Origin of the sequence: Acinetobacter sp. YH01010, from assembly GCF_013420775.1 — a bacterium.
Classification (GTDB): Bacteria; Pseudomonadota; Gammaproteobacteria; order Pseudomonadales; family Moraxellaceae; genus Acinetobacter; species Acinetobacter amyesii.
Window position 1 is genome coordinate 1 of the sequence record NZ_VOYF01000008.1, and the last position, 57,671, is coordinate 57,671.

Sequence of the window (57,671 nt, forward strand, 5' to 3'; positions counted from 1 at the left end):
AAAGTCGTTTGAATGATTTCTTCTTGGTCTACGTGCCATAAAATACTCCATATATTGATGTTTATAACATCATTTGGGGAGCAAAATATCACTTATAAGTGTTGTTCAAATTTCCTGATCCACCTCTATACTTCCGTAGAGACTTTGTTAAAAATCTTGAAATTAAACATACAGGCACTCGTTATCCGCGTTATAGCGGCCCGACTACAACAAATACCTGCCTTAAATTAACCAGACACCCTTGACCAAAAGGATTGCAAATTAAGACAATATTTGCAAGTTTTCGCATTTCCAAAAGATAAAAAATATCCAAAACACTATAAATGGGCCGTAAAACGCTCAAATCAAAACTTATTTCCAAATAATACAATGTAATTTATCTGGTCAAGAACGTAAGAACATAAAGCCCTTTGTATCCCTTCTATTTCAATCCCGGATAACACGACATATTTACGATAGGCTAAATGTTCACTCACATTGAAATAGGAAAATATTCCAATGACTACTATTAATGTTGAAAATATTAAAAATCATGCAGATGTTATTGCTTCTTGCGGTACTAAAGTCGGTGAAGTTGACCACTTGCAAGGTTCGGATCAAATTAAACTGACTAAACATGGTGACGGCCATCACCACTTAATTCCAGTTTCATGGGTTGGTGAAATTACAGACAATAAAATTGTACTGACTAAAGACTCTCAAGAAGTTAAAGATACTTGGGTTGAAGCTTAAAAGCTCAATCCTAAAAAAACCCTCTTAGTGAGGGTTTTTTTAATGTCTTCTGAGAATTGTCATTGGAGGAAGTTAGTCTTTATCTAATGTATGAGGTGTTGTTGTCTCCTCATTTTCATTACTATCTTTTTGCTGGCAACCTACCAGCCCCAATACTAGTACCACGCTTATAATTGCTAACGCTTTCATACTTAGGCCTATATATGTGTTAAAGCTCTACACTAACAAAGCATGAAGGTTACTGTGTATTGAATTAAAAATAAGAAAGCCCTCAATTGAGAGCTTTCTTAAATAGAATGAATTTAGGTGCATCTATAAATATTTAAATCCAAAAACCTATTTTGTACGCTCAATATGAATTACATCAATATCAGTAGGTTTAATACGATGAGTATCAACCTCCCCGACTACATGCACTTGATCACCCACTTTGAGTTTAAGCGGTTTCCATAAATCATCATCAACGTCTATATTGATCGCACCTGTTGAATCACTTAACTCAAAATCATCACCTGCAATATGTTTAGTGATTTTTCCTTTTAGCGTTACACCAGATTCATCTGATAATTTTTTTGCTTGGGCAATTGTTACAACATTTTTTTCAGCTTCTTTTAATAACGCTGCATCGGACTTTGCAAATGATGTATTTACACTGAATAAGGCAAAACCACCAAGTACTGCACAAAGTATTTTTTTCATACTTATGACTCCTATTAATTAATTCTGTTCTACGAACTATAAGACTTTTCAGTCTAATATATTTGGATAATTTTCATATCTTTCAAGTGTAAAATCCCCTTCAAATGAAGTGAATGGGACTACGGTTAACTATAAAACATATAAATGTAAAAGTAGAATCCTGTTAGTTTGTACTAGATTAGAAATTAAGCATTAGCATCTATTCATTAGTATTTACAGAAACTTATAAGATTTTCAAAGTTGTATATTTTTACATCAAAATGGCTTTAATAAAATCAGATGAGTATACAAATTAATTTTTATTAAAGTATTTGAAAAGCATATATTTTTGAAAATAAACAAGAAAATTCATTACTTTAATTATTCAGTGATAGGATACTTCTAACCCATAAAAGTATCATAAGCATTAAAAAATCGCCATTTCACTCACTATCTGATTTACTTCAACAACATATATATTTTGCTTTAATAGGAGAATCTTGATGAGTTTTATAATTCGAGACGAAAAACCAGAAGATATACATGATATTGCAGAATTAACCAAAGCCGCTTTTTTAAATGTAGAACACTCCAGTCATACTGAGCAATTTATTGTGAATAGCCTTCGAGAACATGACAAACTCACGATTTCCTTAGTCGCGCTTGAGAACAATACCCTCGTGGGTCATGTTGCTGTTTCGCCAGTCTCAATCTCCTCAGGTGAAATGGGCTGGTATGGTTTAGGTCCAATTTCCGTTTTGCCAAATAAACAAGGTATGGGCATCGGTACTTTACTCATGAAAGCATCACTTGAGAAACTAAAACAATTAGGAGCAAATGGCTGTGTTCTGCTAGGTGATCCGAATTATTACCATTAGTTTGGTTTTAAATCATATCCTCGTTTAAGGTTACCAAACGTACCTCAAGAATACTTTCAGGCTATCAGCTTCATCGACCATATTCCTACTGGTGAGGTTCACTATCATGAAGCCTTTAATGCAACTGAGTAAAAAATGTCTATATTTCTCCTATATTTTCATGCATAAAAGCCGCTCATTTGGGCGGCTTAGTTTTAAGGGAAATAACAAAAGGCTATATTTTCAGCATAAACATTGTGAGTAAATTCATATTTATCCACTACAATTTATTATTTTCAAATCAAAAAAATAAAATCAACTTCGAACTTTATTTTATGCATATTAGTCACTATATTAAAAATTCATAGAATAAATGAAACAACGTGAAAACTTGAAATTAACCTTTTGAAAAGAAGACGGCGCCCATAATGGAAACAAAGCATTATATTCTCAAATTGGTTGCTAGCTGTATTTGTCTAGCTTCAACATACACATCTGCATCTCCTGTACCTTCCAAGATAAATGAAGGTCAAATCGCCAATATAACAGCCCTTACACCCGGTACAATACTATCTTTACAAGTCCAAACGCCTGATCTTTTTAGTAATGCAGCAGAACGATATATCATCAGTTATCGAAGCCGAGGTGTTCATTCAGAACCGATTGTTGCTTCTGGATATGTCCTATTACCTAAGGGTAAAGCCCCTAAGGGCGGCTGGCCAGTTTTGGCTTGGGCACATGGTACAACTGGTGTAGCTGATACCTGCGCCCCTTCGGGTGATTATGCAGATGGACCCGTTCACATATACCAACAAATTGCAGCCAAAGCTTTAAACGCTTGGCTTGCTCGTGGCTATGCAGTCGTTGCGCCGGATTATCAAGGTTTAGGTACACCAGGCGGCCACCCCTATATGAATGCTCAAAGTCAGTTACACACTGTCGTTGATGCAGTCCGTGCGATGCATCAATTAAAATCAGTAAAATTGAGTAAAAACTGGTATGTCATGGGCCACAGTCAAGGCGGCGCTGCTTCCCTAACCGTAGCAGCGTTTGGACAAAAGAATGCCCCAGAACTCAATTTACGCGGCGCAATTGCATTGGCACCCGGCGGTTACCAATATGAAGGGATTGCTGAATATGTCGCAAATCAGTCTAATATTGATCCGAGCGTTGCAGCATTTTTACCTATAGTCCTGTTAGGTGCTGAAGCTGCAGAGCCTACACTTTCAGCAAAAGATTTTGTCAGCCCAGAAATGCAGAAAATCCTCAATCAAGCTCGCAATCGCTGCTTATCAGAACTACAAAATGAACTAAAAGTATCGCCAAAAACTGTTTTTAAACCCAATGTAGATTTAACGCCATTGACCCGTTATTTAAAAAAACAGTCGATCGAATTTATGACACCTCAGGTACCTTTACTGTTAGTACAAGGTGATCAAGATCAATTGGTAGATTATCGGGGTGTCCATGCTTATTACCAAAAAGTCTGCAAGGAAAATAAACCCATAGCCTTTCACCCAATTAAAAATGGTGACCATCGTGATTCACTCAAACAAAGCGAATATTTAATCGACAACTTTATTCACTCAATTGAGAATAAGACGTATTTAAATACCTGCCCAATAAACTAATACTTAAAATTTTATATCAATATTTTTGATAGAAAATTCATTATGTAATTTTATTTATTAAGTTTTTTATTCAAACATAAAGATGTTGGCTGTCAGCCTAGATCAATTTGGATTAATAAAATAAAAATACACAACTAAACAAATCAAAGAAATAGTTGAAATGAATAAATAAGTACCCGTTGTATTAAAGCTTTTTAGAAATTTAAATAAATCCATTATTTCTTCCCCCCATGAAAAAATAAATAAATTATACTCAATAATATCTAGTGGATTAAATAGCCGTTGGTCGAATAGCTAGAGCTATGGATCAAGTGATCATTAAAAAAATATGTATTACTTTTGAATCTAGACTTATCTAAAGTTTGAATCAGGCAAATACAAAAATACAGTTCCCAACTCAATGAGAACTGTATTATTAATACTACAAATTGATCGAAATTAAACAGCAAGTACTTTCACAATAATGGTTTGCATGTCTTCATTTTCTTCAGCCAAATAAACACGCTTTAACTCTTTACTTTTCACTTTGAATTGATGATTTTGATACTGAATTACAGCCGGAATTTGATCAAAATACAGGCTATCTGCGTCTAATTCTTCTTGAAAAAGTGGCGTGCCCAATTGATAGTCTAGGCTTTTTAATACTACATATTTAACAGTCGTTTTCATTGAAATAAACCTACTTTTGTTACGCTCTTTATTTTAAGTTTTAACATCGTTTTCCTTCCGAAAAAACCTTTATTTCATATTTTCGTACAGCTTCTAAGCAATCACGCTATTTTTGTGAATTCCACAACACCCACAGTACCAACTTAGACTTTTAGTGAAATTACAGGCGAGCGGAATCAATGCTAAAATTTTAAGAATACTAATGATCATTCACCATTCTACTTTGGGGTAAGCACATGCTTAAACAGTGTTGCGATGCTTTAGAACAAAAATCCATGACTATCGCATTTATCGAGAGTGCAAGCTCTGGTTATTTATGTAGCCAATTTTCAATTTATAAGAATAGTGGTGCAGATATCTTGTTAGGTGGTCTGGTCAGCTATGATCCGTCGATCAAGCGTGAAATTTTAAAAGTAGATCCTCTACTGATAGAACAATATACGGCCGAATCGGCAGAAGTGACTCAAGCGATGGCTGAGCACGGACAACAGCTTTTTTCACGTGCAAACTTTGTGGTTGCCTGCACTGGATTACTCAAATCCGGTGGCAGCGCAACTGTAGAAAAACCCGAAGGAACATTTTATATTTCAATCTTACATGACAGTCGTATTTATAATTACCACTATTTTATTTTAGGTACAGCTTTAGAACGCTTAGATCAGTTAACTGAAAATGTTGCTCACAGTGTATTAGACATCTTAAATGCAGAATAAAACATACATAATCTTCATATTTAAATATCATTTTGCATAGCATACTGTATTGAGAAATTTTTCTCATCAGGACAAGAAAATGCAGCTACGTCATTTCAATGCATTCGCAATTAGCACACTACTGTCCTGCTCTGCTTTGGCTACGGTAGGCGGCCCTCAAACCATTGAGGTTTTAGGTTTTGATAAAAAAGACCAAAAAATCTATTTAATGCGTCATTTTGAAGATGGTCGTGGTCGTTTACCACAATTATATTATTATCAATTAAATAGCCAAAAACCGACGCAATTAATTACAGTGAAGTCTTTGTATATTAATCCAAAGACAAAACGGATTGATTACGATCAAGACAGCACCCAGTTTGATAAAGAAATCGCGAAAATAAAAAAACGTTTGGTCGAATTAACACCAGTAAATAACAATAATGCTCGAATACAGGTATTAACAACCAAGAATGGCACTGCAAAATCATGGTATGACCCCACTGAAACCATTGATAAATGGACCTATCAATATCGTGTTAAAAATTCGCAGTATAAAAGCGCTGTACAAAAGGCTGAGACCTATAAAGAAGGTTTAAAAATCTCTAAAACTTATCGTGTAGTGCAAAAGCCTTTTTATTTAGTAACTGTTAAATATCTAGGGATTCCATTTGAAACAGGATATAGCGTTGAAGATCCAGTTTTATTAACCAAATAGATTGTTAAATTAAATAACAAATAATAAAAAAGCCTCTTTTGAGGCTTTTTTATTACACTTAAAATTATGCTGCAGAACGCTCTGCAATTGGCACAACTTTACGTAATTCCGGACCTGTATAGTCCGCACTTGGGCGAATAATACGATTGTCCGCACGTTGTTCCATCACATGCGCTGCCCAACCTGTTACACGGCTCATCACAAAGATTGGCGTGAATAATTTGGTTGCAATATCCATGAAATGGTATGCAGATGCATGGAAGAAGTCTGCATTACAGAACAATTTCTTCTCGCGCCACATCACTTCTTCACAGCGTACTGATACTGGATAAAGCACAGTATCACCGACGTCTTTAGCTAGGCGTTCAGACCAAATTTTGATGATGCCATTACGTGGATCATTGTCTTTATAGATCGCATGACCAAAGCCCATGATCTTTTCTTTACGCTCAAGTTTGCCGAGCATTTCACGTTCAGCTTCTTCTGGAGACGTCCAGTTTTCAATCATTTCCATCGCAGCTTCGTTCGCACCGCCATGTAATGGGCCACGTAGTGAACCAATTGCACCTGTGATGCATGAATGCATATCTGACAATGTTGATGCACATACACGCGCTGTGAATGTAGATGCGTTAAACTCATGCTCTGCATACAAAATCAGTGATACGTTCATCACTTGCTCGTGCAATTCATTTGGTTTTTCGCCACGCAGTAAATGTAGGAATTGAGCGCCGATTGAATCATCATCGGTGTTTTCTTCTACACGTACACCATCATGGCTGAAACGGTACCAGTAGCAAATGATCGCAGGTAGCGTTGCCAAAATACGGTCTGCAACATCTTGTTGTTGTTCAAACGATTGTTCAGTTTCAAGGTTGCCTAACATTGAAACGCCTGTACGCATCACATCCATTGGATGTGAGTCCGCAGGAATACGTTCTAATACTTCTTTCAACGCTTGTGGCAATTGACGCAATGATTTGAGTTTAGCTTTGTATGCTGCTAATTGTTCTGTTGTTGGCAATTCACCAAAGAAAATCAGGTACGCAACTTCTTCAAACTGACAGTTTTCTGCCAAGTCTTGAACGTCATAACCACGATAGGTTAAGCCCGCACCGCTTTTGCCTACAGTTGAAAGTGCAGTTTTACCCGCTACTTGTCCGCGCAGTCCTGCGCCCGTGAGTACTTTTCCTTCAGCCATTTTTTATTTTCCTTCAGTGAACAATTTATCTAAGGTATTTTCAAAAGTGTGATAATCGAGGAATTGATAGAGTTCTTTTCGTTGTTGCATTTTATCCAGTACATTGACTTGTGTACCGTCATTGCGGATTGCATGCATCACTTCGAGTGCCGCTTTTTGCATTGCACGTGTCGGAGACAATGGATAAAGCACCATTGAAATGCCTTGCTCGCCTAATTCTTCTTTGGTGTAGTAAGGGGTATCACCAAACTCTGTGATATTTGCCAATACTGGTACACCCACAGCATCGCAGACTGTTTTGTACATGGTGATGTCTGTCATTGCTTCAGCAAAGATCGCATCTGCTCCTGCTTCTACACATGCACATGCGCGGTCGATCACTGCCTGCAAACCTTCTTTTTGTAATGCATCTGTACGTGCCATCACCACAAAATTTGAATCGGTTTTTGCATCGACTGCCGCTTTAATACGGTCAACCATTTCTTGTTGTGACACAATTTCTTTGTTTGGACGGTGACCACAACGTTTTTGTGCCACTTGGTCTTCGATATGCACCGCTGCTGCACCCGCAGCAATCATTTGTTTCACAGTACGAGCAATGTTAAATGCACCGCCCCAACCTGTATCGATATCGACAAGTAATGGCGTGTCTACACGTTCGGTAATACGACGAACATCTTCCAAAACATTGTCTAAACTGGTCATGCCTAAGTCAGGTAAACCATATGAATAGTTCGCAACACCTGCACCAGATAAATATATCGCTTTATAGCCGACTTCTTTCGCCATCATAGCTGCATAGGCATTTACGGTACCAATGATTTGTAACGGCTTTTCTACTTCTAATGCTTGTCTAAATCTTAAGCCTGCAGACGTTTGTTGTGTCATATTCCTTTCCACGGCATTTACTTTAATTTTCGAAGTTTGAGTATATCCATATTTTTTCCTAACTCTATGGCTTTGTAGAATATTAACTCTAAAACTTTAGTCAAATATTTCACTTGTCACCTATCTGTTGTTATTCTTTAGTCAAAGATCTCTAATTTATAAGCAAAGCAGAAAAGTACTAATTTTTTTGCTATAATTATCGTCAAATCAGCTCTTTTTTTGTTAAAAATTATCACTTTATGCAAGATTTAATACACATTGAACCTCTAACGCATGACCAGCCACAAACGCGGCGCGGACATGAACGATGTGTTGCGCTTTTAGAAAGTGCTACGGAGCTTTTTTTAAAACGTGGTTTTGATGCAGTTTCATTAGATGACATCGTGAATCATGCAGGTGGTTCAAAAGCGTCAATCTATAAATATTTTGGTAATAAAGACGGATTATTTAAGGCCATTTGTGACTATCGTCGCTGCTTATTTTTCAAAGATATTTGCCTACCATTTACGGTGAGCCCTGACACCGATATTCGTGCTTATCTCATCAATACTTTAAGTGACTTTCATCAGCATATTGTGATGCCTGAAAATGCTGCATTTATGCGGCTAGTCTTAGAACAAACAGGACGTAATCCTGAAATAGCACGTTATATTCATGAGCAAGGTCCGAAACAAATTCAGAACACCGTTGCAGAAATTTTGTATCAAGCACATCAACACGGTTTGCTGTATTGTGAAAACCCGTTGTTTTCGGCTCAATTTTATTTTGGAATTTTGCGTAATTTAGAATGGCGCGTTCTCATGGGCATCACCATTGATGAAAATGATCAAGAAACCATCAATTACATCAGTTATTGCGTCGATCGTTTCCTAGACGGTCACCAAAAGCGCTAGATTTTTTGCAATTTACCTCTCTTATAGTATATTAATCGATTCCTTTTTCTCTAACCAACCAACAACTAATTGTTGTTTTGTTTTTTGATTCAGCAATTATTGTGGAGTAACAATGGCTCTACGTCACTTTCTAACTTTACGCGATTTATCGACTTTAGAACTTAATCAAATTGTACAGCGCGGTATCGAACTCAAGCGCAAACAGCATAACAATGAAGTTTTCCAACCTTTCGTTGGTAAAGTCATGGGCATGATTTTTGAGAAATCGAGCACCCGTACACGTGTATCGTTTGAAGCAGGAATGAGCCAATTTGGTGGTAGCGCAATTTTCCTTTCATCTCGCGACTCTCAATTAGGTCGTGGCGAGCCAGTGGAAGATTCTGCACGCGTGATTTCAAGCATGCTTGATATTGTGATGATTCGTACTTTTGGTCATGACATTGTTGAACGTTTTGCTTCTTATTCAAAAGTTCCTGTCATCAACGCCTTAACAGATGATCACCACCCTTGCCAATTACTTGCCGATGTTCAAACATTTGTTGAACACCGTGGTTCTATTGAAGGTAAAACGGTTGCTTGGATTGGTGATGGCAACAATATGTGTAACTCATATATTGAAGCGGCTCATATGTGGGGCTTTAAATTAAAAATCGCTACACCTAAGGGCTATGAACCTAAAGCAGAATTTTTATCTGAATTTGCACACTGTGTTGAACTTGTTGATTCTGCAGAAGATGCTGCAGTTAATGCAGATTTAATCGTGACAGATGTTTGGGCAAGTATGGGCCAAGAAGAAGAACAAAAAATTCGTGAAAAAGCGTTTGCAGATTATCAAGTGAATGAACGCCTGATGGATCTTGCTCACGCTGACTGCCTATTTATGCACTGCTTACCTGCGCATCGTGGCGAAGAAATTTCTGAAAATATGCTTGATCACAAAAATGCCGTGGTTTGGGATGAAGCTGAAAATCGCTTACATGCACAAAAAGCACTTGTTGAATTTTTAATTAACGAAAATCTTAAAAAAGACTAAGGTTTTACTTAGATAAATGAAGCACCTTAGGGTGCTTTTTTTGTTTTTGCGTGCTTTAATAAAACCATAACTTTTATAAGTGATTTAAAATATGCACATTCAAAAACGCTTTTTAATTTTAGTCTCTTTGGGCCTAAGCACCGTTACATTTGCAGCATCTCCAACTGAGTTAGATCAATACCTCGTAAAAAAAGGAATTTTGGATGCTTCATATCAAATTAAAAATAAGACAGCATTAGATGAAATACTTTCTGCCATAAGTGACGAAGACTCTCGTACTCTTCCTTATCAAGTTGACCAAAATATGTTGATGGAAAAAATGGAAGTTTCAGCAGATAAAATAGAGATCGAAGGAATTATCACCACACCTGACTTTACACAATTTGCAGAATCGGTGGGTCAACAGCAAGTCAAACAACTGATCAAAAAGAATTCTCTACAAAATTGTGAATTGTTATTTGAGCATCAATTTCAACGTGTAAATCCATATATATTAGAAATGGATTTATCTTCACCTCAACAGAAATACGAAATAAAAATCCACAATGCTGAATGTAAATTTAAATAAACATCTGATTTCTTATAGCTCTTGGTTTAACTTCTGCAATGTTTTTTAACTTAACGAATTAAACCTTGAGGCTGTAATGCAATCACAGCTGCACCCACTAATACAATGATGCCACCTAGCATATCCCATCGCGTTAGAGTTACGTGATCTACAAAACGCAACCACAGTAACGCAGAAAAAATGTAGATTCCGCCATAGGCTGCATAGATACGACCCGAAGCTGCTGGATGCAACGTCAATAACCAAACAAATGCAGCCAATGCAAGCGCTGTTGGAATCCATAACCACTGCGTTTTTTGCTGATTTAAAATCAAATATGGGAAGTAACAACCTAAAATTTCCATCAGTGCTGTTAGTGCAAATAAACCAAATGTGGTCAGCACTTTTGTAAATGATATATCCATCATTGAAAAATCCAAATCTAGCGTCGAATAAATATAAAAAACCCGTGCAAGCACGGGTTTTCGTTAAATAAATTACTTAAGCAGGTTCAGCGGTTTGGTCTTCAAACACTTCGAGTTTTAAGCCCACAGCTTTGCCATTTTCTTTCTTCACTGAAACAGCAACATTGCCGCCATGTTCCGCAAGCTCACCAAACAAAATCATTTCAGCAAGCGGTTTTTTCAAATGCTCTTGGATTAAACGCTGCATTGGACGAGCGCCCATCAAGCGATCATATCCTTGCTCAGCCATCCATTCACGTGCATCTTGATCAACTTCAAGAACTACTTTCTTATCATCTAACTGTGCCTGAAGCTCTGTTAAGAACTTATCAACCACACTTTCAATGATCGTAGTTGGTAATGCTTTAAATTGAATAACTCCATCTAAACGGTTACGGAACTCCGGAGAGAAGGCTTTTTTCATCGCGTCTTGGTTATCATTACTGTTATCTTGATCCATGAAACCAATGCTCACACGTGAAATTGATTCTGCACCAATATTAGTCGTCAGCACTAACACGACGTTACGGAAGTCAGACTTACGACCGTTATTATCCGTTAATGAACCATGATCCATAATTTGAAGTAACAAATTAAAGACATCTGGATGTGCTTTCTCAATTTCGTCTAGTAATAGCACGCAATGCGGATTTTTATGAATCGCGTCGGTCAGCAAACCTCCTTGATCAAAACCCACATAACCCGGAGGCGCACCAATTAAACGAGATACTGCATGACGCTCCATGTATTCCGACATATCAAAACGTACAAGCTCGACGCCTAATAATTTCGCCAATTGCTTAGTGACTTCAGTTTTACCCACACCTGTAGGACCCGCAAAGACAAAATTACCCACTGGCTTATCTGGGGCTTTAAGACCCGCACGAGATAATTTAATCGCAGATGCAAGCGCTTCAATCGCTTCATCCTGACCAAACACCACACGTTTCAGATCACGCTCAAGATTTTCAAGGACGCTCTTGTCATCTTTAGACACAGTTTTCGGTGGAATACGAGCAATTTTCGAAACGATATCTTCAATGTTTTCAACTGAAATGACCGTATCATCTTGCTCAGCTTTTAAACGACGCTGCGCACCAGCTTCATCAATCACATCAATGGCTTTATCAGGTAAGAAACGATCATTGATAAATTTCGCTGATAGTTCAACCGCAGAAACCAACGCTTGATCTTCGTATTTCACATGATGGAATTCTTCAAATTTACCTTTTAAGCCACGCAGAATATCAATCGTTTCTGAAATAGATGGTTCATTGACATCAATTTTTTGGAAACGACGAGATAATGCATGATCTTTTTCAAAAACTTGACGGTATTCTTGGAAAGTCGTTGAACCGATACAACGTAAAGTACCATTCGCCAAAGCTGGTTTGATGAGGTTCGATGCATCCATCGTGCTGCCCATACTTGAGCCTGCACCGATGATCATATGAATTTCATCAATAAATAAAATAGCTTCGGGCTTTTTCTTCAATGCATTTAACAGTTGTTTTAAACGCTTTTCAAAATCACCACGGTATTTAGTTCCTGCAACTAAAGCACCAATGTCTAAACTAAATATTTCTGCATTTTCAAGCGGTTTAGGAGCTTTGCCATTTACAATGAGCCAAGCCAAACCTTCAGCAATCGAAGTTTTACCTACACCCGGATCACCCACCAAAAGTGGGTTATTTTTACGGCGACGGCATAGAATTTGAGCTGTACGTTCAATCTCTTTTTCACGACCAATCAGTGGATCTGTTTTGCCTTTTTGAGCTTCAACATTGAGATTAGTCGTATAAAGCTCTAATGGGCCAGAATTTGAAGACGTAGCACTTTCACCATCGAGCTCTTCAATTTCTTCTTCGGCTTGGACTTCATCTTTACGTGTGCCATGTGACAAATACTGCGTTAATGTCAAACGGTTGATTTGATGGCGTTTAAGTAAATACACCGCAAATGAATCACGCTCTGAATACATCGCAACTAAAATGTCTGCACCTTCTACTGTGCGGTCATTACCACTCGATTGCACATGGAAAATTGCACGTTGCAAAATGCGATCAAAACTTTCTGTAGGATGTGGTGCTTGATCGCTATTTTCGCCAAGCTTTGGGGTATGTTGTTCTACGTATTCTTCAAGTTCTTTGCGAAGCACAATAATGTCTGCACCACATGCTTTCAATGCATTAACAGCGGAATCATTATCCAGTAAAGCCAATAATAAATGTTCTACCGTCAAAAATTCATGTCTCTTTTGACGAGCCATGCTGACAGCCAAACGTAGTGATACTTCTAATTGACGACTGAGCATGTAATCCCCTTATTAATCTTTTGGCTCAATCTGACAAAGTAATGGATGACTTTGCGACCGAGCGTAATTATTGACCTGATTTGCTTTAGTCTCTGCGATGTCTCGCGGATAAACCCCTGCAACACCCTTTCCTTCATAATGTACAGTTAGCATTACTTGAGTGGCTTGGTCAAGATTCAAAGCAAAGTATTGTTGTAAAATTTCAATTACAAAGTCCATTGGGGTGTAATCATCGTTCATTAAAACGACAGCATACATAGGAGGACGCTTTAACTCAGGTGGCGCAGTCAATACTTGAATGTCTGAATCACCATCATCCTGCGTACCTTGGCTGAGAGTCGGGTTTAGATGCCAGTCCACTAAACCAGATTGGTAAAATGAATTTTTAATGTCAGATAAACACGTTTGACGCTTATTGGTTCGCATAGGATTTAGGTTTCACACTTAGTTTGCACTTGCTTCAGTTTGAGGAATTTCTGAAAGGAAGGCAGATTGATTTTCAACAGGCTGACCTTTCGACCAGCTAAAACGGCGAATAACGGGTTTAGAACCGCTTAAACGCACTTCAATAAAGTCTGGACTAAAGCCTTTTGGCATGGTCCAACGTCCAGTGAGTCGCTCACTTTCGCTAAAGTTAAAGTTTTTGTCTTCTAAAGGCACTGCAAGTACTTCTGTACCCTTAATTAGACGCAGCTCAACACTTCCAGACACATTACTTTTTGACGGACTTACTTGAACGAGATCAAGTTGGTATTCATACGCATTTTCAGGTAAAGGTTTAATCGCTAAATGTTGTACTGCAAGAGGCATACCACCACGTTGGCGCAATACTTCACGATACAAAACACTCAAATTACCAGTTAATTCTTGATCATCACGTGCTTTTTTAACAGCCAAATATAAATCATTTGAATTACTTACAGCGACATCACGCTCTTGGATTGCCGCATTCAAACTTTTATTTAGGCCTGCTAATTCAGTTTTTTGCTTTTGCACCACATCAACAAGTTGCTCTGCATCTGCATCATAACCGACCACAGTTAAGCCCTGACGATGACCGATACTATATCCGAGCAAACCGCTGCTCAATGCAAGTACAACTGCACCAATCGCCAGTGGCATATTCGTCTTCATAAAAGGCGTTTTTTCACTGTTTTCAGATTCTGACTTGAAATTAGATTCTGTATTCGACATCGTCATCTCTTATTTTTAATTCACTCAAGGCACACATTAAAATCCAGTTTTAAATGTGTGTGAAGTTTTAAATCGTTTCTTATGGTAATAAACCAATGCCTTGAAGTCCTGCATTTTCAGCAAAACTAAACATCAAGTTCATATTTTGTACGGCTTGGCCTGCAGCACCTTTCACCAAGTTGTCTTGAGCCACCAAAATCACCAATTTTTTCGGTTGAGGTTTGCAAATCGCAATACGTAATTGGTTCGCACCACGCACAGTACGTGTTTCAGGTGAGCTACCTGCAGGCATAACATCTACAAACTGCTCATTGGCATAGAACTGTTCATATATGCTTTGTAAATCCGCAGAAGCACCTGCGTCTGTCAAATCAATATAGATAGTGCTGAGCATGCCACGAATCATCGGTACTAAATGCGGTACGAATAAAATTTCATTAAACACACCTTTTTGACCTGAAATATTTTCTAAGGCTTCTACAATTTCAGGATGATGACGGTGACCCGCTACACCATAAGCTTTAAAGTTATCTGCATTTTCAGAATAGATCATACCCAGGCTGGCTTTACGACCTGCACCAGACACACCTGATTTTGCATCAATAATAATGCTTTCAGGTTTCACTAATCCTTCAGCTTTTAATACTGGCGCTAAACCGAGCTGAACAGTTGTTGGGTAACAACCTGGGTTACCAATCACTGAAGCCTTTTGAATTTTTTCACGGTTTAATTCAGACAAACCGTAAACTGAATCTTTTAATAATTCTGGGCAAGCATGGTCGAGGCCATACCATTTCTCAAATTGAGCTAAGTCTTGCAAGCGGAAGTCAGCAGCAAGGTCAATCACTTTAGTATTTGCAGCAACTAACTCTTCTGCGTGTTTCATTGCAACACCGTGCGGCGTCGCAAAGAATACAACGTCACATTGTTTTAGTTCTTCAATATTTAGATCTGAATAGCAAAGGTCTGTATGTGCACGCAAGCTTGGGAACATATCATCCACACGGCGGCCATTTTCAGTACGCGAAGTTAAAACTTTCACTTCTGCATTTGGGTGTCGCAGTAAAATACGCAGTAATTCAACACCTGTGTAACCTGTACCGCCGACAATACCTACTGAAATCACGCTCTTTACCTCTATTCAAAGTATCCATTTGATGACTGCGTAGTATGACAGGAAGTTACGGTTTTCTGAACTGTTTTGACATATAAAGCTTCACTTTATAATGTTAGCTTATCTTCTGAATCCTATTAAGTCAGATCATGCATATAAATCCTGATCATTACCTATCCACAGCTCAAGGTCGTGTCTTCACTAAAGAAAGAAATATTCCAGCATGACAATGCTGTTTTGACGCTTTTAAGCATGAATTAAAAACTAACCCAAAGGTTAAAATCATTTATATATTGATCGGATGCCAAGGGGCTGGGAAATCAACTTGGGCCAAAAACCAAATATCCCGCGAACCTGAAAATATTATTTTTGATGCTATTTTAGTAAAGCAATCTGAACGTCTACCGATAATTGAGCAAGCTAAATAATTGGGTAAAAAATGCGTTGCTGTATGGTTTCAAATCCCGCTCGAAGTATGCATAAAAAGAAACGCTCAACGCCCTTCAGATGAAATAGTCGATCTGATGGCATTAACCAATGTTTATTACGCATTAGAACCGCCTACATACCAAGAAGGATTTGATTTAATTGAAATAATATATTAAGAAATGCTTTAGTGTTTACAACTTAGTGCCTTTAATTCAGAGCACCCACCACCAAGGCATTGCCGTCATTTTTAGTATTTTTCGATGCTGCTGAAAATTTATATCATGCTTTTGCACTTCAGCCCAAAAGTTTGGGCTATGGTCAAAGTGCTTGGTATGCGCTAACTCATGTACAGCCACATATCGTACAACTTGCTCTGGAAACAGCACCAATGCGCTATTCAGCATAATATCATGGCGCGCTGAACAGCTTCCCCAGCGCGTTTTGGGCTGACGAATTGAGCAATCACCATATTTCAAGCCTGTTTCACTGCTCACTTGCTTTAAATAAATTGGTAAATACTCTTTGGCATAAGCAATCACAAAGCTTTTTAAATATTGCTCAGGCTGTCGATCACTGATGAATAGTTGATGGCTTTCGTCATCCAAGATAAATGAATGTTTTTGCGTTTGATAAACAACCATTAACGGTTGTTCTAAATTAAATAACTTTAATTTTATTGGCAGACTTCGATCCTGCAGCCCTGCTTTTTCCTGCTGCTTCTGCCATGTCTCAATCATCCATTGTTCTGATTGTTTCAGAAAATCTTGCACTTGGCGCTGTGTACAAAATTGCGGCACTGTTAATTTAATTTGAGTTGGTTCTACTCGCAATCTTAAGCGTGTGGCACGTAATTTTCGGGTGATTTGAATTTCAGGGAGGTTGGGAGTCATTTATTCTTTTTAAAAGCTTATTAATAATGCATAAAATTTAACTTTAAGCAGTTTTCAAAAGTATATTGAGGGTTCCTTCTCCCTCTGGGAGAAGGTTAGGATGAGGGGGACATTTAAATTGACCTCTCCCTAACCCTCTCCTCAAAGGAGAGGGAACTTCCATTAGAAATTTAAATATAAATCGAAACTCTATTTACATTTAAATTTTCTATAGATTAAACCGCTGTACGCTCTTCAATACCGTTATCAGTGGCTACAACCGCAATATCCGCCTTGTTTAGAGCAAAGATACCGTTACACACTACACCCGGAATATTGTTTAAAGTTTTTTCAAGTTCCAATGCATTTAGGATATTTAAGTTGTGTACGTCTAAAATTACATTACCGTTATCTGTTACTACGCCTTCACGGTACACAGGATCGCCGCCTAAAGAAACGATTTTACGTGCCACAGCAGAACGTGCCATTGGAATCACTTCTACAGGAAGCGGAAATTCACGTGCCAACTGATCAACCCATTTAGAATCATCTACGATACAAACGAATTTTTTCGCAATAGACGCCACGATTTTTTCTCGAGTCAACGCAGCGCCGCCGCCTTTAATCATGTGCATATGACGGTCGATTTCATCTGCGCCATCCACATAGGCATCTAAACCACCAACATGGTTCATATCAACCACTTCAATGCCTAATTTTTTCAAACGTTGTGCAGTTGCTTCAGAACTGGCAACCGCAGCTTCGAGTTGAAGCTCTGGCAATAATTCGATGAGGAAGTTCACAGTACTTCCTGTACCAACACCCAAAATACCGCCCTTTGGCAAATGCTTTAATGCAGCTTTTGCGGCAGCTTGTTTCTTTTCATCTTGGGTAGCATACAGACTCATAACTTGGCTCAACTATTTTTTGACATTTGTTGCTGATTTTACAGCCCAAATGTACGGGTGTTTGTTACAATGAACGCCTATTTTAAACTGTTAGATGGAAAATTAACATGCTGTCTCGTTTGGTTCGACAAATATTACAGGCAACAGTCTATGACGTTGCAATCGAAACCCCACTCGAAGCAGCGCCACGAATTAGTGAAAAACTAAACAATAACATTCGCTTTAAACGCGAAGATTTACAACCTGTCTTTTCTTTCAAGCTACGCGGTGCCTACAACCGTATTAGTCAATTACCGAAATCTCAGTTGGAACGTGGCGTTATTACTGCTTCTGCAGGTAACCATGCTCAAGGCGTGGCGTTATCTGGTAAAAAGTTGGGTATTCGCGCCATTATTGTTATGCCTAAAACCACACCAGACATTAAAGTACAAGCGGTTAAACGCTTAGGTGGTGAGGTAGTTCTGCATGGTGATTCTTTTGACGTAGCCAATAAATATGCAATCCAATGTGCAAAAGATGAAGGTATGACCTTTATTCCACCTTATGACGACGAACTCGTTATGGCCGGTCAAGGAACCATTGCCAACGAAATTTTGCGTCAATGGCGTGATGTAGAGTATGTATTTGTTGCTGTTGGCGGTGGCGGTCTCATTGCCGGTGTAGCTGCTTATTTAGGTGATGTGGCACCGCATGTTAAAGTCATTCCTGTTGAATATGACGAATCAGCATGTTTAAAAGCAGCCTTTGAAGCTAATGAACGTGTCATTCTTCCATCTGTTGGTCTTTTTGCCGACGGTACAGCAGTTGCACAAATTGGTGAAAAACCATTTGAAGTGATTCAGCTACAAAAATCAGATAACTCAGGCCCAATTGTTGAGCGTGACGTTATTTTGGTGAATACAGATGAAATCTGTGCTGCAATTAAAGATACCTTTGATGAGTGCCGCAGCATTGTAGAGCCGTCAGGTGCAATGGCGCTTGCAGGTATTAAGAAGTATGTTGCAGAGCATGGTCTAGAAAATAAAAATATGGTGTCGATTGTATGCGGCGCTAATATGAACTTTGACCGTCTGCGCTACATTGCAGAACGTACTGAACTGGGTGAACGTAAAGAAGCGATCTTTGCTGTGACCATTCCAGAAGAAAAAGGTTCATTCCTCCAATTCTGCCGCGCACTACAAGGCCGTAACATCACTGAGTTTAACTACCGCGCAAGCTACTCAAGTGCCGCTCAAGTGTTTGTGGGTATTAGTCTCAAAAATGGCGAAAAAGAACGTCAGGAAATTTTTGAAACCTTAAAATTCCAATACGATGTAGACGATCTTTCAGACGATGAAGTGGCTAAACTCCATATCCGTTATTTAATTGGCGGTCATGCCGATATCGAGAATGAACGCCTATTCCGCGTGGAATTCCCTGAACGTCCAGGCGCATTACTGACTTTCTTAGAACGTCTAGGCCCAACGCATAACATCACCCTATTCCACTACCGTAACCACGGTGCTGCGGAAGGTCGTGTATTGGTGGGTATGGAAGCAACGGATGCGAAACAAAACCCAGATGGTTTGATTGAAACATTGGAAAATATTACCTATCCATATGTTGAGATTACCAATAACCTCGGTTATCAACGTTTCTTGAAATAAGTAAAATTTCTATATGAAAGCTGGGATCTAGGTTCCAGCTTTTTTATTTGCATCAACTATTTCCTGAATCAAAATAAATAAATTCATCAAATTAATTCATCAACGCTGTCATTGTTGTTAATTTAACCATACCCTATAATCCATTGAAAATAAAACAAAATGGATATTTAAAATTGAATTTTTATGCCTTATTTATGATCGCTATTGTAGGTTTAGGTGGATATTTTTATGCATATCCGGCTTATCAACTTAAGCAAGAGGAAGATAAGATTCGTCAAAGTATGAAACAAATTCCAAATCAGTCCCGTACGCAAAATCTAGAAAATATTTACGGCTATACCGCGCAAGCTGAAATGTTGAATCAATATCCAAATTACATTGTATATATTCGCTTTGATGAGCTAAGTGATCAAACCGCTCCCGAACCTGTTCAAGCCATCATCCGTGAATTTTCATGCGATGGCTTAAACCGTTTAAAGAACAATTCTGAGCTCGTTCGTAAAGCCACCTTAAATGTCATTAAAGAAGATCAGCATCAATTTCAATACATTCTAAAAAATAAATTAGGCTATGAAATTTTTAAATACCAACAAGTTATGGATAATTGCCCCAATATTGTTGAACTTTATGCCTATCAAAATGCTGAAGAAATTAAAAATTAGAGCTTTTCGGTTTAGATGGATTATGTAAATTTCCATAGCCGCTCCAGGCTGAACAAGCTAACATCAACATATTCAATAACTTTAGAATAATTTAGGAATACGGCATGGCTCAATTCGCTGTGATTGGCTTAGGAAGTTTTGGCGCAACTGTAGCCACTGAACTCATGGGTTTAAAACACGATGTCATTGGAATCGATAGCAACAAAAAGTTTGTTGAAAGTATTTCGGACCAACTGACCCATGCAGTGATTGCTGACGCAACAGATGAGCACGTTTTACATGAACTCAATATTCAAAATTGTGAAGCCGTCGTAGTCGCAATTGGTGAAGATATTGAAGCCAGCATCTTATGTGTGCTCCATCTTAAAAACATGGGGATCAACAAAATTTGGGCCAAAGCCAAGTCCAAAGCGCATCACATGATTTTAACCCATTTAGGCATCAGCAAAATCATCCATCCTGAAGAAGATATGGGTGTCCGTGTTGCTCAGTCACTAAGTTATCCAATGGTGAGCCGCTACATGGTGCTCGAAGATGACCATTATTTGGTGAAAGTTGAAATTAAAGAATCACAACAAGGCACGCGTTTAAATCAAATAATGGATCATGTCCCTGAAGTGAAGACGATTTTGCATAAACGTGGCACCGAGCTTCAATATAGTTTAGATCCGAACCTGATTTTACAAACAGGCGATATTTTAGTGGTTGAAGGTTTACTCGAACATTTACGTCGACTGGCTAAACACTTTAAAGCAACTTTGTAATCAGCGTCGAGCTCCTTTTGCACATAATCACGCAAGATGACAGTAAAAAACATGAAACTGCACAATAAACAGCGTAATACCATTAATCTCAGCCCACCCAGTATTTTGGCATTGGGTTTTCTTGGGCTCATTATCATTGGCACCTTGCTGTTAAAGCTCCCATATTCACATCATGGTGATTTAAGTTGGATCAATGCCCTCTTTACAGCGACCTCTGCCGTAACCATTACTGGACTTTCAGTTGTGAATGTCGGCGAAGCCTATACGGTGTTCGGTAAAGTCGTGATTATGGGTTTACTACAATGCGGTGGTCTCGGTTTTATGACCTTTGCGATATTGGCCGCTATGAGTTTGTCCCCTAAAATTGGGCTAAAACAACAAATTATGGCTCAAGAAACCATTGGACAAACCAGTCTTGCCAAAGTGACCATGACTATTAAAGGCGTACTGCTTTATTCGCTATTTTTTGAAATGGTGGGAACGGTTATTTTGACCATCGCTTGGATGCAAGAATACAATTTTAACCAGGCCCTGTTCTATGCTGCCTTTTATAGTGTTTCAGCATTTAATAATGGTGGATTTTCATTATTTCCCAATAGTTTAATGAGCTTTGCTGACCGTTATTTCATTACGTTTACCATCAGTATGCTTTACATTATTGGGGGTATCGGCTTTTTGGTACTGATGGACATTAAGCGCAATAAAAGTTGGAAAAAACTCAGTACCAATAGCAAGCTGATTTTATCGACTATTGCGGGTTTAAATGTCTTTGCCTTCATCACCATTTGGTTATTAGAAGCTAATAATGCTGCTACCTTAGCTACGATGTCACTTGGTGACCAAGCCCTAAATGCTTGGTTCCATGCAACTGTTCCGCGCTCTTCGGGTTTTAACAGCTTACCCATGGAAAGCATGAGCGATGCATCTTCACTGATCACGATGTTACTGATGTTTATTGGTGGTGGTTCTCTCAGTACAGCTGGTGGCATCAAAGTCGGGACGTTTATTATTGTTGTACTCAGTGTGGTCAGTTTTTTAAGACGTGAAGATGAACTGCGTGTGTTTAACCACTCTGTTTCTGAAAAAACGACCTTTAAAGCATTAGCGGTGATTTTCATTACAGTGACGTTGATTTTCATTGGTTTTTTCAGTCTCTTAGTACTAGAGCCTGACAAACGCTTTTTAGACTTACTCTTTGAAGCTGTATCCGCTGCCTGCACCGTTGGTCTATCTCGTGGCATTACCAGTGACTTACAACCCGCCAGTTTAGTCGCTTTGATGTTATTAATGTTCGCAGGCCGTCTTGGCCCCTTAACACTGGCTTATCTGATTGCTACACCGAAGAAGAGTCGCTTAAAACACCCGCCTTCTGAGATCCAGATTGGTTGATTTGTACATTTTCTCTCAGCTATAAAAAAACCACGCCGCAGCGTGGTTTTTTTATTTACTGATGTTACATAGTAACATCAGTAGCGTAATTTGATTCAAATGAAAGAACGATACGCGGTAAGGTCATCCGCAAGTGTTTGAGACAGGATGACTTCTAATCAAAAATGTTTTTGCGATACTTTAAATAAATAGACGCTAGAGAGCGAGTTTTGCGGATGACAATGGTTTTGGGTACTTTTGCCGAAACAAAAGTACCTCCAGCCGAAGGCTAATCCCTTTATTCAATCCCTAGATATAAGACTCCGTCGATTAGACTTAAAAGCATCTTAAAAATGCGAAATTACTTTTACGTCCGTAAATTAATTATTGAGCAATCATTAAAACCAATTCATTAATGACACACCGACACCGACATAGGTTGCCCGATGGTTATAGTCAATCAGGCTTTCACCATAGCCATCAAACAATTGAACTGTGCCGCGCAATTTACCATTGATTGGGAAAGTCCAATCAAACTGCACAGCACCATGTGAGTCATCACCACCTTTCAGTGAATGACGTAACATCAAACTAAAATCATGATCTTTATGACGATAAAATGCTGTTAAATCTCCACGTCCCACATAATCGGTAATATCTGGGTTGTTATCATCTTTGGTATCTTCTTCGAAACGATACCAAGGACGTAACATCAGTGCAAAATTGTCACGTTCAAATCCTAGATTTAACATGACACGGTTCCAACTCCGCGATAAGGGATCAGAACGCCCATTAGACTGATGGTTAAAAGTTAAGCCCAGCATACGCCAGTTCAAACCCAAGAGTTCATAGTTGGTACGAAAAACCAGACTGGCTTCAGGTTCATAGTTGGTTTCACGGAATGGTCGAGATTCATCTTCGTTATAGACTTGCCAACGAGAAGACTGGGTATAGCCCAACCAGATATCACCATTATCACCAAATAAGTTTTCAACAGCTTTGGTTTTTAATGACAATTGGAACTTGGCTTCCATCGATTTCAGGTTTTGTTCCTGATCGGCTTGTACCGTGTTGTTTTCATTCGGGCTTGATGGACGTTCATTTTTATCTGAAGTCCAGTATCCCGGCATTAAATACACAGGTTGATAGCCACGAATATTCCACGTCCCTAATTTACTCTCTGGAGAAAGTTCCCAACGACTATCCAATAATGAAAGATTTGGATTGAGGTTCGGTGCTTCTACAGCAAATAAACGGTCCGTAAACGCATGACTGACTTTTTCTTTGAAAGTCAGCTTTTCAGTCGGCTCAGGTTTAATTTCTTGGGCGGCTTGGCGCTCAGAAACCAACATTTCTTTTTCAGCAGGTTGCACTTTAAACAAAGCGTCATAACACGATAATCGCTCTGCATTTGACTCAAGTGCCACACATGCTTCAGCGGTAGCTGGTTTAACAGCCACTTCCGCATTTTGCGCATTTACAGTATTGACATACATTGAACTGAGCGCAATGAGGCTCAGTTGCAATGTCGTACGCTCAAGAGATTTGAACGCCATAAAAACCCCTTTTTTGTTTTAATTCACTTGTTTTATTTCGAAACCAAGCTCAACCAAAGCATCTCGCTTAGCCACCGGTGCAACCACAGCTTTTGTCGGTTGTTGTTCAACCAAGTACGCCACAGCAACACGTTTTAGATCTTCCAAAGTCACATTCAAAAGACGTTCACGTAACATTTGACGGAAAGCTGGCGTGCGTTTATGCAATAAAGCATAACAAGCTGTAATAGCTTCACCCGCTGGTGACCCTGGTTTATCCATGCTGGCAATCAGACCCAAAATCGCTTCTTCTAGCTGATGCGGTTGTTGTTCAGCATTCAGTAGCCACTGCACACTTGCGTCAAAATCTTTAAACGTTTCAGCTAAACGTGGGTCACGGTAGCTATAGAAACGGAATGAACATGCATTACCGTCATAGCTTGCACCACCACCATAAGCACCACCTTTTTCACGAATCGCGCTATGCAAGAAGCCATTACGTAGATAAGCCGCCAAAATCATTAAAGGTGCTGCATCTGGATGTGACACTTCCACCGCAGGATATGCTGAAGCGCAGAACTGAACATTGGCTTGAATGAGCCAAGCTTCGTCATTGTTGCTATCTGCAAAATTCACTTGAGTTAAATCATGTGGGTTATCGTCAATCGCCACTTTATCCCAAATGGTTTGAACTTCCTCAACCAATCGGTCTGAATGATGCTCCTCACACACCACCAAGAATTGTTTTGGTGCTTTAAGCAAACGGTTATGAATTAACTTAAGCTCATCAATCAAGGCATTATAAGCCGTGTCGTCTTGCTCAATTTTGCTGACAAGTTCTGACAGCCAGTTCAGCGCGCCTAGGCCTGTATTATGATAATCACGTAGCGCCAATGCACTATGTTGCCGACCTGCAATTTGCATTGCATAACTATGACCAGAACCAGATACACGTGACTGCCAACGTGCTTTACGTTGTTGCAATAACTCTACGATACGATTTTTTTCATCAAAACGTAGCTGTTCAAAAGCCAATTTCAATAAGCGAATGGCTTCAAGATTATTCACCAATGATTTAGTGGTCAACGTTAGCCAAGCACTAATTTGACCTTTATCATCCACTTTTGAACGCAGCGATGCACCCATACCTAAACCGCCACTCACAGCTGTTTGCAACTGTTGTAGCTCTAAGTAGTCGTATTCACCTGCACCAACTTCACCCATCAAAATCGATAAAAGATTGAAATACGGCGATTGCACCACTTCATCAGGAATCTGAATCAAAACTTGTTGGTAATAAAGACCATTGGTGCCTGCGTGGTAAAGATTTAACGGCGTATCCAAGCCATTACTGATAATTTCGCGTAATTGACCTTGTACAATCTGTAATTGTGCAGGAACGTCTTCTAAACCTACTTTAGGCAATAGGTTCAAATCATCTGGGGTATCTTGACGAATGTTCAGTGCTTCAGTCTGCGCAATAATCTCTGCTTTTTGCGCTTCAGTTAAGTTCGCATCAATTTCTTTTAAACGTGCTTTTTCTGCTGCCGCTTCCAACGCATTTATTTCAGCATCAGGAACCAAAGTTAATTGCACACGATGTTGATTATCTAGCAAGTATGTTTTGATTAAGTTAGATAACCACATTGGGTCTTTCAACTCTTCCTTCACTTGTTCAATGGCCGTATCCACATCCCAAACATCCACAGGGTCTGAATGGTGAATCGCACTGCTTAAACCATTCAGAATTAAGCTTAGGCCATATGGTGTACCATCACCATTGATTTCACGCTGATGCAATTCAATTTGATGCAAAATCGCCTCAACTAAAGCCGGGTCAACAGGCTTAGCCGCAACGTCTTCTAATACTTTAAACACGCCATTTTTAAATTGTTCTGCATGCTCAGGGTTGGAACCTTGAATTGCACAGTAGAACGTCATTTCATAGTTTGAGTCATCTACGCCCATGAATGGACCAGTAGACTGTGCATAACCACAGGTTTCTAAGTAATGACGTAATGGCGAAGCAGAATCTTCAAGCAATACCCCCTCAACCAAACGCATACCTAAACGTAATTTGATATTACTTGCTTCAGGCAATAACCAAGAAAGCACATGATATGTTTTGTCTTTGAGGTCTTCAGCATCAACTGCATACGTTTCAGTTACAGTTACAGGCGCAGTTAAACGACGCTCAGGTTTTGAATATAGCATTTGACCTTTTTCAAATTTTGACAAAGCAAGCGTTTCAAACTGTTCTTGTAAATTATATGCAGGCTCATTACCAAAGGTCATAAACACCGCATTACTTGGGTGATAATGTGATTTGTAGAAACTGACCAACTCTTCATAGCTTAAGTCAGGAATGTCTTTAGGATCACCACCTGAGTTGTAATGATAAGTTGTTTCTGGGAATAAATGATGGGCAAGTTGGTGATACAATTGATCTGAAGGTGAACTCATGGCACCTTTCATTTCATTAAATACCACGCCTTTATATACAGCTTCGCCATTTTCTAGCTCAATACGAATCCCTTCTTGCGCAAAATCAAGCGGGTTCAAATTCGCAGCAAAAGCAGCATCCATATAAACTTCTAACAAGTTTTGGAAATCTTTTTTGTTTTGCGTTGCAAATGGATATGCCGTCCAATCCGCTGCGGTAAACGCGTTCATAAACGTATTGAGTGAACGACGAATCATTAAAAAGAATGGGTCACGTACAGGGAACTTTTCTGAGCCACACAGTGCCGTATGCTCAAGAATATGCGCCTCACCTTTTGAATCCATCGGCTGCGTACGGAAGGCAACTAAAAATACGTTTTCGTCATGGTTTGTGGCTAAGTGATAATGCACTGCGCCAGTCACTTTGTGTTTATATTCAGACACTAAAATGTCTAAAGCTTCAACATGATGTTGACGAATCAACTGAAACGCGGGATGTACAGTTTGAGAAATGGTTTCAGTGACATCTACAGTCATGTGTGCTCCTAATCTATTCATTTAAATTAGGCAAAGTATACCTTAAAAAATCACAACTAGATTCACCGAAACAACATTTCCAACTGTTTTAATCAACTTGAACTTTAATTTTAAAAATCACTTGTTTTCGCACTAAAACATTTAGACAGATTTTATGGATTGCCTATCATTTCGTGTTGACCAATAGACGCAAATCACAATCGCCAATAACAATACAAAAGAAGCCATAAAGCGACTTAAATCCAATCCACCTGAACTGATGGGCTTATCTAAAAAATCCCCAACAACTGCACCCAATGGACGTGTCAAAACAAAAGTGGCCCAAAATAAAATCGTCTTTGAGACCCGATTAAAAAAGTACAACAACGCCATCAATAGAATTAAACCACCAAATAGCCAAATGCCACCGCTATAGCCTAATCCTGCACTATCGGAAGTCCAGTCCCCCAAAGCTGTACCTAGCGTTTGAGAAAATGTAATCGTCAACCAATAAAAGATCTGTGTGCGCGGCAAATTCACTACACTTGGATTGATTGACCCTTCGACTCGATACCAACTAAAAAGCGATATGAGCACCAAACCCAGCAACAGCAAACTACCACCCAAGTAGCCAATCCCTAAAGAACGATCTACAAAATCCGCTAAAGTCGTACCGACCGTAGTACTGGCAATAATCGTGGCCCAATATAAATAAGGTTTATAGGCTTTGGACTGTATTTGAAAATACAGCAGACTGATAAATATGCCTGCGAAAATAAAGGTACTGAGTAAATAGCCCAAATTTAAGGACATGGACAGTGCATCACCACTGGTTTCACCAAAGGTGGTCGCAAAAATTTTAGTCAACCAAAACAGTGCGGTAATCTCAGGGACTTTTTTAACGTAGTCTTGTAGCTCAAGCGCTTGCATATGCATCACTCTATGCAGTTATTTTGATGCTTATATCTTCGATAACTAAAATGAATTTTTGCTTAAAACTTTGCTTAAAATAAAGCACTCTTTTTTTGAATTACTAAATGAAAAAAAAGCACCCGATATCGGATGCTTCATTTACAGTGTTTACTTTCTATTTTTGGATTTAAAACTAAACTAGATATTTGAAATAATTATAATTTGGATGACTTTCAACATAGACATAATTCTGCTTTTGATAGAATTTTGCAGCATTTTTAAGTTCTGTATTTAAGCACAGTGCAGAAAAATGCTTTTTCGCACCCTTTTCCAATTCCACCAATAGCTGCTTACCCACGCCATGCTGACGGTACTGCGGATGCACATAGAAACGGCGAACTCGTCCAATCCGTTCTTCTACACCAGTATCACCCCATTGCTGATTTAAACCGCCACAAGCAATTAATTTATCGCCATCATAAGCAAGCAATAATTGCTCACCCGTTTGGTCAAAACGATTTTTACCACTTTGATATTCTTCAATTAAACGGTGTATAAATGTATAGCCTTCATGCTGCGCCAAAGCAGCAATATTTTCGATTTGAGCAGGAAGTTGCTCTGCTGGACGAATCGTAATTTCCATATATTCACACTTTTAATCTGTTATCTATTTATGATGACCAAATCATCTTGATTCAGTCTGAACACCCTATAGCTCTATAAAAGTAAAATTTTTCGATTTGCACAATAGCAAAGCTGATTAAAACGGCAACTAATTCAAAAAAAATGTAAAAATATAATGGATTTGCCCGATTTTTATACACACCTGTCCTTTAATTGAATTTTCTTCAACAAACTACAGCAATCCTGAGCATTCGTGTAAACTTAGCACTTTCATTTTTTTGATGTGAACATACAACATGGCAACTGTTGACCTTTTTGCAATTGGTAATGCACTTATTGACCAAGAATTTAAAGTCTCTGACGAATTCCTAATTCAACACAATCTGCAAAAAGGTACGATGCAACTGACAGATGGTGATACTCAAGCAGCCCTTTATAACAATCTAAAAGCGACTCAAGAATATAAAGGTCAAGCTTCTGGTGGTTCTGCAGCAAATACAACGGTTGCTTTTAGTGCTTTAGGCGGAACTGCATTTTATGGTTGTCGTGTCGGCAATGATGACTTAGGTCAAATTTACCTAAATGGTTTAAACGACGCAGGTATCCAAACTGCAACTCAATCAATCAGTGAAGGTGTAACCGGCACATGTATGGTATTGGTCAGCCCTGATTCTGAACGTACGATGCATACTTACCTCGGTATTACTGCTGAATTAACTGATAGCCAAATTGATTTTGGCAGCTTAAATACTGCGAAATGGTTATATATCGAAGGTTATCTTTCAACATCAGATAGCGCGCGTCTTGCGGTAAAACAAGCACGTCAAATCGCCAAAGCCAATGGTGTACAAATTGCATTGACCTTATCTGATCCAGCAATGGTGCAATATGCACGTCAAGGTCTAGATGAATTACTCGATGATGGCGTGGACTTATTGTTCTGTAATGAACAAGAAGCACTGATGTATACAGAAACAGATCATTTAGATGCTGCACTTACGAAATTGCAATCACTAAGCAAACACATTGTCATTACATTAAGTGCCAAAGGTGCCTTAATTCATAATGAAGCCGCAACATTTACCGTGCCAGGTCGTAAAGTTACCGCAGTAGATACCAATGGTGCTGGTGATGCTTTTGCTGGTGCTTTCCTATATGCACTCAATGCAGGTCATGACTATCAAACGGCTGCTGAACTTGCCATCTTGATTTCAAGTGAAGTTGTGGCTCAGTTTGGTCCACGCCTAGCAGTTGAAGACTATGCTCAGCTTTTACAATCATTTCAGAAGGAATGTGCTTAATGTTTAAAATTTGCATGACGGATGATGTGCCTGAACGTGAAGCACGATCATTCGAAACGCCTGAAGGTGAAACGATTTTTATCACCCAACGTGATGGCATGTTTTACGCTTATCAAAATAACTGCCCACACTTGCACGTGGAACTTGAGTTTCTAGAAAATCAGTTTCTAGATCGTGACCAAGAATTTATTGAGTGCTCAACACATGGCGCCCTGTTTATGGTCGAATCTGGGGAATGTATTTCTGGCCCATGCCAAGGTCAAGCCCTTGAAAAAGTGAACATTAACGTGCATTCTGATGGTGGAATCTACCTCACAGAAGAATAAACACTGGAATACAACCATGTCCGCATTTTTAACAGACTATAACTTAATACCCTTTCATTTAAGTTTATTGGCCGTACTGTTATTGGGCATGGTTGAAACCATTGGCTACTATATCAATATTAGTCCTAGCCAAGTTTTAAAAAGAGTCGCTCCTCAGCGCATACAAGAGTTGGCATTATTGAATGTCAAATTTTCCAAGACTCTGATTTTGTTCTTTCTACTGATGAATTTTAGCTTTGCAGGCTATGTACTTCAGTTTTGCATCCATGCCAAAGAAGGTCAATTCGTTCCAGCTTATTATTTAATTTTACCTGCGTTGATCATTGCCATATTCTTTACGGTATTTATGATTCATTGTTTGGATCAGGTTGTCCCACCCAAATATAAAAAACAAACGGTTAATTTACTCGGTCGTCTAGCCACCATTTCAAGTGGAAATGCCCGTCCCGGCTTTTCCGCTCAAGCTCGTGTGCGTGATGAGTTTGGTCAACTACATTATGTGCAAGTTGAGCCAGAATTTGGTGAGTTAGAGTTTCAGTCGAAAATCATTTTGATTCGTCAAAAAAAATCACACTATATTGGCAAAAAAATCAGTGTGTCGAACCGTTTATTTAATCCATCTTAGCGTCATATTGTTATCATTTTTCAAATCAAAAAAAAGCTAGTGTTCACTGGCTTGTATTCAATCAAATACTTAAAGCGATATTTTGATTAACGCTTCAGGAAACCTGAGACCAAATTCATCACTTGTTGAATATCAGCATTAGCTTCTTGCTGATTGGTTTGTCCAGCTTGTGGCGTCAATGAGTCAATAATTTGCGGCAATACCGTTGAAATTGCGCTATATACATCTTGTTTCTGAGTTTGTGTTTCTTGTGCAACTTGCTCCACTTCGGCATCATCAAATAAATTTTGTACTTGTTGATTAGTCACAGCGGCATTATCGCCAGGGCCTGTAGATACCCAATCATCAACCTGACTGCTCAAGCCCTGTCCACGTAATTTATCCAAAGCACCTTGTAGGCCACCTTGTTTTTGAATCCAAGCCAACACTAGAGGTAACACTGCAACTAAAATGGTTGATGCATTACCACCGCTACTACGTTGCTGCGGCTGCGCTGCACCACCCAGTTGGCTCAACACAGAGCCTAGAATTCCACCCAAACCACCCGCTTGGTTTTGAGCATTGGTTTGGGTATTTTGAGTGCCTGCATTTGCACCAAATTGACCCAGCACCGAACCTAAAATACCGCCCAAGCCACCTTGTTGATTTTGATTGTTTGCACCACCAAGGGCCTGCTTTGCTAAAATCTCAACAATATTATTTAAATTTGTCATTTTATTTTTCCCAGTGAAACCTAGATAAACTTAATTACAGCATACGTGGGAAAAGACAGTTTTATCATAAATGTTTGTTAATTTTTGCAATTTCTCGCAGGCTAAGTATTTGTTACCAACGGAATTTATCCCAGTTTTCAGGATTTGCCCAAAATTTAGAGTTAAACCAATCTGGAATGTGTTTATAAGTCAAAATATTAAACTGCCATAAAGCAAAATCACTTTCATGTGTGGTTTTATCAATGAGCTGAGTAAAGCCTAAAGCACGTAATAATTGTTCATCGTGTAATTTACTCACCACCACGATGCGTTTGGCAAATAGGTCACGCAATTTTACCAACATCTGAGTTTTCTGCTGCTGATCCAAACTCAACATCATTTCAGTATCAAGAATCACAAATCCAAGGTCAAAACGCTGGGTAAAAGGCAGATTTAAAAACTCAGTTACGTTAAAATGTTGCCATTGAATTGGATGAAATTGATTGTATTGCTCAAGATCTTGACCAATGCAGATTGCGGTTGAAATGGGCTGCTCTTTTGACAAATCGTCTAGCATAGAAGTGATGACATTTTGTTCAGCCATTGACCGCATCCTTAATAATGAAGTGAGTATTCGTATGGAACTACAAGGCATTTGCCATAAAATGCATGCAGGTCTTAAAGACCTTAGTGTAACTGATCAACATACACACAAGGCAAATGTTGAGTATAAATTTATTCTAGATCGCTCAGAAGTTGATCTACCGTTTAGCCTTGGCCAAGAAATTGAAATTGAAGCCACTGGAAATATCTACTGCATTTCTTGCGGCGCAAAAACGCCTAAATCGTATTCACAAGGTCATTGCTTCAAATGCATGAAGACTAAGGCTGCTTGTGATATGTGCATTATGAAGCCTGAAACCTGTCATTATCATCTCGGGACTTGCCGTGAAGATGATTTTGCCCATGAAGTTTGCTTTCAACCGCATATTGTCTATTTAGCCAATTCGAGTGCCTTAAAAGTGGGGATTACCCGCTTGGGTCAAATGCCTACACGTTGGCTAGACCAAGGTGCGACGCAAGCTTTGCCTATTATGAAAGTTGGTTCACGTCGTTTATCTGGTCAGCTTGAAGTCATGTTTGGTACGCAAGTGGCCGATAAAACCGATTGGCGTAAATTGCTCAAAGGTGAAGCAGAACCGATCAACCTGATCGAAATTCGCGACCAATTAGTGGAAGAATTCGCACCAAAAATTCAGACCATTCGTGAAGAATTTAGCCAAAATTTAGAGTTTAATGAAACCGTTGAACTGCTAGAAGATGAGTTGCCACGCCAATTTATCTACCCGGTAGATGAATATCCTGAAAAAATCAAATCGCATAATTTGGACAAAACACCGATTATTCGAGGAAAATTACAAGGGATTAAAGGTCAGTATCTGATTTTGGATACCGGTGTGATTAATATTCGAAAATACACTGGCTATGAAATTAAAGTACGTACTTAAATCGACTCAAAGTCTAGTTAAGTTTAAAAAAGCGAGATATTTCTCGCTTTTTTACACCTACTCTACCAATCTGATTCATTGAACAGTTGAAAGAAACTTTAAATATGGCAACGCCATTAACTGCTCCGCTTCTAAGATTGGCATATGACCAACATGGTCTAAAATCAGAGGCTTTTCGGCTTTTTTAAATAAGCGTCTCAGTTCTTCTGCTACTTCAACATTGATAATCTGATCTTGCTTCCCCCAGATAATAAACACAGGTGCATCAATGCCTCGTGCAGCCAAAGCAAAGGACTCTGGCGTATACAAGGTGGCCATTTTTTGCAGTTGCTCCACCATTTTATTGGTTTGTCTAGACTGAACGATCATCAACTTTTCTTGCCCAGTTTTTAATTCTTGTGGAATAAAAGGCGGAGATTGCATCACGATCTTCATCACGCGATCAAAATCACCGGTTTTTCTGACCACTAGCTCTGCAAGCTTTGCCGTATCTTTTAGATACGCTGTATTGCTCGACTTAAAGACACCTGCTGAATCCACCAACAATAAAGATTTCACTTCTAAGGGATACTGAGCGCTATAGAGCATGGCAATTGCACCACCCATCGAATGCCCTGCGATATGTAAATTTGGATCTAACTTTGCAGCATCAATAAATCGTCGTAATTTTTCAGTTAAATTTGGAATTGATAGATCAAATTTATCTGTGACAATAGTTTCTCCATGTGCTGGCAGATCTGGAATAATGACATGATAATTGGGCGTTAAATAACGGGCAACGCGGTTCCAATTATCACGCGTGCCTGACAAACCATGTAGCAATAACAGCGTCGGTTTTCGTGGATCTCCTCCTTCACTATATGTCCACTCGATTTCATTATTTTTGACTTTTTTACTGCTCAAGCCCGCCCAAGCTCTTTCCTGCTCTAGAACTTTTTGAAAGTTCAGTTCTGCAGCTTGAATACTACTCGCAACGCAAATTGTTAGTAGCATCAGTATCATGTGTTTAAAATAATGATCCATCCATCGCAATAATCGGTTCTTTAAATGTTTGTATTGAAGCATATACAGAGATGTCATCTGCTTAATCCTTTGTCGTGATGAGTTATTTCGTCTTCATATTATTTTTTTGAGAACTCCAATCTACGATGCTAAAGTCGATATTTCATTTGCCAAATCTTTTAAATAAAAATTATATCTGTCAATTTAAGCCAAAAAACCAGCTCGAAAGCTGGTTTATATTTCTAAGCAAGCCAATCAGACGGTGTCAGTGGAGCTTCAATGAGTAAGCTTGAATATTCAAGCGCAGGCAGCATAGATGGCGGATTTGAAACGTCGCTGCCCAATGCGATCAAATCCTGCTCATCAGTATGCAATACAAATGGGACTTCATTCGCATCCTGTAAAAGCGTATCTAGATTGATCACAGATTGAATCGGCTCAATTTGACTGTCATTTTGGTTTTCACTTTGCTCATCACTTGCCAATAAAATCTCTGTAAGTTCAACAGATGATTCAGGTTGTGCAAGAAACAGTTTAGCTATTGAGATTTCAGGCGATTGAACACCACGACTGTCCTCCGCCACGATTGTTGCAAAGCCACCATTTTGAATCGGGTTATCCATCGACCAAAAACCACTTTCATTGGCATAGGTCACGTACTCTTGACCATTGGCTGTAACAATGATTTTAGCCTGTTGAAATGCATTGCCTTCGAGTTTTTCAGTATTTAGCGTCACTTCTGGCGCCGGCAGTAGATAGCTTGGATTTTCAGGCGAGGTCTGAATAAATGGAAATACCAAGCCAATCGCAGGAGATTGCTGACCAAATTGATCTTCCACAACAATCATCAACATGCCACCATTTGCCACTGGATTTTCTATTGACCAATCACCATTTTCATCGACCTGAATACGATAGACCGCTTGATCCGACTAAATCACAACAGTCGTATTTGGTGCGGCAGTACCTGATATCACCGCGCCAGACTCTAAAATCGTAACAGCTTGCGGTAAAATGATTTGCGCTGTATGCAACGCCTCAGAACGATTACCGTCCTGATCAATTGCCACAACACTTATTGCACCTGTGGTCGTTAAAGGATTGAGCATCGACCAATCGCCATTTACATCAGCAACTGTTATAAACTCTTGCTCACCATAGGTCACAACCACCGTATTTCCTGCATCAGCTTTACCAACCAAATATTCGCCTTTTTCAATTATTTCCGGCATCTTGGGTAGCACACTTGGCTCTGCAATTGGAGCAATCATTATTGCCTCTGAGCGTAAGCCATGATGATTTACCGCATAAATTGTGGCAACTCCACCATCCTTCAGTGGATTATCAATCTGCCGATGTCCTTGTTTATCCACTTTGACGCGTGTAACAGTTTCACCGACTGAAATGATCACCCATGTTTTTGGCTCTGCCGTGCCAGTTATAAGATCATCTAGTCCAGTCACTTCTGGTGTTGAGGGAATATGCTGATGCTGTGTTTTCCCCTGAATCAGCAACTGCTTTATTTCAACTTGTCCCAAAATGTTTTTTAAAATACCGTTTAAATCTCTCATCTTTTGCATAACACCCTCAAATCACATCATTATATTTATTTGGGAAAATGCCTTCCCAAACTCAATTTAAGAGAATTATTTAAATAGTCAATTTTATTTAATCTTTGTTTTTAAAAGTTTTTCTTAAAGTGTGATGCATTAAACTTAAACATAAAAAAACCAGCTCGAAAGCTGGTTTTTTTTAAAGCTGCCTTAATTATTTAATTTTGGCATGATCTTTTAGATAACGTGTGTAGTCATCAAATTCTTGTTGACCACGAAGCTGTTGATAAAGTTTTGTTAACTCATCTAACTGCTCACCCGTTAATGCCGCATCAGATTGTTTGTTCACTGCAGTCACAGCAACCACAACCAATTCATTTGGTAGATTAGTCGTAGTAACAGACCAATGACCTGCTTTCGGCGCTTTTACACTAAATGCAGCACGTTGAATTTCGCGTTTTAACAAACCATCCGCACGAGTGAATGTACCCGCATTTTCAAAGTTTAAACTGCCTTTTGCAACTGAAGCAGCAGGTTTTGCAGCAAACTCTTTTAATGTCGCTTGAATCTGGGCTTTTGCAGCATCAGACGCTTTCTTTTCAATCAACTGAGTTTTCACATGCGCTTTCGCTTCAGCTAAGGTTTGAACACCCGCAGCATGATAGTTACGCACTTTCACCCAAACTACATCACCGTTTTTCAACTGAATGCTCGATGAAACATTACGTTCACCATTTTTAACATCATCGTTAAACAATTTAACTTTGACGTTTGCATCACTTAAAACTGGATGTTGCGATGCTAATGTTAAGCCATTCAATGATTGTACTTTTACGCCTTTCACTTCTTGACCCACGACATCAAGGGCATCACTGCTCACGACCATGTCATTGAGGCTGTTTACAGTGTCAGAAAAAACATTGGCTTTTTTCGAAGCAGCGACTTCTGCTTGTAGACGTGCCTTTTCCTGTTCAAATGAAGCCACTTTTACAGCTGGCGCCACTTTTTCGATCAAGTGATAACCACTGTCTGTTTTCACTGGAGCAGTCACTTGACCAGCTAGAGCACCTTCAACTGCAGCATCAAACGCATCACCAAACACACCTTTTTCATAAGCAACCAGTTCACCACCTTTTGCTTTAGATTCCGGATCTTCAGAGAATTGCGCTGCAGCTTGGTCAAAGCTTAAACCCGCTTTAATTTTAGCTTGAACACTTTCAGCCAGTTTTTTAGCTTCGGCATCTGAACGACTGTCTGCAGTGATCATGATGTGCTTAACGAGTGGTTTAACTGACTTCTGTGCATTCTCAACAAAGCTGTTATACGCTTCTTTCAATTCAGCATCAGTTGCAGCTTCTACAGGTGCAGTAATATTGGCAGGTGTTAATACGACAAAATCTGCATCAATACTGGTTGCTTGCTTAAATTTGTTTTTATGCTGCTCATAATAAGCGGCAATTTCGGCATCAGATACTTTTACATTTTTCTTGTAATTTTCAAGATTAATGCTCGCCAACTGAATACTACGTTGTTCCGTTTGTAAGTTCGCAATTTGCAAGATATCAAGCTTACTCACCAATGCATATTCCATAAATGTTGTAGACAACATTTTTAAAGCATGGTCTTTACGTAAGTTATCAATGAATGTGCGGTTCGTCATACCAATCGATTCGAGGTATCTCCCAAACGCTTCATCTGAAAATTGACCATTGACTTGGAAGCTTGGCTGCTGATGAATCATTTGCACAATTTGTGCATCACTCAAGCTAATGCCTAATTTATCAGCTTGTTGCAATAACAATTGGCGTGAAACCAAAGTATCCATCGCTTTATTGCTAATGAAATTTTGATTCAATAATGTTTCATCACCCTGAGCATATGCCAGATATTGTTCTTTTAATGAGTTCGTCAGTGCTTCGAGTTCTTTTTGAGAAATTTCAGTACCGTTTACAGTCTTTGCTGCATCTTTAGATCCACCACTAAAATATCCTTCAATACCTACAAGTGCTAAAGGGGTCAAAAATAAAACGAGCAAGACCTTGCCCAGCCAACCCTTAATGACTTTACGAAACGATTCCATAAGTATTCCAATATTTTATTTGCGGTGAATTTTAACCGAAAACCCGAGATGAATGAATGCGATATATCAATTAATCACATTTACCAATAAAAAACGCGCCAAATAATGGCGCGTCTCATGTGCTTAATAAGATTAAGCTACAGAATCTTTCAAGCCTTTACCAGCTTTGAAGCTAGGAACTTTGCTTGCTTTGATTTCTAAAGTCGCACCAGTTTGTGGGTTGCGACCAGTACGTGCAGCGCGTTCTTTAACGCTGAAAGTACCGAAACCAACTAAAGTAACTGTATCACCAGCTTTTAATGCATTGGTAACTGCAGCAATTGTAGCATCTAAAGCTTTACCGGCATCGGCCTTAGATAATCCCCCATTTTCGGCAATTGCATCAATTAATTCTGATTTATTCATGAAAATTACGTCCTCTTAATATCGTTTATTTAAGGTTCAAGAATTTGTATAAAACGCCATAACGCCTTTATAGCAATGCTTTAGGGTTAAACGCAATACTCCTCAACCTCTTTTTATAGAATTTTTTGACGAAAAAAACCTTGAAAATTCGATAATAGTAAAAAAGTTAGTGTTTTTTTAGTATTTCGGACCTCAGTTGGGCATTTTCTTCGGCCAATTGGTCAACTTTAGTATGTAATTGAAGTATAAGCCTTTCTAAGTGCTGTAAATCCTTTACAGTCACCAATCCTAAACGGTTTAAAGAATGATTAACACCATTATCTAAAATTTTTTCTACTTTATCTTTCGTATCAGTTACAGATTCTTTGGCTTTTTCTGAAACTTTTTCGACAGTTTGATCTGCAATATCAATCGTTTTGGACTCAAGCTCCTCTCCAACTTTGACTAAAGAGTCAAAAAGCTTATTTCCTTCACCCTCAGCACGTGAAAAAGCACCTAATCCAGCCAACCAAATCTGTTTGGTATATTTACGGAAATCCATTTTAGAGCGACGATCAGAATGACTACGTACGCGAGTTTTAGCGGGCTTTTCTGATGTTTCTTGTGCATCGTCAATTATGCTTTCTGTATTTTCCATAATCCGCACTTCTCCTGATTATTTTATGTGCACAGCAACATGTGATTCTTCATTTTAACAACATAATAGCAAACATATGACTTGATAGATTGATTAAACTGTTCTACAAAGCTGGTGAATTACCAACTTTTTGGTATATTCTAAGTTCCTCTAGAGCAGGATGCTCAATTTCCAGTGCTTTCAGATTTTAACAAGGACATTTTTTTTATGAGTGATACGCAACAAACACAAGCTCAACCACATTTGTTGCTTACTATGACCCTGATTGTTTTAGAAACGATTTTTACTTTCATTTTAAAACATGACCGCGTTGTAGCATTACAAGCTAAAAAATTTGTTGATCAAAAAGTCGCACTTAAGATAAATAGCTATATCCCTTATTTTGATTTTTATGTTCAGTTTACTGAACACGGTATTCTTTTCGACACAAAATCCCCAGATAAAGCGATCGACCTTGATGTCCGTACGACACTAATGGATTTGGTGAAAATCTTTGTCTTTGGTAATCGTAAAAGCATCAAAACCATGCGTATCGATGGTGATGTAGTTCTAAAAGATGAATTTCGTGATCTGGTTTCATTATTTAGTGTGCCGAAAATTTTATCTGACTGGAAACACTGGCTGTCTGAACCTGTCGAAGAAAACGATATCGTTGCGTCTAAAAAACGTATTGCCCCACTTTTAGAAAAAATCGAACAACAACGCTCTAAAATCAACACGCTGCAAGTTGAAGTTAAACAATACAAAAACCGTATTAAGCGTATCGAACGTCGTCAAAAGCGGATTAATATCGCTTTTAGTCTAATATCTGTTCTTTTAATAACGTTATTAGTGTATAATATGTGGTTCAAATAAATATATAATTTTTCAGACAAAATAAAAAAAATAAACAATCTCAAAAAAACTTGACTATTTTAGTCAGGATTCATAAAATCTGCACATCTAGACTTAACATGTGTATCGAATCATGCGCTTAACAACTCGCGGTCGCTACGCAGTGACTGCTCTACTTGATCTAGCTTTGCAGCCAACTGAACAAACGATCACTCTTGCAGAAATTGCAGCTCGTCAAACCATTTCAGTGGCCTATCTTGAGCAGTTATTTGCAAAATTAAAGCGTCACGGCTTAGTTTCCAGCATCCGTGGAGCAAACGGTGGTTATCACCTTGCTCGTAGTGCTGAAGACATCACTGTTTTGGAAATTATTGAAGCTGTAAATGAAACAGTTGATGCAACCCGTTGTGACCACAAAGGCAACTGCCAAAATGGTGCAATGTGCTTGACTCACGATTTATGGCAGGAACTCTCCCACCACATTGCCGATTATCTTGCAAAAATCACCCTTGCTGACCTTGTAGCACGCGATAACGTTCAAACCGTATCTATTCGTCAAAATTCAGCAAACTTTGATTCAGCCCTTTTATCGGTTACAGGTATTTGACATGAAGCGTCCTATTTATCTTGACTATGCAGCAACTACACCTGTAGACCCTCAAGTCGCAGAACGTATGATGGAATGTCTAACGTTTGACGGTACTTTTGGTAATGCAGCTTCTCGTTCTCATGCTTACGGCTGGCAGGCAGAAGAAAAAGTAGAATATGCACGTGAACAAGTTGCTAATCTAGTAAAAGCTGATCCACGCGAAATCGTTTGGACTTCTGGTGCAACTGAATCTGACAACCTTGCGCTTAAAGGTATTGCTCAGTTCTATGCATCAAAAGGCAAGCACATTATTACAAGTAAAATTGAACATAAAGCAATTCTTGATACTTGCCGCGAGCTTGAAGAAGAAGGCTTCGAAATTACTTATCTTGAGCCAGAAGCAAAAACAGGTTTAATTACACCTGAAATGGTTCAAGCTGCCCTTCGTCCAGATACGATTCTTGTATCTTTGATGATGGTGAACAATGAAATCGGTACAACTACAGATGTAGCTGCAATCGGTGAATTGACTCGTGCAAACAAAACTTATTTCCATGTAGATGCTGCGCAAGCTGCAGGTAAAGTAGAAATTGATCTTTCAACAATGAAAGTTGATTTGATGAGCTTCTCTGGCCACAAAATCTATGGTCCTAAAGGCATTGGTGCTCTTTATGTACGTCGTCAACCACGTGTACGTATTAAAGCGCAAATGCACGGTGGCGGTCATGAACGTGGTATGCGTTCAGGTACGCTAGCGACTCACCAAATCGTGGGTATGGGCGAAGCGTTCGAACTTGCCGGCAAAAACCTGCATGCTGAACAAACTCGTATTCGTGTACTTCGTGACAAACTTTGGAATGGCTTACAAGGTCTTGAACAAGTCTTCCTGAACGGTCACCCAGAATACAACGTTGCAAACTATCTAAACGTCAGCTTTAACTTTGTTGAAGGTGAATCGTTAATGATGGCACTTAAAGATTGCGCAGTATCTTCTGGTTCTGCATGTACATCAGCAACTTTAGAACCATCTTATGTACTTCGTGCATTGGGTCTTTCAGACGAATTGGCTCACAGCTCGATTCGTTTCAGCTTTGGTAAATACACCACTGAAGCCGATATTGACCATGTACTTGAAATTACCAAAGCAGCAGTTGAAAAACTACGTGATCTTTCACCGCTTTGGGATATGTACAAAGAAGGTATCGACCTTAATTCTGTAGAATGGGCTGAACACTAATTCATCCCGGTGAGATAGCTTTTATTTTAAGGCTATCTCATTGATTAACGTAATTTCACCCCCATATTAATCTTAAGGCTGACCCCGAGGTTTGGAGAAGCGTCATGGCTTATAGCGAAAAAGTAATTGATCATTACGAAAACCCTCGTAATGTTGGTGTTTTAGACAAAAATGCAGAAAACGTTGGTACAGGTATGGTCGGTGCACCAGCTTGTGGCGATGTTATGCGTCTACAGATTCAAGTTGATGACAACGGCGTAATTGAAGAAGCTCGCTTCAAAACTTACGGTTGTGGTTCAGCAATTGCATCTAGCTCATTAGTAACAGAGTGGCTAAAAGGCAAAACTCTTGATGAAGCTCAAGCAATTAAGAACATTGATATTGCAACTGAACTTGCACTTCCACCAGTAAAAGTACACTGCTCTGTACTTGCTGAAGATGCAATCAAAGCTGCTGTAGAAGACTACCGTAGCAAGAAAGTAAAAGCTTAATTGTTTACGTGTTTTAAAAAAGATTAACGGAGTTTTCATGATTCATTTAACTGAAAATGCTGCAACTCATATCAGCAATTACATCAAGAATCGCGGTAAGGGTGAAGGCATTCGCGTTGGCGTGAAAACTTCTGGCTGTTCTGGTCTAGCTTATGTACTTGAGTTTGTCGATGATATTGACACGCATGACCAAGTATTCGATCAGTTTGGCGTAAAAGTATTTGTTGACCCAAAAAGCTTAGTTTATCTTGAAGGTATGGAGATGGACTATGTGAAAAATGGTTTAAACGAAGGTTTTGAATTTAATAACCCAAATAAAAAAGGTGAATGTGGCTGCGGCGAATCGTTTACGGTTTAAGCCTTTTCCACGCTCCTTTTTCGCATTAAAACAGTGTAAAATTCACTGTTTTAATTGCATTTAAAGCAACACTTTTTGCACCTCTATTGCGGACACCATCTCCCATGAATCATTTTGAGTTGTTTAACTTACCTGTAGCACTCGATATTGATTTAGCAGTTTTAAAATCTGAATTTTTAAAGTTGCAGCAACAATATCATCCAGATAAAGCCGAAGACAAAGATCTAGCCCTGATTAAATCTAGTGAGATTAATCAAGCATTTAAAGCTTTATCCAATGTTGATAGCCGCGCTGCATATCTTTTAAGTCTTAAAAAACAAGATTATCACCTTGATCAATCAATTAGTGATTTTGAGTTCCTACAAGATGCCTTAGAAATTCGTGAACAGTTAGATGAGGCATGCTCTGCTGATGACCTCACTTCACTTAAAACTGAAGTTCAGCAATGGATTGACGGTTTGGTTCGTGAATTCAAGATTGATTATGACGACGAAGACTGGGCTGAAGCACGTGATACCGTACGTAAATTACGCTTCTTCAAAAAAGTAATGGCTGACATCGATAAAGCTGAAGATCGCTTCTTAGACGACGATAGCTTTGATTTAGACGATGATTTTTAATTTATTTTTTATATTTGACGTTCAAAGGATGTAACACACATGGCTCTCTTGCAAATTGCAGAACCTGGTCAATCAAGTGCGCCGCATGAACACCGCATCGCAATTGGTATCGATCTTGGGACTACACACTCTTTAGTAGCCACGGTACTTTCTGGTAAAGCGAAAGTGCTTAACGATGAACATGGTCGTGTGTTACTCCCTTCTATTGCACACTATGGCGAATCCACTGCGCAATATGGTGACGACGCAAAGGCATTCTTAACGACTGATCCTAAAAACACCATCGTTTCTGTAAAACGCTTTATGGGTCGTTCTAAAGCAGATATCAAATTCCAACATCCGTACAACTTAGTCGGTGAAGCGAATGAAATGCCTGCTTTTGAAACTGCACAAGGTCGTAAAACACCAGTTGAAATTTCTGCAGAAATTTTAAAACAACTTAAAGACCGTGCAGAAAGCAGCTTAAACAATCCAGTAAATGGTGCTGTCATTACTGTACCTGCCTATTTTGATGAAGCACAGCGTCAAGCAACGCGTGATGCAGCGCAGCTTGCAGGCTTAAATGTACTCCGTCTTTTAAATGAACCGACTGCTGCGGCAGTGGCTTATGGCTTAGACCAAGACACCAATCTTGCACATGATCAAAACTATGTGATCTACGATCTGGGTGGTGGTACTTTTGACGTTTCAATTTTACGTTTCTCTCAAGGTGTTTTTGAAGTTCTAGCAACGGGTGGCCACACGGCGCTTGGTGGTGATGACTTAGACCGTCTGATTGTAAAATGGGCAAAAAAACAACTGAATATTGAAACTTTAGATGATGCTGAATATGCCCATTTCATCGTTTCTGCTCGTAAAGCAAAAGAAGCTCTAACCGAGGCTGAATCTGTAGAGCTTAAAGTCCTTGATCAATCATTGACTTTAGACCGCCCTACTTTTGAATCCATCATCAAAGTTGCTTTGGATAAAACCATCAGCGTTTGCAAACGTGTCATGCGTGATGCCAAGCTTGAGCTCAGCGATATTCAAAATGTGGTATTGGTCGGTGGTTCTACCCGTTCATATGCTGTGCAAAAAGCTGTTCAAGATGTCTTCAATCAAGAACCACTCTGCACAATTAACCCTGATGAAGTTGTGGCCATTGGCGCGTCGATTACAGCAAACCAACTTATTGGTAACTCTAAAGATGGTTCATTGCTTTTAGACGTCACACCGCTTTCTTTAGGTTTAGAAACCATGGGCGGTTTGGTTGAGCGCCTTATTTCGCGTAATACAGCCATTCCAGTGGCGCGTCGCCAAGAATTCACAACCTATCAAGATGGTCAAACAGCGATGTTAATTCATGTTGTACAAGGTGAACGTGATCTGGTTGAACATTGCCGTAGTCTAGGTCGTTTCGTGCTTCGTGGAATTCCACCGATGACTGCAGGTCAAGCACGTATTGAAGTGACTTTCCAAGTTGACGCAGATGGTTTATTGACGGTGTCAGCCAAAGAAACCACTTCTGGTGTGCATGCTCAAATTGACATCAAACCTTCTTATGGTTTATCTGATGCCGACACTGAACGCTTACTGATTGATGGTTATAAGTTTGCTGAAGAAGACAAAAACTTACGCCATCTTCAAGAAACCAAAGTGGAAGCAAAACGTGAACTTGAAGCACTTGATCAAGCACTTAAAGTAGATGCTCAACTTCTCAGCCAAGAGCAACATAGTTCCCTCACTGCTGCACGCACAGTTTTAGATGCTGCACTTGAAACGACAGATATCAAAGCTATTGAACATGCTGTAGAACAGCTTAAAATACATAGCGATGCATTTGCTGCAGCTCGTATGAATCAGCACATTGATGCCGCATTGAAAGGCACAAAACTCGATGATTGGTCAAACTCAAATTAATTTATAGGTCAAGATTATGCCACGTATTAAAGTACTGCCTCACGCAACAATCTGCCCAAACGGCGCTGAGTTTGAAGTCGAAGCAAATGCTAACCTTTGCGAAAGCATGTTAAAAAACGGCATCAAAATTGAACATGCATGTGATATGTCTAAAGCATGCACCACTTGCCATGTGGTTGTACGTAAAGGTTTTGATGGTCTAGATGAAATGGATGATGTCGAAGCAGATCTTCTCGATCGTGCTTGGGGATTAGAACCAGACTCTCGTCTGTCATGCCAAGTAAAAATTGAAGATGAAGATTTGGAAATTGAAATTCCTAAATACACCATCAACCATGCTTCAGAAAATCATTAATTTATAGATAATTTTCTATAATCAAAAAGCCAGTTCATCGTAACTGGCTTTTTTATGGATAAATTTATTTAATATTTCAAAAATAAGAAGTTTTTATAAAAGCATGAACTGAGTTATTGTTAAAATTTTACGTGATACGATTAGATCTAATTTTTACAATGTATATGTGAAATTAAGAGTGAGATTCAGTTTTTTTGACTTCTTCAATAACTTCATCTTCTAAATTCAGTTTAACAATACCAGCAGAGTTGGTCATTTTTTGCTGTGTTTGTAGGCGCTGAATCATGCGTTCTAAGACATGTATTAGTTCTGGATATTCAAAGTTTTGTACTTCATCTAAGTTCAACAATAGATTAAAGCCTTTATATTCGTAGTCAAACCAACGTTGATAATCTGTTTTCTGTGAGGTGTATTTTTCCATCACTTGCCAAGTACGTACTGGGCCTTTGATGCCTTTTAAGAAGATCGGCGCTTTGGGTGCACATAAATAGTCATTTTTCACTAAATGATGCGTATCGTCTGAAATCAAAATTTCATCGACTTCGGCAGCGCTTTGCAAGCGTGCAGCCAAGTTAGCATCACGTCCAACGATGGTATAAGCCATACGGTGAGCTGCACCATAGTTCCCAACGTGGCAATACCCTGTAGAAATACCCATACGAATGTGTAGCGGCGGATAACCCATTTTAATCCAGCGTTCACGTAGCAACTTCATTTGCTGACGCATGACCATTGCCATCTCTAAACAGGTTTTTGCATCTTGCTCTACACCTTGGCTATGTGGATCACCAAAGAAAATTAGAATTGCATCACCCATAAATTTATCGACAGTCGCTTCATACTGTTTGGCAATCTCAGTCATATGACTCAAATAGTCATTGAGTAGAAATGCTAAATCGTCTGGGATTAATGTTTCAGAAAGTTCTGTAAACCCTTGGATATCTGAAAAGAAAATCGTGAGTTTTTTACGTTTATATTCGATTTTAGCTTCAGACTCACCTTTCATAATCGATTGCCAAAGCTGCATTGGCGCATAACGACTCAATTGATTGGCGAATTCCATATAACGATTCATCTGATCATAATAATGGTTCTTTTTATTACTCAACGACTGAACTTGGGTATGTTGATAAAAAGTCCCCACACTGAAATAGGTAATGAGGCATAAAAAGCCAAGAACGGTTAATTCACTGCTGGTTGACTCAAAATACTCTTGAAAACCAAAGACATAAATATTACACAAATAAAATACAGTGACGCCTACAATTCCTGCCAAGGACATCATTAAGAAATTAATTTTGTTATAAATGGTTGTATACAGCAGTGCAAAGACCGCAAGAAAGGTTAAAACGAGGCTTAAATGTACTGCAGACATCAGCACAGCAATAACGATGATATCGATCAGAAAAAGTACATTACGCTTAACTTGATTGCTATATCGATAAATTAGCCAATGGGAAAACTTGGGAACAACTAAAATCAGAAAAAATAAAAATGCAGGAATGTAGATTTGATATTGCGTATCTGGCTGAGTGTAATGATAGACAACAATCACCAAAGACAGCATGATATATCCCATCAAACGATGAAAATATTCAAACTGTTTAGGCTCTTTGCTGATTAAATTGTCTAACGGCACTCGATCGCCCCCATACGGACACTCATTCTTCTACTATCCTGATATTGTCCGTAAATCGGGATTAGTCCATACGCCAATCGAAAGGCATATCGCCTTGACCACGTAGTGCAAGCATTAGTGTTTGGCGCATGTGTGCCAAGACATCATTGTTATAAGGAACTGCTGGCGTACCCCAAACTGGTTTCGGCCAAGCCACATCATTTTGATAACGAACAACATGATGAAAATGTAATTGTGGAACCATATTACCCAATGCAGCTACATTCATTTTGTCTGCACGGAATACACGTGACAATTGGCTTGATAACCAGCTTGATTCACGTAAAAACTGTTCTTGGTCTGCCTGACTTAATTCATAAAGCTCTGTAATTCCCGGAACACGTGGAATCAAAATAAGCCACGGGAATTGCATATCATTCATCAAACGACATGTTGACAGAGGAAAGTCGCCTACATAAAACGTATCTTGAGCAAGTTGTGGATGTAAACTAAACATATCTTTATAAATGATGCAAAATTAGAATGATGGCTAATACTATCACATCCTTATGGGTGTGAATATTCTGTACAGAACGTTTCATTACAAATAAACTGCATTTGAATAAAACGTTGCTTGCTTATGACTCTAATAAATTTTTCAAAAAAATCAAGCGTTTCTTCTATATAAAAAACACGCAGAAAAATCTACTCATTCTAAACAAGCAATTTATACGCCAAATCTAGTGATTTGGCGCCAATTCCTTCAGCAAACTGTCTAATAAGTCATTTATAAATTGAATGCGTTTGTCATATTCTTCGAGCATGACCATCACTTTTAGACGCTGTCCACCTTCCATTCGGAAGAAAGTCGGATGCTTTTGCATCATTTGAATGATCGATATGGCTTGAACTGGTGTATCTGGTGAGAACTCAATACTGCCGCCATGTGAACTGATATCAATTTTTGTGATACCCAATTGTTCCGCTTTTAAACGCAACTGATGGACAGAGAATAATTGCTTAACGGCTTGTGGTGGCAAGCCAAAACGATCGATTAACTCCATACGAATGTTATCGAGTTTCTCTTGAGTATCCGTATTACTAATGCGTTTATAGAACAATAACCGTTGATGTACATCACCTAAATAATCATCTGGAATTAAGGCTGGCATGTGCATGCTAATTTCAGCCGTTAATGACAATGGAGAGTCAAAGTTAGGCGTTTTACCTTTTTGAATGGCTTTGGTGGCTTTTTCAAGCATTTCCATATACAGGCTATAACCGATGGTTTGCATTGAGCCACTTTGCTGTTCACCCAGCAACTCACCTGCGCCACGAATTTCTAAGTCTTCTGTAGCCAACATGAAGCCCGCACCCAAAGTCGATGCACGAGAAATGGCATCTAGGCGTTTTTCAGCATCACCTTTTAAACCTTTGAGCGAAGGCACTAGTAAATAAGCATAGGCTTGATGGTGCGATCGACCAACACGACCACGTAGTTGGTGCAACTGCGCTAGTCCAAGTTTATCTGCACGCTCAATCAAAATGGTATTGGCGTTTGGCACGTCAATCCCAGTTTCAATAATGGTTGAACACACCAGCACGTTATATTCTTTGTGATAGAACTGCTGCATGATTTGCTCTAGCTCACGCTCACGCATTTGACCATGTGCTACCGCAACTCGGGCTTCAGGAACCAATTCACGTAGAGTTTCTGCCGTGCGTTCAATGGTCTCGACTTCATTGTGTAAGAAATACACTTGCCCGCCACGTAATAGTTCACGCAAGATGGCTTCTTTAATCGAATCCCCAGTGTGTTCTTGCACAAAAGTTTTCACGGCAAGACGACGTGCAGGTGGCGTTGCAATAATAGATAGATCACGCATACCACTAAAAGCCATATTCAGCGTACGTGGAATAGGCGTTGCAGTTAGCGTTAGCATATCAACATCGGCACGTAAAGCTTTAATTCGCTCTTTATCACGTACACCAAAACGGTGCTCTTCATCCACGATCATGAGACCGAGATTTTTAAATTGCACACTTTCCTGCAAGATTTTATGTGTGCCAATCACAATATCCACTTTGCCTTCTGCGAGGTCTTCAATGGTTTTGGTATGTGATTTTGATGAACCAAAGCGTGATAGGACTTCAATACGTACAGGCCAGTCCGCAAAACGGTCTTTGAAAGACTCGTAGTGCTGCTGTGCCAACAACGTGGTTGGAACAAGTACAGCCACTTGTTTGTTATTTTGTACTGCCACAAATGCAGCACGCATGGCCACTTCTGTTTTACCAAAACCGACATCACCACAAACCAAGCGATCCATCGGCTTCGTTTGTTGCATGTCATAGAGTGTTGCTTCAATAGCATTGGCTTGATCTAAAGTTTCTTCATAGGCGAAGCCACTGGCAAACTGCATATAGAGACTTTGATCCAGTTCAAATCCATAACCCGGCTTCGAGTGACGACGGGCTTGAATATGTAAAAGTTCGGCCGCCACATCATGGATTTGCTCTAGTGCTTTGCGTTTCGCTTTAGACCATGCATCTGTGCCCAATTTATGTAATGGTGCTAGATCTGGGTCACCACCGCTATATCGGCTAATTAAATGCAGGTTTGTCACAGGGACATACACTTTGGCTGCATCGGCATAGTCTAACTGCAAAAATTCATGGTCTTGCTCATCGATACTCAAGGTAATTAAACCTGCATATCGCCCCACACCATAATCAATATGAACCACAGGTGCGCCAATACTTAGCTCGGTTAAACTGCGAACAAGGAACTCTTCTGATACTTCCTGTTGGCGTTTACGACGACGTTGAACCACACGGTGTTCATATAGCTGATTTTCAGAAATTACACTGAGCTTATCAGTTAGTAATAAACCACGATCTAAGGGTGCATTAGTGATCGCAATCGCATGCATAGAATGCATAAAATCATCAAAACTTTCGACCGTTGGGATATCACCCAAACTTGGACGCAATGCATCTTTTAAAGTTTCACGTCGACCAGCGCTTTCAGCCACCAAAAGCACTGGATAATTTGCCGCATCGATATATTGCTTAACCGCAGAAAATGGCTTTTCACGTTTTGGATCGACCGGTAAACGGGGTGGAATCTCAGCAGTAAGATTGATCACGCCATTACGTTCATCAAAAGCCTCAGGTGAAGCCACGATACGACGGCAGAGATTTAATTGTTCTAACACTTGATTTGGTTGTAGGAAAATCTGCTCTGGCGGCAAAATCGGTTGGTCGACATTATGACGGCGGTCTTCATAACGACGCACAATATCCGACCAAAACTGAATCAATGTGTCATCTATGGCTCTGTCTGTAATGACAATGCCATTCTCAGGTAAGTACGAAAACAGGGTACTTTGCTCTCTCATGGCTTGTTCAGAGAAGAACAACGGAAAATAAAACTCAATACCCGGTGAAGCTATACCATCTTGTACATCTTGATAAATTGGGTTTTTCTTTGGATTTGCTGTCGGAAAATTTTCCGCATATCGATCACGAAACAGTGAACGTGCTTCTTTTAATGGAAATTCTTTTGCAGGTAAAACCGTAAAATAATCTAAGTTTTGGGTGGTTCGCTGAGTTTCAGGATCAAAGAATTTGAGGGTATCGATTTCATCATCAAATAAGTCAATACGAATCGGTGAACTTTGCCCCGAAGCGTAAATATCCATGATGCTGCCGCGTACTGCAAATTCACCATGATCATAAACGGTATCCACCAAGTGATAGCCCGCTTGTACTAATCTTAATTTTTGTTGTTCGATATCAAATTTTTGACCTACTTTAATATCAAAGTGTTCACCTAATACCCAAGATGCCGGTGCAACTCGCTGCGCTAAAGTTGTTGCTGAAACCAACAACACACCTTGCTGTGGCATATTGGACAAAATCGCCAAGCGTTCAGAAACAATGTCTTGATGTGGCGACAGCCGGTCATAAGGTAAAATTTCCCAATCTGGGAAAATAGTTGGCTTAATTCCGTAAAATTCCAGCTCACTTTCTAACTGCCCGAGATGCTGATTATTACGTGCAACAATCACAAACAACTGTTTGGATTGTTTGCTAATTTCTTTAAATAATAATGCAGCAGATGAGCCTTGTAAGTTTCCGACCCACCGCTTTTCGCCAGCTTTAAGCTGTTTAAGATTGAGTTGTGAAATTTCTTGCTGGAACATGATGTAAATAGCTTTTAATGTTTTAATCACTTGGTGATCATATTAACACGATGCTTTTTACATTCCGAGATTTAAGCAACTATATACAGTGTTTTAACCAATGTGGATTTGTGATTGTATTTTCTATTGATGAGTACCCTTAACGCACCCATCAAACTCAAAAACTGCCATTGATTCTTTTACTTACGATCACGGATGAATTGACGATAATAATCATTCAATAGTTTGACATAATGTTTAAATTGCAACAGATTTTCTTCAGTATTGCCTAATCGTGCAACAAAGCGTTGATTTGCAATTTCCAAGTCTATTTTTTCATTGATAATCATTGCAGTCGCATAGAGCTGTTTTAAATCATCGAAATTTGTCATTTTTCTATTCGACAGATATTCCATACGTTCAGACAATGTATTTAAAACTACGCCTTCAATGATATAACCCTGAGTTTCATCATATTGAATGTGGTGTTGTTCTAAGTAAAGTTGCTCAGGCGACTCTTTAGCACCTTTGAATAAATCGACTAACTTATTAAACATCTGACTATCTACAACATGATAAAAAACCTATTGTACTTCGATTACATCCTTTTTTGGGCAAGTTAAAGTATTTCTGACTTTATCTATGCGCTAAATTTTTCATCCAAACCTTCATGACTATATAGAACTATAATTACGATCTTAAGCAAATATAGCGTTTTATTTTCAACCCAATACTTTCTTTTAGAAATCTAAAACATCACTGCCATCAGATTAGTTTTCTAGATTTACCACTGATTTCTTCAAATAAAAAACGAAGGATTAACCTTCGTCATTTACTCATCATGGGGCTATTTAAAAGTCTTAAATAAGCATTTAACTCACTTGAGCGAGTGGCATACTAAATGGTGTCACTTCAGAAACTAAATTTTCAATCGAGAAAATTTCATCTAATTGACTTTCAGTTAACAGCTCTTGCTCTAAAACCACTTGGCGAATGGTTTTATTTTCGGCAATACATTGCTTACCGATTTCATCACATTTTGCATGACCTAAATATGGATCGAGTAAGGTCACGATTCCTACACTACGCATCACAGCATCAAAACATGCTTGCTCATTTGCCTGAATTCCTTGGATACATTTGCTATCTAATGTTTTTACGGCATTCACCAGAAGCTCAATCGATTCATTCATGGACAATGCAATGACCGGCTCCATGACATTTAATTGTAATTGCCCTGCTTCCGCAGCCAAAGTAATGGTTAAATCATTACCCATCACTCGAAATGCAACTTGGTTGACCACTTCAGGGATCACGGGATTGACCTTTGCAGGCATGATCGACGAACCTGCTTGTAACTCAGGTAAACGAATTTCCGCAAAACCTGTTCGTGGCCCCGAACTTAAAAGACGTAAGTCATTACAAATTTTAGAAAGTTTGACAGCTAAACGTTTTAAGCAGCTCGATAATAAAATAAATACGCCACAATCACTGGTTGCTTCGACATAGTCTTCTGCACCTTGCAATTTTAAACCAGTCAAATGAGCTAGATTTTCAACGGCCTTCGCTGCATAACCCGCAGGAGAATTCACGCCAGTACCAATTGCCGTCGCACCTAAATTAATTTCCAATAAAAGCTGTCGATTTTGCTCAATCAACTTTAAATCTTCTTTTAATAATGTTGCAAATGCACGGAATTCTTGCCCCAAAGTCATCGGAACAGCATCTTGTAACTGTGTACGCCCCATTTTGATGACATGTTTAAACTCATCGGCTTTAATATGTAAGCTTCCAATTAGCTGATTTATAACCACAAATAAAGCATCAAAAGCGCTAAATGTTGCTAGACGCAGCGCTGTTGGATAGACATCATTGGTGGATTGTGACTTATTAACATGATCGTTTGGATGAATCCGTTGATAACTGCCTTTAGCATCTCCGAGCAACTCAAGGGCAATATTGGCAATGACTTCATTGGCATTCATGTTAATAGAAGTGCCTGCTCCACCTTGATAAATATCAATTGGAAATGAATCTGCCCATTGTTCAGGATGATCAATCAATGCATCACACGCCTGCTGAATTGCTTGGCGAATATCATCTTGTATTAAGTTAAATTGATAATTGGTTTCTGCTGACGCTTTTTTTACCTGAGCAATAGCGCGTACAAAGTTTAAATTTTGTCCGACATGCTGCTTTGATATTTGAAAGTTTTCGATGGCACGCAATGTATGTATACCGTAATAACATGACTGCGGGACTGCTTTATCCCCCAATAAATCATGCTCAATTCTCGTTTTTTCCATTTGAACCGTTGTCACTGCGTATTCCCTCTAATTACGCACCAAGACTGTGCATACCTCATATTCGACCTGTTCAAATCATCTCACTACAGATGATGTGATGCACATTTGCAACCAAATATTTCAAATGCACATTTCTTGTTCACCATGTAACATTGTGTAATTTTTACCTAATTTCATTAGTTCTCTTTTTGTGATGAAAAGTCTTAAGTAGATTTACATTTCAAATTTTAAATTCCCTTCTGTACAACATTTCAGCAGCACAATAAAAAATTCGATTTGTAATAAGAAAAAATATCATTTACGCAAAACATACATAAAATATGCTTAAAGGTTACAGAGTGTAATTTTTAAATCGTGCTTGAATCTGCGACTTACGACAGAAGTACAAATTTTCATCTAGGACAGAGATGATTTGCTTTCATTAAGGACGAACCGCCTATGAGCCATTTAAACCCGACATTAGTCACCTTTATTTTTTATATTCTTGCAATGCTTGCCATTGGTTTGTATGCCTACAAAGCTACGCATAACTTTGACGAATACATTTTAGGTGGACGAAGTTTAGGAAGTGTTGTGACTGCACTTTCAGCAGGTGCATCCGACATGAGTGGTTGGCTACTCATGGGTCTCCCTGGTGCAATTTATCTATCTGGTCTTTCCGAAGCTTGGATTGCAATCGGCTTAATTATCGGTGCTTGGTTGAACTGGCTGATCGTTGCTGGTCGCTTGCGTGTTCATACCGAATATCAAAATAATGCCCTGACCCTGCCCGATTATTTCACAAGCCGTTTTGCAGACCGTAAAAAGATTTTACGTATCATTTCAGCTGTAGTGATTTTAGTGTTCTTTGCGATTTACTGTGCTTCTGGCATGGTGGCTGGCGCACGACTTTTCGAAAGTTTATTCGGTTGGAACTACACAACAGCACTGTGGATTGGTGCAATTGCAACCATCAGCTATGTCTGTATTGGTGGATTCTTAGCGATCAGTTGGACCGATACTTTCCAAGCGGGTCTGATGATCTTTGCACTGCTGATCACACCGATCATCACCTACCTTGCTTTAGGTGATAACAGTCAAAATCTTGCTGCTATTTTGGAAACAGCTCGCCCGCAAGCTTCCAATTTATTTGAAGGCTTAAGTACAGTTGCGATTTTATCCAGCATGGCGTGGGGCTTAGGCTATTTTGGTCAGCCGCATATTTTGGTTCGCTTTATGGCAGCCGATTCTGTTAAATCCATTCCGAATGCACGTCGCATTGGTATGACATGGATGATCCTATGTCTAGGCGGTGCTGTAGCAGCCGGTTATATCGGTATTGCTTACTTCCAAGTTCACCCAGAACTGGCAAGCGTCGTTAATGCAAACCCTGAAACGGTATTTATGGAATTGACTAAAATTCTATTCAATCCGTGGATTGCTGGGATTATTTTGGCCGCAATTTTAGCTGCGGTGATGAGCACACTTAGCTGTCAGTTATTGGTGTGTTCAACCACCTTGACGGAAGATTTGTACAAAGGATTTATTCGTAAAAACGCATCGCAAAAAGAATTGGTTTGGATTGGACGTGCGATGGTCTTGGCAATTGCCGTATTTGCAATCACCTTTGCAATGAACCCTGCAAGTAAAGTTTTAGGCTTAGTGGCTTATGCATGGGCAGGTTTCGGTGCTGCATTTGGCCCGCTGATTATTCTTTCATTGCTGTGGAAACGTATGACGCTTAACGGAGCTATCATTGGCATGATCGTGGGTGCTGTGACTGTCATCGTGTGGAAAAACTACTTAGGCCACCTTGGTTTATACGAAATCATTCCAGGCTTTATTTTCTCTGCGATCAGTATCGTTGTCGTGAGCTTATTGGGCAAAGCACCAGAGGCGGATGTGGTTGAACGCTTTGAAAAAGCCGAAGCGCAATATCAAAAAGAAATGTCTGAAATCTAAAATTTTTGACACTAAAAAGGGGCTAAATGCCCCTTTTTAGTACTCAATTATTGATGATTAGCTACTTCGGCCGAGCCGCAGGTTTCAGCTTAATTTGCATACTTTCTTTGATCACTTCCATGACAGGATAACTACGCGTTTCCTTGATACCAGGTAATTGCCAAAGCACCTGCCCTGAAATTTTTCTAAATTCTTCCATATTTGCGCAGCGTATTTTCACCACAAAATCAAAACCACCGCTGATCATGTGACATTCTACGATTTCTGGAATTTGACGCACTGCATCCGAAAAATCTTCCAATACATTGGGTGTGGTTTTATCTAGTAAAATCTCCACAAAAACCACAAATCCATTGTTGAGTAAGACCGGATTTAAACGTGCTTCATAGCCTAAAATAAAGCCTTCTTTAGATAATTTTTGCACACGTGCCAACGCCGCAGTCGGTGATAAATTTACCATTTCTGCAAGCTTAATATTGGACAATTTTCCGTCTTCTTGCAGCAGCTCTAAAATTCGAATATCTATACGGTCTAAGCTCAAATATGGGCTAGTCATCTGAATTTTTTCTCTAAATATTATTAAAACTATAGTGAGTTATTCGCTAAATATTCTGTGATGATAAATTAAATAAAGGATCAAGCTCAAGATTTATTTGCTCGTCATAGAACTTTGACACGGAAAATTGAAACATGAATGGAAAAGTATTTGAAGTCACGGGAAGCGATGACTACATCACTGAATTTAAAGACAAGAATAGCTTTGAACAATCTATTAATACAGCATGGCGTCGTGCTGAAACTGAGTGCATTGAAAACTTATTAGCACACAGTGAAATCCCTTCCCCGATCAGCGATCAAATTCAACAATTGGCTTTTGACTTAGCCCATTCATTACGTGAACGTAAAAGCGGTACAGGTAAAGCAGGCATTGTACAAGGCTTGCTACAAGAGTTTTCATTGTCTTCTCAGGAAGGCATTGCGCTCATGTGTTTAGCTGAAGCGCTACTCCGTATTCCAGACAAAGCAACACGTGATTTACTGATCAAAGATAAAATCAACCAAGGTAACTGGAAAGATCATGTTGGCCAAAGTAGCCTCATGTTCGTAAATGCTGCTGCTTGGGGATTAATGCTGACGGGCAAACTGATGGAAACCCCTCAACAAAAAAGTCTGTCTAGTCTATTGACGGGTATTTTAGCACGCAGTGGTCGTGGCATTATCCGTAAAGCTGTCGACGTGGCTATGCGTATGATGGGCGAACAGTTTGTCACAGGCGAGACCATCAATGAAGCGCTTAAACATGCAGAAGTATTAGAAGACAAAGGCTTCCGTTATTCATATGACATGTTAGGTGAAGCAGCATTAACTGAACCTGATGCTGAACGATATTATCAAGACTATACCGATGCGATCCACGCGATTGGTCAAGCTTCTGAAGGTAAGGATGTTTATAACGGAGCAGGCATTTCGATCAAATTATCTGCCCTACACCCGCGCTATCAACGTTCACAGATCGACCGTGTGCATAACGAACTTTATGGCAAAGTGCTTGAACTTGCAGTATTAGCCAAGCATTACAATATTGGTTTAAACATTGATGCTGAAGAAACTGACCGCCTAGAAATTTCTTTGGAACTACTTGAGCGCCTGTGTTTTGAGCCTAAATTAGCAGACTGGAAAGGTATTGGATTTGTGATTCAAGCCTACCAAAAGCGCTGTTTCTATGTGGTCGACCATATTATTGACCTCGCTAAGCGTAGCCAAAAACGTTTAATGATCCGCTTAGTGAAAGGTGCATACTGGGACAGCGAAATTAAGAAAGCGCAAATTGAAGGTATGAGTGACTATCCTGTATTTACGCGCAAAGTTCATACCGACCTGTCTTATATTGCATGTGCTAAAAAACTTTTAGCAGCACCTGAGCAAATTTATCCTCAGTTTGCAACACACAATGCGCAAACCGTTGCTACGATCTACCAATTAGCACAGCCAGAGCTTTACTATCCAGGCCAGTATGAATTTCAGTGCCTTCACGGCATGGGTGAACCCCTCTATGAACAAGTGGTGGGTTCGAAGTCTGATAACAAACTGGGTGTGCCTTGTCGTATTTATGCACCAGTGGGTAACCATGAAACCTTATTGGCCTATTTGGTTCGACGTTTACTGGAAAATGGTGCGAATACCTCTTTCGTCAACCGTATTGCAGATAAAAATTTAAAAATTGAAGATTTAATTGAAAATCCAAGACAGACGATATTAGCGACGGCTGAAAAAGAAGGTATCACTGGAGCGAAGCATCCTTCTATCCCATTTCCGCAAGATTTGTATGGCACTGAACGTCGCAACTCAAAAGGACTCGATTTAGCCAATGATCGCGACTTATATCAGCTCAATACCACGGCAGTACAGCATGCACATACCCAGTGGCATGCTAGTGCAATGGGCGCTAATTTAGAAGAAATTCATACTGAAAGTATCAACATTACAAACCCTGCAAACCGTAGTGATGTGGTCGGCAGTGTCAGTGAAGCTAGTCTAGAGCAAGCGGAAATCGCTCTCAATAATGCTGTAAATGCCCAAGCTTCATGGAAAACTTTAGACAAAGATCAGCGTGCAGCATGCTTAAACCGTGCGGCAGATTTGATGGAAGCACAATTGCAATCTCTCATGGTGTTGTTGTCACGTGAAAGTGGTAAAACTTATGCCAATGCTATTGCTGAAGTCCGTGAAGCTGTAGATTTCCTACGTTATTATGCAGCTCAAATGATTGATCTAGCAGAGAATACGAAAATTGAACCCCTAGGTAC

54 protein-coding genes and 1 pseudogene (1 of these 55 running past the window's edge) are annotated in these 57,671 nt (G+C 39.3%); 26 read left to right on the forward strand and 29 right to left on the reverse strand.

Annotated elements, in window-relative coordinates:
• The first annotated feature begins 498 nt into the window (after positions 1-498).
• Positions 499-732, forward strand: a complete 234-nt coding sequence (locus FTT77_RS08655) for a DUF2171 domain-containing protein (RefSeq protein ID WP_180090177.1) — start codon at positions 499-501, stop codon at positions 730-732.
• 336 nt (positions 733-1,068) lie between these two features.
• Here the strand turns inward: FTT77_RS08655 and FTT77_RS08660 are convergent, their stop codons facing one another.
• Positions 1,069-1,431, reverse strand: a complete 363-nt coding sequence (locus FTT77_RS08660; protein WP_180109205.1) for a NirD/YgiW/YdeI family stress tolerance protein — start codon at positions 1,429-1,431, stop codon at positions 1,069-1,071.
• Positions 1,432-1,913: 482 nt separating this feature from the next.
• Here FTT77_RS08660 and FTT77_RS08665 point away from each other — a divergent pair.
• Positions 1,914-2,420, forward strand: a pseudogene (locus FTT77_RS08665) (GNAT family N-acetyltransferase).
• A 272-nt stretch (positions 2,421-2,692) separates the two neighbouring features.
• Entirely contained in the window at positions 2,693-3,898 is a 1,206-nt protein-coding gene (locus FTT77_RS08670) for an alpha/beta fold hydrolase (protein WP_180109210.1), read from the forward strand.
• 438 nt (positions 3,899-4,336) lie between these two features.
• On the opposite strand, the gene FTT77_RS08675 is transcribed toward FTT77_RS08670, so the two are convergent.
• The gene (locus FTT77_RS08675) at positions 4,337-4,567 is read right to left on the reverse strand and encodes a hypothetical protein (protein ID WP_078190858.1); all 231 of its coding nucleotides are present in this window, start codon (positions 4,565-4,567) and stop codon (positions 4,337-4,339) included.
• 236 nt (positions 4,568-4,803) lie between these two features.
• Here FTT77_RS08675 and FTT77_RS08680 point away from each other — a divergent pair, with 236 nt between their 5' ends.
• Together FTT77_RS08680 and FTT77_RS08685 are read left to right on the forward strand one after the other, a co-directional pair.
• On the forward strand, positions 4,804-5,280 hold the full coding sequence (locus FTT77_RS08680; RefSeq protein WP_180007802.1) for a CinA family protein: 477 nt from the start codon (positions 4,804-4,806) through the stop codon (positions 5,278-5,280).
• Positions 5,281-5,359: 79 nt separating this feature from the next.
• Positions 5,360-5,977, forward strand: coding sequence for an aminotransferase (locus FTT77_RS08685; RefSeq protein ID WP_180007803.1), 618 nt, complete (start codon positions 5,360-5,362; stop codon positions 5,975-5,977).
• A 64-nt stretch (positions 5,978-6,041) separates the two neighbouring features.
• On the opposite strand, the gene prpC is transcribed toward FTT77_RS08685, so the two are convergent.
• Together prpC and prpB are read right to left on the reverse strand one after the other, a co-directional pair.
• Positions 6,042-7,178: a 2-methylcitrate synthase gene (gene prpC / locus FTT77_RS08690; RefSeq protein ID WP_180007804.1), complete on the reverse strand. Its 1,137-nt coding sequence runs from the start codon at positions 7,176-7,178 to the stop codon at positions 6,042-6,044.
• Between the two features lie 3 nt (positions 7,179-7,181).
• Positions 7,182-8,066: a methylisocitrate lyase gene (gene prpB / locus FTT77_RS08695; RefSeq protein ID WP_078188636.1), complete on the reverse strand. Its 885-nt coding sequence runs from the start codon at positions 8,064-8,066 to the stop codon at positions 7,182-7,184.
• Positions 8,067-8,305: 239 nt separating this feature from the next.
• Between prpB and FTT77_RS08700 the strand changes: the two genes are divergently transcribed.
• The 3 genes from FTT77_RS08700 to FTT77_RS08710 all read left to right on the forward strand — a co-directional run bounded on the left by FTT77_RS08700 (position 8,306) and on the right by FTT77_RS08710 (position 10,560).
• Positions 8,306-8,959, forward strand: a complete 654-nt coding sequence (locus tag FTT77_RS08700) for a TetR/AcrR family transcriptional regulator (protein WP_111883702.1) — start codon at positions 8,306-8,308, stop codon at positions 8,957-8,959.
• Positions 8,960-9,071: 112 nt separating this feature from the next.
• Complete coding sequence (argF, locus tag FTT77_RS08705) at positions 9,072-9,992, forward strand: ornithine carbamoyltransferase (RefSeq protein WP_180109204.1); 921 nt, start codon at positions 9,072-9,074, stop codon at positions 9,990-9,992.
• Positions 9,993-10,083: 91 nt separating this feature from the next.
• Positions 10,084-10,560 carry a hypothetical protein gene (locus FTT77_RS08710; protein WP_180109203.1) on the forward strand — a complete coding sequence of 159 codons (477 nt, stop codon included), beginning with the start codon at positions 10,084-10,086 and terminating at the stop codon, positions 10,558-10,560.
• A gap of 50 nt (positions 10,561-10,610) precedes the next feature.
• On the opposite strand, the gene FTT77_RS08715 is transcribed toward FTT77_RS08710, so the two are convergent.
• From FTT77_RS08715 to rpiA, 7 genes are all read right to left on the reverse strand, one after another.
• Positions 10,611-10,964: a YnfA family protein gene (locus FTT77_RS08715; protein WP_180109209.1), complete on the reverse strand. Its 354-nt coding sequence runs from the start codon at positions 10,962-10,964 to the stop codon at positions 10,611-10,613.
• Between the two features lie 76 nt (positions 10,965-11,040).
• Positions 11,041-13,317, reverse strand: a complete 2,277-nt coding sequence (gene clpA / locus FTT77_RS08720) for an ATP-dependent Clp protease ATP-binding subunit ClpA (RefSeq protein WP_180109202.1) — start codon at positions 13,315-13,317, stop codon at positions 11,041-11,043.
• A 12-nt stretch (positions 13,318-13,329) separates the two neighbouring features.
• Complete coding sequence (gene clpS / locus FTT77_RS08725) at positions 13,330-13,743, reverse strand: ATP-dependent Clp protease adapter ClpS (RefSeq protein ID WP_078188641.1); 414 nt, start codon at positions 13,741-13,743, stop codon at positions 13,330-13,332.
• An 18-nt stretch (positions 13,744-13,761) separates the two neighbouring features.
• The gene (locus FTT77_RS08730; RefSeq protein WP_180054369.1) at positions 13,762-14,511 is read right to left on the reverse strand and encodes a hypothetical protein; all 750 of its coding nucleotides are present in this window, start codon (positions 14,509-14,511) and stop codon (positions 13,762-13,764) included.
• A gap of 79 nt (positions 14,512-14,590) precedes the next feature.
• Positions 14,591-15,637 carry an N-acetyl-gamma-glutamyl-phosphate reductase gene (argC, locus tag FTT77_RS08735; protein WP_180007810.1) on the reverse strand — a complete coding sequence of 349 codons (1,047 nt, stop codon included), beginning with the start codon at positions 15,635-15,637 and terminating at the stop codon, positions 14,591-14,593.
• A 629-nt stretch (positions 15,638-16,266) separates the two neighbouring features.
• Entirely contained in the window at positions 16,267-16,944 is a 678-nt protein-coding gene (locus FTT77_RS08740; RefSeq protein ID WP_180007811.1) for a SprT family zinc-dependent metalloprotease, read from the reverse strand.
• Positions 16,945-17,159: 215 nt separating this feature from the next.
• Positions 17,160-17,831, reverse strand: a complete 672-nt coding sequence (gene rpiA / locus FTT77_RS08745) for a ribose-5-phosphate isomerase RpiA (protein ID WP_180004663.1) — start codon at positions 17,829-17,831, stop codon at positions 17,160-17,162.
• Between the two features lie 107 nt (positions 17,832-17,938).
• On the opposite strand from rpiA, the gene ilvA reads away from it, so the two are divergent.
• The 4 genes from ilvA to FTT77_RS08765 all read left to right on the forward strand — a co-directional run bounded on the left by ilvA (position 17,939) and on the right by FTT77_RS08765 (position 22,292).
• The gene (gene ilvA / locus FTT77_RS08750) at positions 17,939-19,477 is read left to right on the forward strand and encodes a threonine ammonia-lyase, biosynthetic (protein WP_180007812.1); all 1,539 of its coding nucleotides are present in this window, start codon (positions 17,939-17,941) and stop codon (positions 19,475-19,477) included.
• A gap of 194 nt (positions 19,478-19,671) precedes the next feature.
• Positions 19,672-20,139 carry a hypothetical protein gene (locus FTT77_RS08755; RefSeq protein ID WP_180007813.1) on the forward strand — a complete coding sequence of 156 codons (468 nt, stop codon included), beginning with the start codon at positions 19,672-19,674 and terminating at the stop codon, positions 20,137-20,139.
• A gap of 104 nt (positions 20,140-20,243) precedes the next feature.
• Entirely contained in the window at positions 20,244-20,903 is a 660-nt protein-coding gene (locus FTT77_RS08760) for a TrkA family potassium uptake protein (protein WP_168378595.1), read from the forward strand.
• A gap of 51 nt (positions 20,904-20,954) precedes the next feature.
• Complete coding sequence (locus FTT77_RS08765) at positions 20,955-22,292, forward strand: TrkH family potassium uptake protein (RefSeq protein ID WP_180109201.1); 1,338 nt, start codon at positions 20,955-20,957, stop codon at positions 22,290-22,292.
• A 377-nt stretch (positions 22,293-22,669) separates the two neighbouring features.
• Here the strand turns inward: FTT77_RS08765 and FTT77_RS08770 are convergent, their stop codons facing one another.
• The 4 genes from FTT77_RS08770 to FTT77_RS08785 form a co-directional block, all read right to left on the reverse strand.
• Positions 22,670-23,827 (reverse strand): phospholipase A, encoded by a 1,158-nt coding sequence (locus FTT77_RS08770; RefSeq protein WP_180106681.1) that lies wholly within the window; start codon positions 23,825-23,827, stop codon positions 22,670-22,672.
• Positions 23,828-23,845: 18 nt separating this feature from the next.
• Complete coding sequence (locus tag FTT77_RS08775) at positions 23,846-26,785, reverse strand: insulinase family protein (RefSeq protein ID WP_180109200.1); 2,940 nt, start codon at positions 26,783-26,785, stop codon at positions 23,846-23,848.
• A 141-nt stretch (positions 26,786-26,926) separates the two neighbouring features.
• A complete protein-coding gene (locus FTT77_RS08780) occupies positions 26,927-27,694 on the reverse strand; it encodes a hypothetical protein (RefSeq protein WP_373685441.1) in 768 nt (255 codons plus the stop codon).
• A 175-nt stretch (positions 27,695-27,869) separates the two neighbouring features.
• On the reverse strand, positions 27,870-28,319 hold the full coding sequence (locus tag FTT77_RS08785) for a GNAT family N-acetyltransferase (RefSeq protein WP_078188654.1): 450 nt from the start codon (positions 28,317-28,319) through the stop codon (positions 27,870-27,872).
• A gap of 277 nt (positions 28,320-28,596) precedes the next feature.
• Here FTT77_RS08785 and FTT77_RS08790 point away from each other — a divergent pair, with 277 nt between their 5' ends.
• The 3 genes from FTT77_RS08790 to FTT77_RS08800 are packed head-to-tail and all read left to right on the forward strand — an operon-like array spanning position 28,597 to position 30,552.
• Positions 28,597-29,601: an adenosine kinase gene (locus FTT77_RS08790; RefSeq protein ID WP_180004657.1), complete on the forward strand. Its 1,005-nt coding sequence runs from the start codon at positions 28,597-28,599 to the stop codon at positions 29,599-29,601.
• On the forward strand, positions 29,601-29,927 hold the full coding sequence (locus FTT77_RS08795) for a Rieske (2Fe-2S) protein (protein ID WP_078188656.1): 327 nt from the start codon (positions 29,601-29,603) through the stop codon (positions 29,925-29,927). Before FTT77_RS08790 ends, FTT77_RS08795 begins: the two co-directional genes overlap by 1 nt.
• A 16-nt stretch (positions 29,928-29,943) precedes the next feature.
• A complete protein-coding gene (locus FTT77_RS08800; protein WP_180054377.1) occupies positions 29,944-30,552 on the forward strand; it encodes an OB-fold-containig protein in 609 nt (202 codons plus the stop codon).
• 86 nt (positions 30,553-30,638) lie between these two features.
• Here FTT77_RS08800 and FTT77_RS08805 read toward each other — a convergent pair whose 3' ends face one another.
• Together FTT77_RS08805 and FTT77_RS08810 are read right to left on the reverse strand one after the other, a co-directional pair.
• Complete coding sequence (locus tag FTT77_RS08805; RefSeq protein WP_180054378.1) at positions 30,639-31,265, reverse strand: YidB family protein; 627 nt, start codon at positions 31,263-31,265, stop codon at positions 30,639-30,641.
• Between the two features lie 112 nt (positions 31,266-31,377).
• On the reverse strand, positions 31,378-31,848 hold the full coding sequence (locus FTT77_RS08810; protein WP_168378602.1) for a DUF6231 family protein: 471 nt from the start codon (positions 31,846-31,848) through the stop codon (positions 31,378-31,380).
• A 34-nt stretch (positions 31,849-31,882) separates the two neighbouring features.
• On the opposite strand from FTT77_RS08810, the gene FTT77_RS08815 reads away from it, so the two are divergent.
• Positions 31,883-32,752, forward strand: a complete 870-nt coding sequence (locus tag FTT77_RS08815) for a DUF2797 domain-containing protein (RefSeq protein WP_180054623.1) — start codon at positions 31,883-31,885, stop codon at positions 32,750-32,752.
• A gap of 75 nt (positions 32,753-32,827) precedes the next feature.
• On the opposite strand, the gene FTT77_RS08820 is transcribed toward FTT77_RS08815, so the two are convergent.
• The 6 genes from FTT77_RS08820 to FTT77_RS08845 form a co-directional block, all read right to left on the reverse strand.
• The gene (locus tag FTT77_RS08820; RefSeq protein ID WP_373686707.1) at positions 32,828-33,745 is read right to left on the reverse strand and encodes an alpha/beta fold hydrolase; all 918 of its coding nucleotides are present in this window, start codon (positions 33,743-33,745) and stop codon (positions 32,828-32,830) included.
• A 251-nt stretch (positions 33,746-33,996) separates the two neighbouring features.
• Entirely contained in the window at positions 33,997-34,608 is a 612-nt protein-coding gene (locus FTT77_RS08825; protein WP_180109199.1) for a hypothetical protein, read from the reverse strand.
• 78 nt (positions 34,609-34,686) lie between these two features.
• Positions 34,687-35,334: an Ig-like domain-containing protein gene (locus FTT77_RS08830; protein WP_180109198.1), complete on the reverse strand. Its 648-nt coding sequence runs from the start codon at positions 35,332-35,334 to the stop codon at positions 34,687-34,689.
• A gap of 187 nt (positions 35,335-35,521) precedes the next feature.
• Entirely contained in the window at positions 35,522-37,387 is a 1,866-nt protein-coding gene (locus FTT77_RS08835) for a SurA N-terminal domain-containing protein (protein WP_180090032.1), read from the reverse strand.
• A gap of 132 nt (positions 37,388-37,519) precedes the next feature.
• Positions 37,520-37,792 carry an HU family DNA-binding protein gene (locus tag FTT77_RS08840; RefSeq protein ID WP_078188662.1) on the reverse strand — a complete coding sequence of 91 codons (273 nt, stop codon included), beginning with the start codon at positions 37,790-37,792 and terminating at the stop codon, positions 37,520-37,522.
• A 166-nt stretch (positions 37,793-37,958) separates the two neighbouring features.
• A complete protein-coding gene (locus tag FTT77_RS08845; protein WP_180109197.1) occupies positions 37,959-38,429 on the reverse strand; it encodes a phasin family protein in 471 nt (156 codons plus the stop codon).
• Positions 38,430-38,636: 207 nt separating this feature from the next.
• Between FTT77_RS08845 and FTT77_RS08850 the strand changes: the two genes are divergently transcribed.
• From FTT77_RS08850 to fdx, 8 genes are all read left to right on the forward strand, one after another.
• Positions 38,637-39,284 (forward strand): hypothetical protein, encoded by a 648-nt coding sequence (locus FTT77_RS08850; RefSeq protein WP_180109196.1) that lies wholly within the window; start codon positions 38,637-38,639, stop codon positions 39,282-39,284.
• Positions 39,285-39,396: 112 nt separating this feature from the next.
• Positions 39,397-39,870, forward strand: a complete 474-nt coding sequence (locus tag FTT77_RS08855; RefSeq protein ID WP_078188665.1) for an Rrf2 family transcriptional regulator — start codon at positions 39,397-39,399, stop codon at positions 39,868-39,870.
• A gap of 1 nt (position 39,871) precedes the next feature.
• Positions 39,872-41,089 carry an IscS subfamily cysteine desulfurase gene (locus tag FTT77_RS08860; RefSeq protein WP_078188666.1) on the forward strand — a complete coding sequence of 406 codons (1,218 nt, stop codon included), beginning with the start codon at positions 39,872-39,874 and terminating at the stop codon, positions 41,087-41,089.
• Positions 41,090-41,193: 104 nt separating this feature from the next.
• Positions 41,194-41,580, forward strand: coding sequence for a Fe-S cluster assembly scaffold IscU (gene iscU / locus FTT77_RS08865; RefSeq protein WP_078188667.1), 387 nt, complete (start codon positions 41,194-41,196; stop codon positions 41,578-41,580).
• Positions 41,581-41,617: 37 nt separating this feature from the next.
• Positions 41,618-41,938, forward strand: a complete 321-nt coding sequence (gene iscA, locus FTT77_RS08870) for an iron-sulfur cluster assembly protein IscA (RefSeq protein WP_078188668.1) — start codon at positions 41,618-41,620, stop codon at positions 41,936-41,938.
• A 104-nt stretch (positions 41,939-42,042) separates the two neighbouring features.
• The gene (gene hscB / locus FTT77_RS08875) at positions 42,043-42,558 is read left to right on the forward strand and encodes a Fe-S protein assembly co-chaperone HscB (RefSeq protein ID WP_180109195.1); all 516 of its coding nucleotides are present in this window, start codon (positions 42,043-42,045) and stop codon (positions 42,556-42,558) included.
• A gap of 39 nt (positions 42,559-42,597) precedes the next feature.
• Complete coding sequence (hscA, locus tag FTT77_RS08880) at positions 42,598-44,457, forward strand: Fe-S protein assembly chaperone HscA (protein ID WP_180109194.1); 1,860 nt, start codon at positions 42,598-42,600, stop codon at positions 44,455-44,457.
• A gap of 16 nt (positions 44,458-44,473) precedes the next feature.
• The gene (gene fdx, locus FTT77_RS08885) at positions 44,474-44,812 is read left to right on the forward strand and encodes an ISC system 2Fe-2S type ferredoxin (protein ID WP_078188671.1); all 339 of its coding nucleotides are present in this window, start codon (positions 44,474-44,476) and stop codon (positions 44,810-44,812) included.
• Between the two features lie 172 nt (positions 44,813-44,984).
• Here the strand turns inward: fdx and FTT77_RS08890 are convergent, their stop codons facing one another.
• From FTT77_RS08890 to aspA, 5 genes are all read right to left on the reverse strand, one after another.
• On the reverse strand, positions 44,985-46,451 hold the full coding sequence (locus FTT77_RS08890; protein ID WP_078193484.1) for an adenylate/guanylate cyclase domain-containing protein: 1,467 nt from the start codon (positions 46,449-46,451) through the stop codon (positions 44,985-44,987).
• A gap of 61 nt (positions 46,452-46,512) precedes the next feature.
• Complete coding sequence (locus FTT77_RS08895; protein WP_067762788.1) at positions 46,513-46,947, reverse strand: HIT domain-containing protein; 435 nt, start codon at positions 46,945-46,947, stop codon at positions 46,513-46,515.
• 223 nt (positions 46,948-47,170) lie between these two features.
• On the reverse strand, positions 47,171-50,638 hold the full coding sequence (gene mfd, locus FTT77_RS08900) for a transcription-repair coupling factor (RefSeq protein ID WP_180109207.1): 3,468 nt from the start codon (positions 50,636-50,638) through the stop codon (positions 47,171-47,173).
• Between the two features lie 179 nt (positions 50,639-50,817).
• Entirely contained in the window at positions 50,818-51,174 is a 357-nt protein-coding gene (locus FTT77_RS08905; RefSeq protein ID WP_180007827.1) for a hypothetical protein, read from the reverse strand.
• 315 nt (positions 51,175-51,489) lie between these two features.
• On the reverse strand, positions 51,490-52,938 hold the full coding sequence (aspA, locus tag FTT77_RS08910) for an aspartate ammonia-lyase (RefSeq protein ID WP_180109193.1): 1,449 nt from the start codon (positions 52,936-52,938) through the stop codon (positions 51,490-51,492).
• Positions 52,939-53,361: 423 nt separating this feature from the next.
• Here aspA and putP point away from each other — a divergent pair, with 423 nt between their 5' ends.
• On the forward strand, positions 53,362-54,864 hold the full coding sequence (putP, locus tag FTT77_RS08915) for a sodium/proline symporter PutP (protein ID WP_180109192.1): 1,503 nt from the start codon (positions 53,362-53,364) through the stop codon (positions 54,862-54,864).
• Between the two features lie 61 nt (positions 54,865-54,925).
• Here putP and FTT77_RS08920 read toward each other — a convergent pair whose 3' ends face one another.
• Positions 54,926-55,420, reverse strand: a complete 495-nt coding sequence (locus FTT77_RS08920) for an Lrp/AsnC ligand binding domain-containing protein (RefSeq protein ID WP_078188676.1) — start codon at positions 55,418-55,420, stop codon at positions 54,926-54,928.
• Between the two features lie 134 nt (positions 55,421-55,554).
• On the opposite strand from FTT77_RS08920, the gene putA reads away from it, so the two are divergent.
• Positions 55,555-57,671: the 5' portion of a trifunctional transcriptional regulator/proline dehydrogenase/L-glutamate gamma-semialdehyde dehydrogenase gene (gene putA, locus FTT77_RS08925; protein ID WP_180109191.1), read on the forward strand. Its footprint extends 1,615 nt past the window's final position; only the first 2,117 of its 3,732 coding nucleotides appear in the window; the start codon lies at positions 55,555-55,557; the stop codon falls past the right edge of the window.

Coding starts and splice junctions, on each gene's coding strand:
- FTT77_RS08710 (WP_180109203.1), top strand. CDS start 10,084: ATGCACATTCAAAAACGCTTTTTAATTTTAGTCTCTTTGGGCCTAAGC.
- FTT77_RS08780 (WP_373685441.1), bottom strand. CDS start 27,694: ATGCAAGCGCTTGAGCTACAAGACTACGTTAAAAAAGTCCCTGAGATT.
- hscA (WP_180109194.1), top strand. CDS start 42,598: ATGGCTCTCTTGCAAATTGCAGAACCTGGTCAATCAAGTGCGCCGCAT.
- mfd (WP_180109207.1), bottom strand. CDS start 50,638: ATGTTCCAGCAAGAAATTTCACAACTCAATCTTAAACAGCTTAAAGCT.
- FTT77_RS08740 (WP_180007811.1), bottom strand. CDS start 16,944: ATGACTCCCAACCTCCCTGAAATTCAAATCACCCGAAAATTACGTGCC.
- iscA (WP_078188668.1), top strand. CDS start 41,618: ATGATTCATTTAACTGAAAATGCTGCAACTCATATCAGCAATTACATC.
- FTT77_RS08790 (WP_180004657.1), top strand. CDS start 28,597: ATGGCAACTGTTGACCTTTTTGCAATTGGTAATGCACTTATTGACCAA.
- prpB (WP_078188636.1), bottom strand. CDS start 8,066: ATGACACAACAAACGTCTGCAGGCTTAAGATTTAGACAAGCATTAGAA.
- FTT77_RS08700 (WP_111883702.1), top strand. CDS start 8,306: ATGCAAGATTTAATACACATTGAACCTCTAACGCATGACCAGCCACAA.
- clpS (WP_078188641.1), bottom strand. CDS start 13,743: ATGCGAACCAATAAGCGTCAAACGTGTTTATCTGACATTAAAAATTCA.
- argF (WP_180109204.1), top strand. CDS start 9,072: ATGGCTCTACGTCACTTTCTAACTTTACGCGATTTATCGACTTTAGAA.
- hscB (WP_180109195.1), top strand. CDS start 42,043: ATGAATCATTTTGAGTTGTTTAACTTACCTGTAGCACTCGATATTGAT.
- FTT77_RS08840 (WP_078188662.1), bottom strand. CDS start 37,792: ATGAATAAATCAGAATTAATTGATGCAATTGCCGAAAATGGGGGATTA.
- FTT77_RS08760 (WP_168378595.1), top strand. CDS start 20,244: ATGGCTCAATTCGCTGTGATTGGCTTAGGAAGTTTTGGCGCAACTGTA.
- FTT77_RS08850 (WP_180109196.1), top strand. CDS start 38,637: ATGAGTGATACGCAACAAACACAAGCTCAACCACATTTGTTGCTTACT.
- prpC (WP_180007804.1), bottom strand. CDS start 7,178: ATGGCTGAAGGAAAAGTACTCACGGGCGCAGGACTGCGCGGACAAGTA.
- FTT77_RS08810 (WP_168378602.1), bottom strand. CDS start 31,848: ATGGCTGAACAAAATGTCATCACTTCTATGCTAGACGATTTGTCAAAA.
- putP (WP_180109192.1), top strand. CDS start 53,362: ATGAGCCATTTAAACCCGACATTAGTCACCTTTATTTTTTATATTCTT.
- FTT77_RS08685 (WP_180007803.1), top strand. CDS start 5,360: ATGCAGCTACGTCATTTCAATGCATTCGCAATTAGCACACTACTGTCC.
- FTT77_RS08835 (WP_180090032.1), bottom strand. CDS start 37,387: ATGGAATCGTTTCGTAAAGTCATTAAGGGTTGGCTGGGCAAGGTCTTG.
- FTT77_RS08655 (WP_180090177.1), top strand. CDS start 499: ATGACTACTATTAATGTTGAAAATATTAAAAATCATGCAGATGTTATT.
- FTT77_RS08785 (WP_078188654.1), bottom strand. CDS start 28,319: ATGGAAATTACGATTCGTCCAGCAGAGCAACTTCCTGCTCAAATCGAA.
- FTT77_RS08715 (WP_180109209.1), bottom strand. CDS start 10,964: ATGGATATATCATTTACAAAAGTGCTGACCACATTTGGTTTATTTGCA.
- FTT77_RS08680 (WP_180007802.1), top strand. CDS start 4,804: ATGCTTAAACAGTGTTGCGATGCTTTAGAACAAAAATCCATGACTATC.
- FTT77_RS08795 (WP_078188656.1), top strand. CDS start 29,601: ATGTTTAAAATTTGCATGACGGATGATGTGCCTGAACGTGAAGCACGA.
- FTT77_RS08675 (WP_078190858.1), bottom strand. CDS start 4,567: ATGAAAACGACTGTTAAATATGTAGTATTAAAAAGCCTAGACTATCAA.
- FTT77_RS08770 (WP_180106681.1), bottom strand. CDS start 23,827: ATGGCGTTCAAATCTCTTGAGCGTACGACATTGCAACTGAGCCTCATT.
- FTT77_RS08830 (WP_180109198.1), bottom strand. CDS start 35,334: ATGCAAAAGATGAGAGATTTAAACGGTATTTTAAAAAACATTTTGGGA.
- FTT77_RS08775 (WP_180109200.1), bottom strand. CDS start 26,785: ATGACTGTAGATGTCACTGAAACCATTTCTCAAACTGTACATCCCGCG.
- FTT77_RS08800 (WP_180054377.1), top strand. CDS start 29,944: ATGTCCGCATTTTTAACAGACTATAACTTAATACCCTTTCATTTAAGT.
- FTT77_RS08805 (WP_180054378.1), bottom strand. CDS start 31,265: ATGACAAATTTAAATAATATTGTTGAGATTTTAGCAAAGCAGGCCCTT.
- FTT77_RS08845 (WP_180109197.1), bottom strand. CDS start 38,429: ATGGAAAATACAGAAAGCATAATTGACGATGCACAAGAAACATCAGAA.
- FTT77_RS08895 (WP_067762788.1), bottom strand. CDS start 46,947: ATGTTTAGTTTACATCCACAACTTGCTCAAGATACGTTTTATGTAGGC.
- FTT77_RS08765 (WP_180109201.1), top strand. CDS start 20,955: ATGAAACTGCACAATAAACAGCGTAATACCATTAATCTCAGCCCACCC.
- FTT77_RS08860 (WP_078188666.1), top strand. CDS start 39,872: ATGAAGCGTCCTATTTATCTTGACTATGCAGCAACTACACCTGTAGAC.
- ilvA (WP_180007812.1), top strand. CDS start 17,939: ATGCTGTCTCGTTTGGTTCGACAAATATTACAGGCAACAGTCTATGAC.
- rpiA (WP_180004663.1), bottom strand. CDS start 17,831: ATGAGTCTGTATGCTACCCAAGATGAAAAGAAACAAGCTGCCGCAAAA.
- FTT77_RS08825 (WP_180109199.1), bottom strand. CDS start 34,608: ATGTTGATGATTGTTGTGGAAGATCAATTTGGTCAGCAATCTCCTGCG.
- iscU (WP_078188667.1), top strand. CDS start 41,194: ATGGCTTATAGCGAAAAAGTAATTGATCATTACGAAAACCCTCGTAAT.
- FTT77_RS08815 (WP_180054623.1), top strand. CDS start 31,883: ATGGAACTACAAGGCATTTGCCATAAAATGCATGCAGGTCTTAAAGAC.
- FTT77_RS08920 (WP_078188676.1), bottom strand. CDS start 55,420: ATGACTAGCCCATATTTGAGCTTAGACCGTATAGATATTCGAATTTTA.
- FTT77_RS08730 (WP_180054369.1), bottom strand. CDS start 14,511: ATGTCGAATACAGAATCTAATTTCAAGTCAGAATCTGAAAACAGTGAA.
- fdx (WP_078188671.1), top strand. CDS start 44,474: ATGCCACGTATTAAAGTACTGCCTCACGCAACAATCTGCCCAAACGGC.
- FTT77_RS08660 (WP_180109205.1), bottom strand. CDS start 1,431: ATGAAAAAAATACTTTGTGCAGTACTTGGTGGTTTTGCCTTATTCAGT.
- FTT77_RS08820 (WP_373686707.1), bottom strand. CDS start 33,745: ATGCTACTAACAATTTGCGTTGCGAGTAGTATTCAAGCTGCAGAACTG.
- clpA (WP_180109202.1), bottom strand. CDS start 13,317: ATGCTCAGTCGTCAATTAGAAGTATCACTACGTTTGGCTGTCAGCATG.
- FTT77_RS08855 (WP_078188665.1), top strand. CDS start 39,397: ATGCGCTTAACAACTCGCGGTCGCTACGCAGTGACTGCTCTACTTGAT.
- FTT77_RS08905 (WP_180007827.1), bottom strand. CDS start 51,174: ATGTTTAATAAGTTAGTCGATTTATTCAAAGGTGCTAAAGAGTCGCCT.
- FTT77_RS08755 (WP_180007813.1), top strand. CDS start 19,672: ATGATCGCTATTGTAGGTTTAGGTGGATATTTTTATGCATATCCGGCT.